We start from the raw sequence: 52,940 nt of genomic DNA on the forward strand, positions 1-52,940 counted from the left end.
CTCTCGGGCTTTCCTCCGGGCTTCCCTTCGGTTCTTGCTGTCCTGCGTTTCCGACTCTATCAGAACCTTTCGGCGCCTGATTCCCAGTCAGCGGGATCGCTTTCAGTTATCCGCTTTCGCGTTTCCCTTTCGGCGAGACCGACATTATCAGAAACATCCGGGCCGAACTAAATCGGCCGCTGTGATTCGGAAGATGTATCGGAAAGCTCGGCAGAAATTCGATTCCCGCTCCGAGCTGAGTAGACATTAACTGTCGCTCTCGAACTTGTCCAGCTTCGAGGCAACCGTTCAAATCTACCTCCCCACACAGACCCTGTCAATGATCGGCAGGGTTTTTTGTGGAGCGGAGAGGAGACTAACAGGTCAGCGACCCACAACGCACATCAGGCTGCCGTGGGCAGTTGGGCGCTCTGGTCGGCGCTCTCCACGTCGCCCGTGTCACCCGCGCGGGCCGCTCGGCCGCCGAGCACGTACACGTAGGCCAGGAAGGCCAGTTCGGAGAAGACACCGATCGCGATGCGCGCCCATGTCGGCAGGCCGGACGGGGTCACGAAGCCCTCGATCAGGCCCGACACGAAGAGGATCAGAGCCAGACCGATGGCCATGCCCACGGCGGCTCGGCCCTGTTGGGCGAGCGCTGTGCGGCGGGTGTACGGGCCGGGGTCGATCAGGGTCCAGCCGAGGCGGAGGCCCGTGCCCGCGGCGACGAACACGGCCGTCAGTTCGAGCAGGCCGTGGGGCAGGACCAGGCCGAGGAACGTGTCCAGACGGCCGGCGGACGACATCAGGCCGATGCCGACGCCGAGGTTGAGCATGTTGAGGAAGAGGATCCAGATCACCGGGAAGCACAGGAAGGCGCCGAGGACGAGGCACATGGCCGCCGCTTGGGCGTTGTTCGTCCATACCTGGGCCGCGAAGGACGCCGCCGGGCTGCTGGAGTAGTAGGTCTCGTACTCACCGCCGGGGCGGGTCATCTGTCGGAGGTCTTCGGGAGCCGCTATCGCCGCCTGCACCTCGGGGTGCGCGGATATCCACCAGCCGATGATCGCGGCGACGAGCACCGAAAGCAGCGCGGTCGGTACCCACCAGTGGCGGGCGCGGTACACGGCGGCGGGGAAGCCGGCCGTAAGGAAGCGGGCGGCGTCGCGCCAGCCGGCGCGGCGGGTGCCGGTGACGACCGAGCGGGCTCGCGCGACCAGCTGCGTCAGGCGCCCGATGAGCATGGGGTCCGGGGCGCTGGACTGGATCAGGGAGAGATGGGTGGCTGTGCGTTGGTAGAGGGCGACGAGTTCGTCCGCCTCGGCACCGGTGAGGTGCCGTCCACGGCGCAGCAGAAAGTCCAGGCGGTCCCACTCGGGTCGGTGGGCCGTCACGAAGACATCGAGATCCATGGTCGGCTGCTGCTCCAGGCACTGGGTGCGTACGGTCCGTACTACTGCGGCGCGTTGCAGGCCAGCTTGGCAGACTGGGCGGTCCGGGGGCAGAGAAGGTCGGCGAAGGGTGGGCATCGGTGAATGAGCTTGTGACGGGCGACGCGGTCGTACTGGGGCTGCGCCCCGCGAAGCTACCGAGCCGGGCGTTGGCCGTCGTCATCGATCTGGTCGTGGTGTGGGCCGCGTACATCGTGGTCTCGATCGTCCTCACCGTCGCGACGGGTTCGCTGGACACGGCCGCGGTGGCGGCGCTGGCGGTCGCGAGCTTCCTGCTGATACCCGTGGGTGTGCCGATCGCGGTGGAAACCCTCAGCCATGGGCGCTCGTTGGGGAAGTTGGCCTGCGGGCTGCGGGTGGTACGTGACGACGGCGGGCCCATTCGTTTCCGTCACGCGCTGGTGCGCGGGGCGATCGGGGTGGTGGAACTGCTGATGTCCTTCGGCGTCATCGCCTGCATCGCCTCGCTCGTGTCGGCGCGCGGGCGCCGGGTCGGGGACCTGTTCGCGGGGACGTTGGTCGTGCGCGAGCGCGTACCGGCCGACCGGGCCCGTGCCGTACCGCCTCCGCCGCCGTGGCTCGTCGGCCGTTTCTCCGAGCTGGATCTGTCGTCGGTGCCCGACGATCTGTGGCTGGCCATACGGCAGTACCTGACTCGGATGGGGCAGCTCGACGCCGGCGTCGGCTGGTCGATGTCGCAGCGGCTGGCCGACAATCTGGCGGCGCGTACGGGCGTACCGCTGCCGCAGGGCGTACCGCCGGCGGCGTATCTGGCGGCTGTGGTGAACGAACGGCAGGCGCGGGACTCGCGGCGGGCCTTCGGCTCCGTGGCGGCTGCTGCCGCCGCAGCGGCCGGCCCCGCCAACGGGCCGACGGTGCGTCCCCCGCAGGTGCGTCGACCCGTGGTCGCGCAGCCTGAGGGCGAGCCTCGGGACGCATCGCGGGCACCAACTCCGGGGCCCGGTCCGGCCGTTCCCCCGGCTTCCAGGTTCGCGCCGCCCGCCTAGGCCCCGTCAGGGCAGCGCCGACGGTGGGGTTTCGAGGTCTTCGAGTTCGATGCCCGGTGCCGCGAGAACCACGTCGCCGCTGATGTGGACGCTGTGCTGCTCCCCGGTGTCCAGGGCGCTGACCTGGTACTCGTCCACGGTCAGAGGTCCATTGTCAGTGGCATGCGCTTCACTTCTCAGTAGCGCCCAGGACTGGTCGAGAGTGCGGGGCGCGAGGACCGGGTCCGTGAAGGCGACCAGACGGACTCGGGTCGCGGGAGAAGTGGGAGTGAGGCGGAGAAGGCGAGTGATCGCGATGAGGAACGCGGGGGACGAGCCGGTGAAGGCGTGGGCGCGGACATTGCCTTCGGTGGCCTCGGTGCCGGTGGGGTCGGTGCGGACCCAGGTGACGCCTTCGAGTGCGGCGGCACGGACTCGCCAGCTCGCGGCGTGCAGTTCGAGTCTGATGGGGCGGCCGAGTTCGTCGAGGGTGAGGTCGACGGAGCCGGCGTGGTCGCCGGAGGGCGCGGTGATCTGGGAGACGTAGCGCCAGCCGGACGGACCCGGCGCGCAGTGGAAGTGCTCGTCGCCCAACGGCGTGTGGTCGTGCGGATCGTGGAGTGAGTAGCGGCCACGGGGCATGTGCGGGAGTCCTTCGGTGTCCTCGGGGGCCGTGCCGTGAGACCGCACGGAGTACCGCCCGCGTACACACGGACCGCCTGGACCGGAAGCCGGTGTGCCAGGGGTCGAAAAGCGGGGCAGGCCCCCAACACGGGGGTGTGGGGGCCTGCCCGTACCGCTGGTGTCAGCGGCGGGTCGCTGTGGGTCAGTAGCGGTACTGGTCGGGCTTGTACGGGCCTTCGACCTTCACGCCGATGTACGCGGCCTGCTCCGGGCGGAGCGTCGTGAGCCGCACGCCGAGGGCGTCGAGGTGGAGGCGCGCGACCTTCTCGTCGAGGTGCTTGGGCAGCACGTAGACGTTGGTCGGGTACTCCTCCGGCTTGGTGAAGAGCTCGATCTGGGCCAGGGTCTGGTCCGCGAACGAGTTGGACATCACGAAGGAGGGGTGACCGGTCGCGTTGCCGAGGTTCAGCAGACGGCCCTCGGAGAGCACGATCAGCGTCTTGCCGTCGGGGAACGTCCAGGTGTGGACCTGCGGCTTGACCTCGTCCTTGACGATGCCCGGGGTCTTCGCGAGGCCGGCCATGTCGATCTCGTTGTCGAAGTGGCCGATGTTCCCGACGATCGCCTGGTGCTTCATCTTGGCCATGTCCGAGGCCATGATGATGTCCTTGTTGCCCGTGGTGGTGACGAAGATGTCGGCGATGCCGACGACGTCGTCCAGCGTGGCGACCTGGTAGCCGTCCATCGCCGCCTGGAGCGCGCAGATCGGGTCGATCTCGGTGATGATCACGCGGGCGCCCTGGCCGCGCAGGGACTCCGCGCAGCCCTTGCCCACGTCGCCGTAACCGAAGACGACAGCGACCTTGCCGCCGATCAGCACGTCGGTGGCGCGGTTGATGCCGTCGATCAGGGAGTGGCGGCAGCCGTACTTGTTGTCGAACTTCGACTTGGTGACGGCGTCGTTCACGTTGATCGCCGGGAAGAGCAGGGTGCCCTCGCGGTGCATCTCGTAGAGACGGTGCACACCGGTCGTGGTCTCTTCGGTGACGCCGCGGATCTCGGACGCCAGGAGGGTCCACTTCTGCGGGTTCTCGGTGAGGGTGCGGTTGAGGAGACGGAGGATGTAGCCGTACTCCTCGCTGTCCGCCGTGGCCGGGTCCGGGGCCGCTCCGGCCTTCTCGAACTCGACGCCCTTGTGGACGAGCAGGGTGGCGTCGCCACCGTCGTCCAGGATCATGTTCGGGCCGGCGGTGGAGGCGTCGGGCCAGGTCAGGGCCTGCTCCGTGCACCACCAGTACTCTTCGAGCGTCTCGCCCTTCCAGGCGAAAACGGGAATGCCCTGCGGGTCGTCCGGGGTGCCCTTGGGGCCGACGGCGATCGCGGCGGCGGCGTGGTCCTGGGTGGAGAAGATGTTGCAGGACGCCCAGCGGACGTCGGCGCCGAGCGCGACCAGCGTCTCGATGAGGACGGCGGTCTGCACGGTCATGTGCAGGGAGCCGGTGATGCGGGCGCCGGCGAGGGGCTGCGCCTCGGCGTACTCCCTGCGGATCGACATCAGGCCGGGCATCTCGTGCTCGGCGAGGGTGATCTCCTTGCGGCCGAACTCGGCAAGCGAGAGATCGGCGACCTTGAAGTCCTGTCGGTTGGCGACAGTGGTCATAGCGAGCTGCTCCTCGTAAAGGGGTCGAGGGTGGGTACGGCTGACTCTGCGGCGGGCGGGCATACGAATGCCCGGACGTACGCAACGCAGTCCGTCGGAGGCCCTCTCTCCCTCGGCCGGTCCGCGCCGCAGACCGCCCGACCGCCATCAGCAGCGACGTCTGGCTCTGCTGACGAATCTACACCGATCGGCCCAGCGCCCCACAGCCCACCGGGGTCCGGATGCCCTCTCCGGTGGGCAGGAAGGCCCCGGCGGGAGGTGCGCCGGGGCCTTCTTACGGATGCGAGCGGCTGGTCAGTGGTCCTTCTCCGCCTCGGAGGTCGACTCGGGGGCCGGGCCGGGGGCCGCTTCTGAGGTCGGCTCGGAAGTCGCCTCGGGGTCCGGTTCGGTGTCCGTGCCGCCGGGCGACTTGGCGGGGTTGGTGCCCGTCGCCGCTGCCGCCTCGCTGTAGATGTCCGGCTCCAGGTAGATCACACGGGCGATCGGGACCGCCTCGCGGATCCGGGTCTCGGCCGCGTTGATGGCGTGGGCGACCTCGGCCGCCGTGTCGTCGTGCTCGACCGCGATCTTGGCCGCCACCAGCAGTTCCTCGGGACCGAGGTGGAGCGTACGCATGTGGATGATGCCGGTGACGACATCGCCGTCGACGATCGCGGCCTTGATCTTCTCCACGTCGTCCCGCCCGGCGGACTCACCGAGCAGCAGGGACTTCGTCTCGGCCGCCAGGACCATCGCGATCACGATCAGCAGGATGCCGATGCAGAGCGTGCCGATGCCGTCCCAGACGCCGTTGCCCGTGGCGAGCGCCAGGCTCACGCCCAGGAGCGCGAGGATCAGACCGACCAGGGCGCCGAGGTCCTCCAGGAGGATGACCGGGAGCTCGGGAGCCTTCGAGTGGCGGATGAACTCCTTCCAGGAGCGCTTGCCGCGCGTCTGGTTGGACTCGACGATGGCCGTACGGAAGGAGAACGACTCGGCGATGATCGCGAACACGAGGACGCCGACCGGCCAGTACCAGGCCTCGATCTCGTGCGGGTGCTTGATCTTCTCGTAGCCCTCGTAGATGGCGAACATGCCACCGACGGAGAAGAGCACGATGGAGACGAGGAACGCGTAGATGTAGCGCTCACGGCCGTACCCGAAGGGGTGCTCCGGGGTCGCCTCGCGCTTCGCCTTCTTGCCGCCGAGGAGCAGCAGCCCCTGGTTGCCCGAGTCGGCGAGCGAGTGCACGCTCTCGGCGAGCATCGACGACGAACCGCTGAAGAGGAACGCCACGAACTTGGCTACTGCGATCGCGAGGTTGGCGGCGAGCGCCGCCACGATCGACTTGGTTCCGCCTGACGCGCTCATGGGTGCGGTGGATCCCTTCTTCGGTCTGCGGCCCTGGCGCCGCGGTACGGCGGCACATTGTTGCAGCCGACGAAGGGGACCGTACGCGAAGCGGTGGTTCAGGCGATGACGGTGGCACGGAACACCGTGCCCGTACCGGTCAGTTCGGTCTTTTCGCCTGCGGGGACGAAGACCGAGGCGCCGGGGGTCAGGTCGAGGTCGTTGGCGCGCGGCGTGCCCTCGGTGCAGAGGAGGATCTGAGGGGTGCCGACGGTGAGTTCGCGGGGCGCCGCGCCGGGTGCCAGGGCGTAGCGGGACAGCCGGAACTCGTCGATCGGGGTGTCGTACAGCTCCTCGCCGGACGGCGACGCCTCGGGGCGGAGTACGGCGGGTTCGGTCGCCTCGAAGCGCACGATGCGGAGCAGTTCCGGCACGTCGACGTGTTTGGGGGTGAGGCCGCAGCGCAGCACGTTGTCCGAGTTGGCCATGATCTCGACGCCCAGGCCGTTCAGATACGCGTGCGGGACGCCGGCGCCGAGGAAGAGGGCTTCGCCGGGCTGGAGTTGTACGTGGTTGAGCAGCATCGCCGCGATGACGCCCGGGTCGCCGGGGTAGTGGTGGGCGATCGACACATATGGCGAGTACTCGCCGCCGAGGCGTGCGGCTGCTTCGGCCGAGGAATGAACGGTGTGGGACATCTCGTCGGGGTCGGCGGTGAGCACAGCGGTGAGGACCTCGCGCAGCGCGGCTTCCTCGGGGTGTGCGTGCAGGAGGTCCACGTACGGCTTGAGCGAGTCGACGCCCAGCCGGGCGAGAAGTTCCGCGGTCTCGGCGGGGGCGCGGAAGCCGCAGAGGCCGTCGAAGGGGGTGAGGGCGCAGATCAGTTCGGGCTTGTGGTTGGCGTCCTTGTAGTTGCGGTGCGGCGCGTCGATGGGGACGCCCTGGCGTTGTTCCGCCTCGTAACCCTCCTTCGCCTGGGCGAGGTTGGGGTGGACCTGGAGGGAGAGAGGTGCGCCCGCGGCAAGGAGTTTGAGGAGGAAGGGGAGGCGTGGACCGAATTTCTTGACGGTGGGGGCGCCGAGTTCCGTCTCGGGGGCTGCCGCGATGAGGTCGGAGAGCGGGTGTTCGAGAGGGGTGGTGGTGCGGTTGATACGGGAGGGGGCCCCCGGGTGGGCGCCCATCCACATCTCGGCCTGGGGCTCGCCGGTGGGGGCGGTGCCGAGCAGTTCCGGGATGGCGGTCGTGGAGCCCCAAGCGTAGGGGCGCACGGTGTTGGAGAGGCGGTCCATGGGTGCTTCCTTGTCGCGGGCATACGGGCCAGGTGCGGAGGTGCGTGAGGGGTGTTCGAGGAGCGGAAATGTGTCGACGGGGGGTGAAGTGCGGCGGGCGTGACGGCTGTTCAGTGCGGGGGCGGGTCCGGGAAGCCGAGGCCGGTCGGGGTCATTCGCGGTTGCCCGAGGCCAGGGCCAGGTAGACGGCCGTGAAGTCGGTGACGGCGACGAGTTCCGCGAGGGCTTCGAGTTCGCTGCCCTCCTGCGGCTCCAGTTCGCTGATGGCCGTCTCGTGGCTGATGGCGAGTTCGCGGGCGGCCGGGGCCGCGGTCAGTCCGCCGACGGGGCGGTCGCGGAGCAGCACGACACGGGCGCGCAGTGCCTGGGGCTCCTCGACGCGGTCGCGGAAGAAGTCGTCGGGGTCGGCCGCGCCGCCGGCGAAGTCGCCGCCCAGGAGGAGGCCGTGCGCGGGCAGGGCGCCGGGCAGCTCGGCCGCGAGCGCGGGGCGGCCGGACAACTCGGCCAGTACGGCGGCGAAGCGGCGCCCGGCGGGGGCGGCGGCGGTGCCTTCCGTCCAGATCAGCGGGAGGCTGTCGGCGAGTTCGGCGGCGAGGGTCTTGGCCGGGTTGCTGTAGGTCGCGATGGCCGGGCCGCAGCGTTCCGCCGTGCTGTCGAGGCGGTCGGCGACGAGTTGGAGCGTCGAGGCCGGGGCGGTGAGCAGTCCGACGCGGTCGAGAAGCGAGAGAAGGGGGGTGAACAGCGCCCAGAGGGCGCCCGGGCTCGCGGCCTGGATCTCCTCGTACTGCTCCTGCGGTGTCGGCGCCATGGGCACGGCCAGGCCGTGTGTGCCGTCGACGGCCTCGCTGAGCGGGGACTGGCGCGGGGCGACGGCGACGACGGTGCAGCCTCGGCGGTACGCCTGCTCGGCGAGGAGGGCGAGGCCGGGTTCGCCGCCATCGGTGGTGGCGATCAGGAGCAGGTCGACGGGGCCGGCCCAGCCGGGGAGCGCCCAGCGCAGGGCGCCTGCGGCGGGAGCCACGCCGGTGGGGCGCAGCAGGGTGACGGGCGCGGCGGCACCGGCGAGCGCGCCGAGCAGGTCGGCGACGCCGAGTGCGGCGGTGCCGGAGCCCGCGAACAGGACGGCGCGGGGGCGGCCCTCCGGGTTGAGCTGTTCTATGCCCGCCTCGGCGGCGTGCCGGGCGGCGGTACGTACCCGCGCCCCGGCCTCCGCGGCACCGAGGAGCAGCCCACGGTGGTCGACGCGGGCCAGCGCGTCCGGCGCGTCGAGCAAGGACTCGTCGAGCATGGCGGGGTGGGTCTCCGATCGTTGCGCGGGCTGCGGAGCCGGGTCTCGCTAGGCGGGGCGGCGGGCCTCGTCGACGAGGAGTACGGGGATGTCGTCCCGGACCGGGTAGGCCAGGCCGCAGTCCGTGCCGGTGCAGATCAGTTCGGGGGTGTCGGCCGCGGTGCGGTCGTCGAGCGGCGCGTGGCAGGCCGGGCAGGCGAGGATCTCCAGGAGGCCGGCTTCGAGCGGCATGTGGTGGGTGTCCCTTCGAACGAGCTGAGGTGTGTGGGGTGGTGCGGATTGAGCCACGTCAGCCTACCGCCGGAGGGTGGGGCGGGGCTCGTTCCGGGCGGCGGGCCCGGGGAGGCGGCGCCGAGGGGGGCGGGCCTGCGGCGCTCTCCCCCGCCGCCCGCCCGCCCGTTCCCGAACCGGGGCGCGCCCCGTCCTCAAGCGCCGAACGGGCTGGACGCGCCGACCGTCTCAGGAGCGGATCAGAGCCAGCGCCTCGTCCCTGATCTTGGACATCGTCGGTTCGTCACGAGCCTCCACGTTGAGGCGGAGCAGTGGTTCCGTGTTGGAGGCGCGGAGGTTGAACCACCAGTCGGGGGTGGTCACCGTCAGGCCGTCGAGGTCGTCGGTCGTGACGCCCTCGCGGTCGGCGAAGGCGTTCCGTACGGCGGTCAGGCGGGCGGCCTGGTCGTCCACCGTGGAGTTGATCTCTCCGGAGCCGGCGTACCGGTCGTAGGAGGCGACGAGTTCGGACAGCGGGCCGCTCTGGCCGCCGAGCGCGGCCAGGACGTGGAGCGCGGCGAGCATGCCCGTGTCCGCGTTCCAGAACTCGCGGAAGTAGTAGTGCGCCGAGTGCTCGCCGCCGAAGATCGCGCCGGCGCGGGCCATCTCCGCCTTGATGAAGGAGTGGCCGACGCGCGTACGGACCGGGTTGCCGCCGTGCTCCCTGACGACCTCCGGGACCGACCAGGAGGTGATGAGGTTGTGGATCACCGTGCCGCCGGGGTGCTTGGCGAGTTCACGCTCGGCGACCAGGGCCGTGATCGCCGACGGCGACACGCCCCTCCCCCGCTCGTCGACGACGAAGCAGCGGTCCGCGTCGCCGTCGAAGGCCAGGCCGAGGTCCGCGCCTTCGGACAGCACGCGTGCCTGGAGGTCCACGATGTTCCGGGGATCGAGCGGGTTGGCCTCGTGGTTGGGGAACGTGCCGTCCAGCTCGAAGTACATCGGGACCAGGTCGACGGGCAGCCCCGCGAAGACGGTGGGGACCGTGTGGCCTCCCATGCCGTTCCCCGCGTCGACCACGACCTTCAGCGGGCGGATCGCCGAGAGGTCGACCAGGGACAGCAGATGTGCCGCGTAATCGGCCAACGTGTCACTCTGCGTAATCGTTCCCGGCCGCGTGGCCCGTTCCGGGGGGCCCTCGGCCAGCCAGGTCTCGACCAGCGCGCGGATCTCGGCCAGGCCGGTGTCCTGCCCCACCGGCGCGGCGCCGGCGCGGCACATCTTGATGCCGTTGTACCGCGCCGGGTTGTGCGACGCGGTGAACATCGCGCCCGGCAGGTCCAGCGCCCCGCTCGCGTAGTACAGCTGGTCCGTCGAGCACAGCCCGATCAGCGTGGCGTCCGCCCCGCGACGCACGGCGCCCTTGGCGAAGCTCGCCGACAGGTGGGGCGAGGAGGGCCGCATGTCGTGACCGACGACGATCGCCGTGGCACCCGTGACTTCCACGAAGGCCGCTCCGAACAGCTCGACGAGCCGGTCGTCGAGCTGGTCCGGATATACGCCACGTACGTCGTACGCCTTCACGATCTGGCCCAAGTCGGCCACGGCCACCCCTCCTGAGGTTTCGCGGACAGTCAGCACAAACTACCCGCGCCCTCGGCGAGATCCGACGACAGCCCCTACGGCAGCATCCACCCCAGTACGAAGGTGCTCTGGCCCACCACGATCAGACACATCACCAGCAGCAGCCCGAGACTCCACGGCAGGACCTTCCTCAGGAGGTCGCCTTCCTTGCCCGCGAGGCCGACCGCGGCGCACGCGATCGTCAGATTCTGCGGGGAGATCATCTTGCCGAGCACCCCACCGGAGCTGTTCGCCGCCGCCAACAGTTCGGGCGACAGGCCCGATTCACGTGCCGCCGTGACCTGGAGCGCGCCGAAGAGCGCGTTGGCCGAGGTGTCGGAGCCGGTGACGGCGACGCCGAACCACCCCAGTACGGGTGAGAGGAACGCCAGCCCCGCGCCCGCCGCCGCGACGAAGTGGCCGATGGTGGCCGCCTGTCCGGAGAGGTTCATGACGTACGCGAGGGCCAGCACGGACACGACGGTGAGGATCGCGTACCGCAGTTCGTGCACGGTGGCCGCCCATTCCTTCAGCGCGTCCTTCGCCTTGAGCCCGATCACTCCGGCCGTCAGGAGGCCCGCGAACAGGACGAGCGTGCCGCCGGTCGAGATGAGCGGCAGCGAGAAGACGTTGGCCCCGACCGGCTTCCCCTCGGAGTCGGCGACGTCGAGGAACGGCCAGTCGAAGGACCGCGTCGCCTTGGCCAGCAGGTCCTTGACCGGCGGGATCTGCGCGAGGGAGAAGATCACCACGATCAGTCCGTACGGGGCGTAGGCGCGGACGACTTCGCGGCGGTCGTCCTCGACGTCCAGGTCCTCGCTGCGCGCGCCCGTCAGTACGGAGGTCCGCACCGCCTCGTCGGCCGGCTTGCGCGCGCCCGGTACGGCGAGCAGCGCGGCGGCGCCCACCAGTGCGGCCCCGATGTCGGCGAGTTGGGCGGAGACGAAGTTGGACGCGACGAACTGCGCGACACCGAAGGCGAGTCCGCAGGCCAGGGCGGGCGCCCAGGTCTCGCGCAGGCCCCGCTTGCCGTCCACGAGTCCGACGAGCACCAGGGGGACGACCACGGCGAGCAGCGGCGTCTGGCGGCCGACGACCGAGGCGACGGTGTCCAGCGGCAGTCCGGTCACCTGGGCCAGGGTCACCACCGGCGTACCCATCGCGCCGAAGGCCACGGGCGCGGTGTTGGCCACGAGGGCGACGACGGCCGCCTTGACCGGGTCGAAGCCGAGCGCCACGAGCATCACCGCGGAGATCGCGACGGGGGCGCCGAAGCCGGCGAGCGCTTCGAGGAGCGCGCCGAAGCAGAAGGCGACGACGAGCGCCTGGATGCGCGGGTCGTCGGAGAATCGCCCGAACGAGCGCCGCAGGATGTCGAAGTGCTGGGTGCGGACCGTCATCCGGTACACCCAGAGGGCGTTGACGACGATCCACATGATCGGGAAGAGACCGAAGACGACGCCCTGCGCGCCGGCGGAGACGGTCTGGCCGATCGGCATCCCGAACGCGAGCCAGCCGACCAGGACGGCGACGGCCAGACCGATCAGTCCGGCGCGATGAGCCTTCATACGGACGGCGCCGAGCAGCACCAGCACGGTGACCAGGGGAAGCGCGGCGACCAGGGCGGACAGGCCGAGTGAATCGGCGACGGGTTCCAGTTGCTGTTCGAACACGGCAGGGGCCTCCGAATTCCGCGATGCGGAAAGTGATCTCTCACGACTGGGAGGCATGATCGTGTCCACGACAAGTGGGGTCAATGATCCGCGCAGAATCCGTCACGGAAACCGCGGGACGGGTTCAGCGCGTCCGGGGACCCGGCCGGACTCAGGATTCAGGATTCAGGATTCAGGATTCAGGATTCAGCAACCATGGCCGGGAAAGGACCGGCGGGCGCCCGACTCAGGAATCGGGGGAACGCAGCACCCGCAGGTGCCCGCGGCGCCCGACCTCCGCCTGGTCCGCCCCACGCCGGCCGCCGCCGGGGCCGCTCGGGCGCTCCGGAGGGCGTGCGGCCTCACGTACGGCGTTTGCCAGGGCTTCGAGATCGTCACCGCTGGGCCGGGCCGGCGCCGAGCCGTCCGTGAGCCGGACGACCTCCCAGCCGCGTGGCGCGGTGAGTCTCTCGCTGTGTTCGGCGCACAGGTCATAGCAATGGGGCTCGGCATACGTGGCGAGCGGGCCGAGGACCGCGGTCGAATCGGCATAGACGTACGTCAGTGTCGCGACAGCGGAACGGCCGCACGCGGTGCGCGAACAGCGACGTACAGGGCTCACGATGTTGGACGGTACCGCACTCTTGAGCGGGCCGCGACGACTCGCCCTCACCTCACCCGGCCGTGTCGTGACGCGGCATTCGCCCCGCCCGGCGCCCGCGTAACTGCCCTGACCTGCACGGGAAGAGGGGTAATCAGCCAATCACCGTCAGTGATCCAGTCATCACTTGGGGCAAATCCCGCCAAGGAAAGCCGGCGCCACGCTCCGGCGGACCTAGCGAAACGAGCCCAAGCTTGGCCGGAATGCTCAATTTGCGACATGCCGTCCGGCGGGCTCGGGGGGCCGTCGCGGTGTCTCCCGGAGAGCTACGCTGCGTCAGTGATGGACAGTCCCGTACCGCCGCAGCCGACCGAGCCGAGACCCCGCCGCCGTGACCGCCACGGCCGTGGAATGCGCGGGCCCGTCGCCCCGCCGCAGGTTCCGCTCTCGGCCAGCCGCTCGGACTCGTTCCGTGATCTCGTACGGGACTCCGTGGAGCGGTTGGAACGGCGCTGGCCCCAGCTGGCGGAGATCGACTTCCTGGTGCTCGACGTGCCCGGCGCGGAGGACGAGTCGGTACCGCTCGGCCGGTCCGTCCCCGAGGGCAAGGACCGGCCCGCGCGCATCGTCGTCTACCGGCGGCCCGTCGAGATCCGTACGAAGAACCGCGAGGAGCGCGCCATGCTCGTCCACGAGGTCGTGGTCGAGCAGGTCGCCGAACTGCTCGGGCTCTCACCGGAGTCGGTCGACCCGCGGTACGGCCAGGACTGACCGCACCACCCTCTCGCCCCGGCCCGGCCCCGCCCGGCGTCACTTCAGTACGGAGAGGTCTTCCTTCGTCGCCGGTACGGACACCATGCCCCGGTCGTCCGGCATCGTCTGCACCGTGAACATCGGTACGCCGTCCTGCGTCACCGCCAGCGTGCGTGCCGCGTAGACCGGACCGCCCGACTCGGACTCGACCGTCAGCGCGTACGAGCCCTTAAGCCCCGCCGGCACGGGCGGGGTGACGGCCTGGGTCGTACCGCCCTTGACGGTGTACGTCTTGACGGTCTGCTCACCGCCCCCGCTGCCCGCCGAGGCCGTGACCTTCACCTTCGCCGTCTTGTCCGGCGCGGTGAGCGACAGCGTCGAGCCCTTGGCCTTGTTGTCGGGGACCGTCGCGCGCTCCGTCACGGGGCCGGTCGCCGGGATGAAGGCGACCTCCTGGTCGGCGCCCTTGCCCCGTACGACGCGCAGCGCGGCGACCACCGGGGTCTCGCCCCCGGCCTCTCCCGGGCCGATGAGGACCGAGCCGGCCTCGCCCTTGGTGACGTCCCCCAGGTCGAGCGAGGCCGTCATGCCCGACTTCACGTTGAGCGGCTCGGCGGCGGAGGACGGCACGATCGTGCCGCTCTTGCCCGCCAGTTGCACCTTCAGCTCGGCGTCGTCCTCACCGGGCGCGAAGACCACCAGTCGTACGGAGGTGGCGTCGGCCGGGATTCCGGGAAGCACCGCGCGGGGCGCGGGATCGGCCGATGCGGCCAGCCAGTCGCCGCCGATCTTCTGGTCGGCGGCGTTCACCACGGCGCCGACGCGGCCCGTACGGCTGCTGACATGGACGGTGACGTTCGGCTCGGCCTCGCCCGTGAGGGTCGACAGCAGGACGGGGACGCTGGAGCGCGCCGGGACCGGAATGCCCTCTCCCGTCGTGGACTTGAGAAGGCCCTCCTTGCCGTACAGCGAGATGTCGACGACGGCCGCCGTGTCGTCCGGGTTGGTGACGTGGACGTAGTCCTGCCGCGACTTGTCCGTGGACGCGCCGGGGAACCAGAAGTCGGTGTCGGGGGCGGTGCAGGTCATGCCGAGCAGCCCGCGCGAGTCGCCGGCCGTGACCGTGGTGGTCTGCTGGGTGGTCCAGCCGGGCGCGAGAGAGCCGGTGGCGGTGCCGACGAGTGCGGGGGCGTCCGCGCCCTTCTTGGTCCCGGAGACGGGCTTACCGGGCTCCTTGAGGGCCAGGAACGGCTTGGCCTTCGCGTCCGCCCCGTCCGCCGCGGGCTTTTTGGCCTCCTCGTCCTTGGCCTTGTCGTCCTTCGCTTCGTCGTCCTGCGCCTCGTCGTCGGTCTTCTTCTCGTCGTCGGCGGTGTCCGTGTCGTCCAAGGGCACGACGGACGGCGCCAGTTCGGCGGCCCCGCCCGTGCCCTCCCCCGGCGTCCCGGCCGGGGTGAAGGACGTGTACACCGTCTCGGCGAGCTCCGACGTGCTCGGCGCGGGACAGAGCAGGCTGCTGCGCTCCACGGGAACCCGCGCGGGCGTCTTCGCCGTCGTCGTCGTGCCGGCGGAGTCGGGCGCGGTGACGGCGGCGAACCCGGTGACCGCCGCGAGCGCCGTCGCGGCCGCGATGAGGGAGAGGGTCGTGCGGTTCACTGGTTGCTGCTCCCGTCGGGACGCTGCTCGTTCTCGGTGCCGTCGGTGTACGGCTGTTGGGCGTCGGTGTAGGGCTGCTGCCCTTCCGCGTACGGCTGTTGGACGACGTATCCGTACTGGTCGTACTGCACCTGTGCCTGCTGCTGGTACTGGTCCGCCGGGTACTGCGGGTAGATCTGGTATCCGTCGGCGTCGTACTGAGGAGCACCTTCGTACTGGGGGTCGCCCTCGTACTGCTGCGTACCGTCGTACTGCTGCGCGCCCTGGTAGGGGGCGCCTTCGTACTGCTGCTGTTCGTTCTGCCCGCCTTGGTACTGCTGTTCATTCGTGTACGAGCCGTAGTCCGCGCCCTGGTAGGCCGTCTGGGCCTGCTGGGTCTGCTGGGCGTCCCACTCTCCGTACGACTGCTGCTGCGGGACAGCTGCGGCGGCGGCGTACGGGGCCTGCGCCGGCTCCGGCGGAACTGTCTCGGCGCGGTCGGTGCCTTCCACCGGCTCCGCACCGGTCTCCAGCCCCGGCTCCGCCCCCGTCTCGGCCTCCGCCTGCGCGGCGGCCCGCAGCCTGCGTGCCCGGCGCCCTTCGCCCGACACGGGCTGTGCGGGCACCTCGGCGCCCTCCTCGGGCAGGTCGTCGTCGATCTCCTTGCGCCGCCCCGGCAGGGCCAGCACGAGCAGTACGACGGCGAGCGCGCCCTGCGCCCAGACCCACGCGCTGTGGGTGAACGTGTCCTCGTAGGTGAGGTCGAGCCTGCCGCCCTCGGCGGGGAGTTCGAATCCCTGCGCCCAGCCGTCGACGGTCGTCTTCTCAAGGACGCGGCCGTCGAGCGTGGCCTGCCAGCCCTCGGCGGCCCGGTCGGCGATCCGCAGCACCCGGCCGGCCCGGCCTGCCGGGATGTCGGTGTGGGCCTCGACCGTGGACGACCCGACGGGCAGCGGCTCGGCGTCGCTCTCGCCCTCGACGATCGTGGCCCGGGAGATCTGGCGGTCGACGCGCCACAGCGCGCTGCCGTCGAGCTGGCTGAGCCGGCTCAGGCCGGGGGTGGAGTCGAGCACGCGGGACATCTGCGCCGGGGCGCCGTCCCGCACCAGGACATAGCGGATCGCGAAGCCGCTGAGCTGGTCGGTCTGGTCGGCGCCGGAGCCCGCGACGAGGCGTCCGACGACCTTGTCGAGCCCGGGGTCGCTGCCGCCCGACTCGGTCAGCTCGGCGTCACCGAGCCGGCCGCCGGAGCCGCGTACGAGCGAGTACGAGACCTCCGCGGGCGACGTACCACCGAGGATCAGCGTGCGCGGCTGGTCGCGGGTGATGCTCTCCTCGGCGACGAATGCCGGTACCTGCACCGGGTCGCGCCTCTCCAGCGGGCCGGACGCGCCGCTGATCATCCAGCCGCCCGCCGCGAGCAGCGGCGCCGCCCCGGCCGCGAGGGCGATGACCGCCGCGACGGGCTGTCGCCAGCCGAAGCTCTGGCTGGCGACGCGCTCCTTGGCGCCGTCGGCGCCGAGCACGGCCGCCGCGATGAGCGCGAGACCGTAGACGAGGGTGGCGGGGCCGGCCCAGCCGGAGTTGTTCGCGAGGACGGCGAAGACCAGCGCCACGAGGGCGGCCACCCAGGCCGCCCGTACGGCGAACTGCCGCTCGCCGCGCAGCAGCGCGGCCAGTGCCGCCAGGACGACGCCGATCAGCAGCACCCCGCCCGCGGCCTTGGGGCCGCCGGGACTCATGCCGAGCAGATCGAGCGCGGTGGCCTGTCCCGTACCGAATTCCAGTCCCGCTTCGCGGAAGAGGTCGCCCGGTGCCGTCAGGAGCGAGAGCGACCAGGGGGCCAGCACGAGCAGCGGGGTGCCGACCACGGCCAGCAGGCGCAGCCCGTACGCCACGATGTCGTCGCGGCGCAGCACCAGGACGACGAGGCCGAGGACGAGTGCCATCGGCCAGACGACGGGCGTGAAGGCCATCACGAAGGTGAGCAGGAAGGTGTAGGCCCAGGTGGCGCGCCAGCTGCCGCGCGCGGCGCCCGGGGCGTCCGCGGTGCCCGTCCGCGGGGCGGCGCGGAAGCCGTACGCCGCGACGGCCGCCCGCGCGATCAGCGGCAGCAGGATGGCCAGCACGGCCGTGCCGAGCCGCCCGGTGGCCAGGGCGCCGGTGGCGGCGGGCAGGAAGGCGTACGCGACGCTCGCCCAGGCCCGCAGCAGTTTCGACTCGATGAGCGGCCGGGAGGCGAAGTACGCGGTGACTCCGGCCAGCGGTACGGAGCAGACGAGCAGCAGGGTCAGCGCGAAGCCGGTCGACCCGAGGAACAGGGCCGACAGGGCGGCGAGGACCGCGAGGTACGGCGGCGCCGTCTGGGTGCCGCCCGTTCCGATGGGGTGCCAGCCGTCGGCGTAGCGGGACCACAGGCCCGCCACGTCCGGCGGTGCGGGCAGCAGGGCGCCGCCCGCGAGTGCGCCGCCGCCGAGCAGTGCGCGGCAGGCGACGAGAGAGACGACGAGCAGTACGGCGAAGAGGACGGGGCCCGGCTTGTGCGCGAGGCGCTTCAGCCGCGCGAACTGCTCGATCTCCAGAAAGTCCGCGTCGTCCCCGCCGGGGCCCGACTCCACGACGCCGTGGCGTGAGCCACCGGCCTCAGTCTCGGAGCCGCCACCGAGGCTTCCAGCTACTTGCTCGACCGTTGCCCGGACGGTGGCGCCGGGTGGCGGGAAAAGCGCGCGAAGTTCGCTTGCTTCGACGACGCCTTTGCCTCGTCGTTTTCGCGCGCCGATGATTCTGCCGGGCCGCAGCAGCGTGCCCGACAGACCCATGACTTCGTCGACGGCCTGTCCGGGGGCCTTGCCCACCAGGTAGGCGACGGTGCGCAGGAGTGTGCCGACGACGAGCCGCAGTAGTACGTAGGGCAGCACGGCGCCGCGCGAGTTGACGAGCATCGTGTAGACGGCGCCGGCCTTGTCGACGCGGTGCGGGTTGACGACGGAGCGGCCCGCGCAGTCGACGGTGCGGCGCTCGCGTGCGGCGGCCTCGGCGTGCCGGAGGACGGCGTCGGGCGCGACGAGCACCCGGTGTCCCGCGGCGTGGGCGCGCCAGCACAGGTCGACGTCGTCGCGCATCAGGGGAAGTCTGCGGTCGAAGCCGCCGAGTTCCTCCCAGACGTCCCGGCGGATGAGCATGCCCGCGCTGGAGACGGAGAGCACGGTACGGACCTGGTCGTGCTGGCCCTGGTCCTGTTCCCGCCGGTCGAGGCCGGTCCAGCGGCGTCCGCTGTTGGCGATGGAGACGCCGACCTCCAGAAGCTGCTTGCGGTCGTACCAGCCGCGCAGCTTGGGGCCGACGATCGCGGCGTGCGAGTCGGTGTCGACGACGCGCAGCAGTTCGGCGAGGGCGTCGGGGTCGGGCGCGCAGTCGTCGTGGAGCAGCCACAGCCACTGCACGGGTTCGCCGTGGGGCAGTTCGGGCATGTCGTACGCGTCGTCGTGCCAGGTCCGGGTGGCCGGGTCCCAGCCGCTCGGGCGTTTCAGATACGGCAGGTCGTCGGGCGTGAGCACGCCGGCGGTACGGATCGCTTCCTCGACGGCCGTACCGAAGCTGGTGCGGCGGGCGAGGTGGACGACGCGGTCGGGGCCGAGCGATTCGGTGAGCAGCGTGGCCGATTCGTCGGCGCTGCCGGTGTCGGCGGCGATGACGTTCTGTACGGGGCGTTCCTGGCCGATCAGCCCGGTGAGGGCGTCGGGGAGCCAGCGGGCACCGTCGTGGGAGACGAGCACTGCGGTCACGACGTGCCGCGGGTACTCCGGTGCGGTGGCTGAATCGAACGCGGCTGTGGTGGCGGACATCGAGGTAGGGGCCCTCCGGCCGGGGGGTCGCCCCGACGGGGCGTTGGGGCGTCTCGGACGGGGCCCCACACTAACGGTACGAACAAGCGCCGGATCGCCGAGCGCCTGGACAAACCGGACGACCTGGGAGACAGCGCCGGGCCGGGCCGCCCGTGCCGGTCACGACAACGGTCCGCCGCCTGCGAAGAGGACGCAGACCACGGACCGTTCAGAAATTGTCGCGCGAGGTAACACGTGGGCTATCGCGCAGGGTGCGACTGGAGAATGGCCGGAACTGTTCAAACCGCGGCCTTCTTGAGACGGCGGCGTTCACGCTCGGAGAGACCGCCCCAGATACCGAATCTCTCGTCGTTGGCGAGGGCATACTCCAGGCATTCGGAGCGGACCTCACAGGCGAGACAGACCTTCTTGGCCTCGCGGGTGGAGCCGCCCTTCTCGGGGAAGAAGGACTCGGGATCGGTCTGGGCGCACAACGCGCGCTCCTGCCAGCCGAGTTCCTCGTCCGCGTCCTCGACCAGCAGTTGTTCGAACAGCTCGGTCATGTGCGCCCCTCGTCTGTCTTTACGTCCCCGTGCTTGCGGCCGTTACCGTTTTCGGCCGAACGACACGAGTGAAATTACAAGTGTGCGGATACGAGCCAGTCAAGCCGAGATCTGCTATTGGTCCCGGTATTCACTCTCCGGAACCAAGGCTATGCGGAAAGTGTTCAAATCACCAAAAACCTGACACATGCCACTGGCCTGCCCGCATCCACTCCTCCCCGAGGGAGACGTCAGGAGCCTCGTCGATGTTGCGATCCAGCCACCGAAGCGATCCGAATCACAGTCCGATCACAACGGCGCGACGGTGTTTGCGAGCACGGCTGCTGCGCCATGTCTCCACGTCAGCGGCTGCACAAACCTTTCTCCGAACTCAGTAACCGGATGAGGTGAAACATTGCCGCCAAATCGGTCATTGAGTTGACAAGCGGGAACCGTTCCCGCCACCTTTGAATGCATGCCGGTCAACTCAGCCTCGTACGCGATCCACACCCGTGGATTCCGCAGCGCTGTCCAGGCCCGCTGTTGCTGTTCCTGTTGTCCGAGCTGTTGAGCCACTGAAGCTCCGGCCGAACACATCGTTCGCCCCGCTCTCCGCGCTTTCGCGCTTTCTCGCATCTCCGCTCACCTCCCGTAGCTCGCTCAGGCCTTCTGCCGAGGAACCTTCACACCCATGAACAGCGACAGCGACCTTCAGATCGCAGGCGACCTCCTTGAGGTGCCGCACCTTCTCCAGCCCGCCCGTGAGCATCCCGGCACCGTGGCCGAGTTCGCCGGTCTGGCCCGTGCGATCGCCGCCGACCGCGCCCGGTGGGCCACGCTCGTCCGGTACGACGCGAGCAGCCGCTGGTACCACCGGCTGAGCGCCGGCCCCGGCTACGAGGTGTGGCTGCTCTCCTGGGTGCCCGGCCAGCGCAGCGGCCTGCACGACCACGGCCGCTCGTCCGGCGTCCTGACCGTCCTCGACGGCGAACTGACGGAGCGTACGCAGACGGCGAGCCGCTCGCTCGGCGGCGGCGCGCAGCGCGTCTTCGCCCCCGGATACGTCCACGAGGTGGTCAACGATTCGCTCGAACCGGCCGTGAGTCTGCACATCTACTTCCCGGGTCTGACCGAGATGCCGATGCACTCCGCCCGGTGCGCCCCGGCGGCCCAGGATGTCGTACCCGCCTGACAAACTGCACAGCATGCGCATTGTGGTTCTGGCCGGCGGTATCGGTGGTGCCCGTTTCCTGCGTGGCCTCAAGCAGGCCGCGCCGGACGCGGACATCACGGTGATCGGCAACACCGGTGACGACATCCATCTGTTCGGGCTGAAGGTCTGCCCGGACCTCGACACGGTGATGTACACCCTCGGGGGTGGCATCAATGAAGAGCAGGGCTGGGGACGCGAGGGCGAGACGTTCCAGGTCAAGGCGGAGCTGGCGGCGTACGGCGTGGGGCCCGAGTGGTTCGGCCTCGGCGACCGCGACTTCGCCACCCATATCGTCCGCACACAGATGCTGGGCGCCGGTTATCCGCTGAGCGCGGTCACCGAGGCGCTCTGCGCGCGCTGGAAGCCCGGGGTGCGGCTGCTGCCGATGTCCGACGACCGCGTCGAGACCCATGTCGCCGTCGATGTGCCGGACAGCCCCACCGGCGAGCGGAAGGCCGTGCACTTCCAGGAGTACTGGGTGAAGATGCGCGCCTCCGTGGAGGCCCACGCGGTCGTGCCCGTCGGCGCCGACCAGGCCAAGCCGGCGCCCGGTGTGCTGGAGGCCGTCGCCCAGGCCGACGTCATCCTCTTCCCGCCGTCCAACCCCGTCGTCAGCATCGGCACGATCCTGGCCGTGCCGGGAATCCGCGAGGGCATCGCCGACGCCGGGGTGCCGGTCGTCGGGCTCTCCCCGATCGTCGGGGACGCGCCCGTACGCGGCATGGCCGACAAGGTCCTCGCGGCGATCGGCGTCGAGTCGACGGCCACCGCCGTGGCGCAGCACTACGGTTCGGGGCTGCTGGACGGCTGGCTGGTCGACACGGTGGACGCGGCCTCGGTCGCGGAGATCGAGGGCGCGGGAATCCGCAGCAGGGCCGTACCGCTGATGATGACGGACCTGGCCGCGACCACCGCGATGGCGCGTGAGGCGTTGGCACTGGCCGAGGAGGTGCGGACGTGACGTCCGACGAAGCGTCCTACAAAGGTGCGGCCGAGGCCGTGTCGTACAGCGTGCGGGCGCTCGAAGGGCTGCCGGAGGTCCGCGCGGGTGACGATCTCGCGAAGCTGATCGTCACGGCGGGGCCCGGTCTGGCCGACGGCGACATCCTCCTCGTCACGTCGAAGATCGTGTCCAAGGCCGAGGGCCGGATCGTCGAGGCGCGGGACCGTGAGGCGGCGATCGACGCGGAGACCGTCCGCGTCGTCGCGCGGCGCGGACCGCTGCGCATCGTGGAGAACCGGCAGGGTCTGGTGATGGCCGCGGCCGGTGTCGACGCCTCCAACACCCCTTCGGGGACGGTGCTGTTGCTGCCCGAGGACTCCGACGCCTCGGCCCGCGCGATCCGGGACGGACTGCGGGACGCGCTGGGCGTGGACGTCGGTGTGATCGTCACGGACACCTTCGGCCGGCCCTGGCGCAACGGGCTGACGGACGTCGCGATCGGCGCGGCGGGCGTGCGGGTCCTGGACGATCTGCGCGGCGGTACGGACGCGCACGGCAATCCGATGAGCGCGACGGTCGTCGCCCTCGCCGACGAACTGGCCGCCGCGGGCGACCTGGTGAAGGGCAAGGTTTCCGGACTGCCGGTGGCGGTCGTGACCGGTCTGGCCCATCTGGTGGGCGAATCGGCGGACGGCGCACACGCGATGGTGCGGGTCGCGGCCGACGACATGTTCCGGCTCGGGACGTCCGAGGCGGTACGGGAAGCGGTCACCCAGCGGCGTACGGTCCGGGAGTTCACCGACGAGCCGGTCGATCCGGGCGCGGTGCGCCGCGCGGTCGCCGCGGCCGTGACGGCGCCGGCGCCGCATCACACGACGCCGTGGCGGTTCGTCCTGCTGGAGTCGCCCGAGTCGCGCGTCCGGCTCCTCGACGCGATGCGGGACGCGTGGATCGCGGACCTGCGCCGCGACGGCAAGTCGGAGGAGTCCGTGGCCAAGCGGGTGCGGCGCGGGGACGTGCTGCGCGCCGCGCCGTATCTGGTGGTGCCGTGCCTGGTGGCGGACGGCGCGCATACGTACGGCGACGAGCGCCGCGACGCGGCCGAGCGCGAGATGTTCGTGGTCGCGACGGGCGCCGGTGTGCAGAACTTCCTCGTGGCGCTGGCGGGTGAGCGGCTCGGCTCCGCGTGGGTGTCGTCGACGATGTTCTGCCGCGACGTCGTACGGGACGTGCTCGAACTGCCCGCGAACTGGGATCCGATGGGCGCGGTGGCGGTCGGTCACGCGGCGGCGGAGCCGAGGAGCAGGCCGGGGCGTGCGCCGGAGGACTTCATCGAGGTGCGGTGAGCACGGCCCCGACGGCGCGCGTCACAGGCTCTACAGATGGGCGATTCTGCCGACGGCCATGCGGGGGGCGCGGCGCGGTGGCGTACGGCCCGTGAGGAGGATGAGCCGTACGGCGCGGTGGCGCTGCCCGGCGTACGGCTCAAGCAGTTCGAGCATCCCGGCGTCGTCGGTGTCGGGGCGGCCGGCGAGCGCGTAGCCGACGATGCCCGGCAGATGGAGGTCGCCCACGGTGACGGCGTCCGGGGCGCCGTTCGACCGCTGAAGGATTTCGGCGGAGGTCCAGGGGCCGATGCCGGGGATCAACTCCAGGCGGGCGGCGGCGAGTTCGGGCTCCATCGCGGCGGCCTCCTCCAGCCGGCGGGCGACGCGGACCGCGCGCGCGATGGTGTCGGAGCGCTTGGAGTCGACGCCTGCCTTGTGCCACTCCCAGGACGGGATCATGGCCCAGGTGCGGGGGTCGGGCATGACGTACATGCCGCTGTCGCGACGGCCGTCGGGTGAGTCGCCGTACGGGCCGGGGGCGGGCTCGCCGTACTTCCGGACGAGATGGCGCCAGGAGCGGTTCGCCTCGATGGTCGTGACCTTCTGCTCCAGGACCGACGGGATCAGCGACTCCAGGACGAGGCCGGTACGGCACAGGCGCAGGCCGGGGCGGCGGCGCTGGGCCGCGGCGAGGAGCCGGTGGCGCGGGACGAAGGCGGCGGGGTCGTCCGCCGCGCCGAGCAGTTCGGGCAGCCGCTCCAGCAGCCAGTCGGCCCCGGGGCCCCACGCCTCGGCGCGCACGCCGCCGTCGCCGGCCCTGACCCGCAGGGTGCCGGGCCCGGCGGGCGTCCGGGTGGCGCGGACGGCGGAGCCGTCGGAGGCGGCACGGTAGGTGGGGTCGGCGGGGCCGCGGCGGAGGGGCCCGAGGACGAGCCCGAGTTCGAAGGCGTCACCCGGCGGGGTCCAGGTTCGGGTCTTCGCGCCGGTGCCGTCGCCGCCGGTCCGGGGGACGGGCAGGGCGGTCGTACAGGTTCGGGGGGCGAAGCGGCCTGCCACAGGGGTCCTCGGGGGTCGGGGTCTGTGACGAGGGTAGGCGGTGCCGGGGCGGGGCCTCTCCCCTACCCCGCCCCGTCCCGAAACCGGGGGCGGGCCCCGGACCCCCGTGCCGGGGCGGTGAAGCGGCGCCGTGAACGATCCGCGGGGCAGGAGCCGACGCACCGGCCCTCCGCGCGGCCCGGAGATTCCGGTGCGCACCCCTCCCGGGCCCCCGTGCCGGGAGGCGACGCGGTGGACGCGCGGGGTCGGCGTCTGTCCTCGATCGCCGGGCGGGCTCAGTACGGCCGCCGGACGGGCTCGACCAGCCCGTCCGGCGATCGAGCGACCAGCGCTACTCGTCCGACGAGAAGCGGATCGAGGCGGGCGGGAGTGTCACGTCGCACCAGACGCGCGCCCCCGCGCGCAGTTCGTTGTCCGGGCCCACCGTCGCGCCGTCGCCGATCACCGCGCCCGAGAGTGTCGTACGGGCTCCCACGCGCGCCCCCGCGCCCACCAGGGAATCGGTGATGACCGCCCCGGGGCCGATCACCGCGTTGTCCAGGATCGCGCTGCCCGAGATACGGGCGCCTTCCGCGATCACCGCGCCCGCGCCGATCACCGTGCCCGCTGTGAGCTTCGCGTCCGGGGCGACCGTGGCCGTCGGGAGGACGAGGCGGTCGCCGCAGCGGCCGGGGATCGCGGGCGACGGGGCCACGCCCAGGACCAGGTCCGCCGAGCCGCGCACGAAAGCCTGGGGGGTGCCGAGGTCCAGCCAGTACGTGGAGTCGACCATGCCCTGCAGATGCGCCCCCGACTCCAACAGGCCCGGGAACGTCTCGCGTTCCACCGACACCGGGCGGCCGGCCGGGATCGAGTCGATCACCGAGCGGCGGAAGACGTAGGCGCCCGCGTTGATCTGGTCGGTGACGATCTCCTCCGGTGTCTGCGGCTTCTCCAGGAACGCCGTGACCCGGCCGTCGTCGTCCGTCGGCACCAGCCCGAACGCCCTCGGGTCGTCGACCCGTGTCAGGTGCAGCGAGACGTCCGCCCCGGACGACGCGTGGGTGTCGACCAGCGCGCCGATGTCGAGGCCCGTCAGGATGTCGCCGTTGAAGATGAGCACCGGGTCGTCGGGACCGGAGTCGAGCCGGGAGGCGACGTTGCGGATCGCGCCGCCGGTGCCGAGTGGCTCGTGTTCGGTGACGTACTCGAGGCGCAGGCCGAGCGACGAGCCGTCTCCGAAGTACGGCTCGAACACCTCGGCCAGATACGACGTCGCGAGGACGATGTGCTCGACCCCGGCGGCCCGCGCCCGTCCCAACTGGTGTGCGAGGAACGGAACGCCGGCCGCCGGGACCATCGGCTTGGGCGTGTGCACCGTGAGCGGCCGGAGCCGGGTGCCCTTGCCGCCGACCAGGAGGATCGCTTCAGTCACCTTGTTCGTCTCTGCTTCCTGCTGGGGACGGCGGTCCCCCGTGCAGGGGGTGACCAGCCAGTCTAGGAGCGTCCCTGATACTTCGCGGCCGATACACGGACCGCGCCCAGCTTGCTGTACAGCCTGTTGCCGGGGCAGTCGGTCACGAACCCGTCCCGGTGGCCCGAGATCGCGTTCATGCTGACCTTCTTGCCCTTCTTGAACTTGTTGCTCCCCGCCGACGTCAGCGTCACCTTGCCCTTGGGGTTGATCCCGTGCAGCCCGAGCTTCCAGGCCGCGAGCTTGGCGACCGCCGTGGTGACGGCCGCGGGCGGGTTGGTCGTCGAGTACGACCCGAGGACGGCGATGCCCGTGCTGTTGGTGTTGAAACCGAGGGTGTGAGCGCCCATGACCGGCTTCGTCACGCCCCCGGCGCGCCCCTCGTAGATGTTTCCGCACTTGTCGATGGCGAAGTTGTAGCCGATGTCCCGCCAGCCGCTGCTCGTCACGTGGTAGCGGTAGATACCGCGAATGACGGAGGGTGCCTGCTTGCAGGTGTAGTTGTTGCCCGTCGCGCTGTGATGGACGAAGGCGGCCTTCACCGTCTTCGTGTAGCCGAGCTGCCTCTCGCGCAGCTTCTCGTTCGCGCCCCACCCCTTGCGGGAGATGATCTTCGGGCGCGGGGCCTTGTACGGCTTCGCGACGGCGCCCGTGGCGCTCCCCGCGGCCGTGGTCGCCTTGCCTGAGCCGGTGGAGCCGGTGGCGTCCGTGGGGACGGCCTGGCCCCGGGAGGCGTCGGCCTCCGTCACCGGCAGTTGCTCCGGCGCCTCCCCCGGGTCGATCAGCTCCAGGCTCAGCCCGTGCGGCAGGGGCGCGCGGGCGGGGCGGGTCTCCGGGTCGGCGTCGGGGTTGTCGTACCCCTGGACCCGTACCTGGACACCGTCCGACGCCCCGACCCACAGCGGCGCCGTCGAGCCCCGCACGGTGCCGGAGTCGCGTTCCGACGTACCGAGGTCGGCGCCGTGCTCGGCGTTGTGGGTCTCCAGGTCCTGCCAGCCGGACCAGTCGCCCGTTTCGGCGGACCGGTTTCTGACCTGGACCGAGCCGTTGAGTTCGGCGTCGGCGTCGTCCCAGACGACACCGACGAGCGAGAAGGGTTGGACGTCCCGCTGGGGCAGCCCCTGTTCGGTGGCGACACCGGAGGAGCGTTCGGACCCGAGTGGGATCAGTGGCAGCGACTCGGTGGAGCCCGGCACGGGAGAACCCGTCCGAGCGTCCCGGGGAGCCGCCGCAGCCCCGGAGGGCAGGGAGAGCGGGAGTACGAGTGCCGCGGCACAGGCGACGCCGATCGAGGAAGACAGGAATGCACGCATATCCCGATCGTGCGGCCGCCCGGCCGGGCCCGCCTTCCGGGAGCACCCAAGGAAACTGACGGGCCATCGGACCAACCGGTGGACGGCGTCACCGGTACGGCGGTGCGCGCCCGGCCGCCCCACGTACCCTTGCCCGTGTGAACGCCAGCGACCGCACCCCCGCCGACCTGCTGCGATCCGCCCTCGCCACGGATCCGGTCCGCCCCTTGGTCACTTTCTACGACGATGCCACCGGTGAACGTGTGGAATTGTCCGTGGCCACCTTCGCCAATTGGGTGTCCAAGACCGCCAACCTCCTTCAGGGCGACCTCGCCGCCGCGCCCGGCGACCGGCTCGCGCTGCTGCTTCCCGCGCACTGGCAGACCGCGGTCTGGCTGCTCGCCTGCTCATCGGTCGGGGTGAGCGTCGAGATCGGCGGCGACCCGGCCGACGCGGACCTCGTCGTCACCGGTCCCGACACGCTGGACGCCGCCCGCGCCTGCCGGGGCGAGCGGCTGGCGCTCGCGCTGCGGCCGCTCGGCGGCCGCTTCCCGCAGCCGCCCGACGGCTTCACCGACTACGCGGTGGAGGTGCCCGGCCAGGGTGACCGGTTCGCCCCGTTCGCGCCGGTGGACCCGGACGCGACCGCGCTCGTCGTCGCCGGTACGGAACTGACGGCGGCCCAGATCGTCGAGCGGGCCCGCGCCGACGCCGCGGCCCTCGGCCTGACGGCGCCGGGCGCCCGGCTGCTGTCCGGCAGGCCGTACGACACCTGGGACGGTCTCTCGGCCGGGCTGTACGCGCCGCTCGCGGCGGACTCGTCGGTGGTGCTGTGCCGCAATCTCGACCAGTTGGCGGCGGAGGGACTGGCCAAGCGGATCGAGAGCGAGCGGGTCACCGGCACGGCCGGCGGCACGGCGTAGGAGAACGGTGCCGGGGGCGGCGTACGAGGTACGTGACCACCTCCCGCGGCGACACGGTGACCTGATGGTCCGACGGGTTCCGGCGCGGAACGCCGCCTCCGGTAGATGATCGTCGGTAGATCTAGTTCAGGGCACAACCAAGCGCGCGGTTCGGCCGTCTACTCCTGAAACCGGCGGAGCCGTGCGCCGCCGACGCCATGAAGGATGGACTCCGCCGTGACCGACAGTGCTGGCACGCCGCCCGAACCGGACCCCCGGGCAGAGGACGAGCCGCCGACCGCGTCGCCCGGGTCCGACGGCGACACGACCGCGAACGACAGTGGCAACGGAAGCAAGAAGAAGGGACAGGGGAAGGGGAAGGGCAAACCGAAGGGCGGGGCCAAGGCCGGTTCGAAGAGCGAGCCGAAGGCCGAGCCCTCCGAACCTTCCGAGCCGTCCGAATCCTCCGCCTCCGAGCCGTCCGACGACACGGCAGACGCCGAGGACACCGCAGATGCGGCGGAGACGGCAGGTGCGGCAGGTGCGGCAGGTGCGGCAGGTGCGGCAGACGTTACGGGCCGGAGTGACGAGCCCGTAGCCGCCTCCTCCGTCGTCCCCAAGGCCGAGGCCGTCGCGATCCCCGACGGGGCCGACCCCGACGACCTCGACCCCGCCGCCGCCCCGCGCAAACGCCACTGGCTCCGCTGGACCGCGCTCGCCACCTCCGTCGTCGTCCTCGTCGCCGCCGGTGTCGGCTGGTGGTTCTACCAGAAGCTCGACAGCAACATCACCACCGACACGACCGCCGCCGCGGAGCTGCGGACGTACGAGAAGGAACGCCCCAAGCCCATCGCCGTCGACGCGAAGAACATCCTTCTGATCGGCTCCGACACCCGCTCGGGCGCGGGCAACGGCAAGTACGGCCGCGACGACGGCGGCTCGCAGCGCTCCGACACCACGATCCTGCTGCATCTCGCCGCCGACCGGCAGAGCGCCACCGCCATCTCGATCCCGCGCGACCTGATGGTCGAGATCCCGAGCTGCCAGACCTCGGACGGCAGACGCTCCAACAAGCAGTCCGCGCAGTTCAACTGGGCGTTCCAGTTCGGCGGCGCGGCGTGCTCGATCCGTACGGTCGAGACGCTCACCGGCATCCGCGTCGACCATCACATGGTGATCGACTTCAGCGGCTTCAAAGACATGGTGGACGCGGTCGACGGCGTCGAGGTCTGCCTCAAGAAGCCCGTCGACGACGTCGACGCGCATCTGAAGCTGCCCGCCGGCAAGCAGACCCTCACCGGTGAGGAAGCGCTCGGTTTCGTACGGGCCCGCAAGACCATCGGCGACGGCAGCGACACCGAACGCATGGAGCGCCAGCAGCAGTTCCTCGGTTCGCTCGTCAGGAAGGTGCAGAGCAACGGTGTTCTGCTCAATCCCACGCGGCTCTATCCGGTGCTGGACGCGGCGACCAAGTCCCTGACGACCGACCCCGGTCTGAACACCCTGCGGGATCTGTACGACCTGGCGCGGGGTCTGCGGAACGTACCGACGGAAAAGGTGCAGTTCCTGACCGTACCGCGACAGCCTTATGTGAATGACCCGAACCGCGACGAGCTGGTACAGCCGGACGCGGGGCGCCTGTTCACACAGCTGCGCAAGGACGAGCCCGTCTCGGTCGTGTCGGCCGAGGAGAAGCAGGCCGAGGAGAACACACAGCGTGACGGGGGAAGTTCGGAAACGGATGGAAAGCCGGACGACACGGGATCGTCGAGCGCCACTCCGACTCCGACTTTCCCGGGCACAAATGCCGCCGCGGGCCTGTGTGAGTAAAGGCAATACCAAGGAGTGGTCGGCAGTCTATGACGATTGGGCAGATTGCCCCCTTGTAAGAGGAGTCGAATTTGTCACTGGCGTCGCTCGACGCTGAACTGGGCGGATAGTGTGACGCGATCCGGTACATCGCTCGGACCGCGAGGTCGCGCACTGCCGGATCGAAAGACCGAGCGCCTTTGGGGGAAGAGGCGCTTCGCGTGGCACCGACGGAGGACTCAAGCAACCGTGGATGCGCATAGCCGTGGGCAGTCGGACGGGATCGACCCCGCCGACCAGTGGGTACTCAACCCGCAGACCGGCAATTACGAATTGCGACTGAACCACTCCGAAGGGCAGTCGTCCGCCCCTTCTCGCGACGCGGGAAACGGGCAGGGCGCCCCTCGCCGGTCCAGAAACGCGCCACCCACGGACGGTGCGCCGCAGGGCCGTTCCGGCAGAGACCGCAGAGCGCCCGGCGCCGCGGGAGCGGGCGCCGGTGCGAGCGCGAGTGCCGGTGCCGGTGCGGGTACCGACGGCTCGGCCGACGACGCGGGCGCGCGCGTTCCCCGTGCCCGTAACGCCTCGGGTTCCACCGGTGCTTCCGGTACGTCCCGGCGGGACGTACCCGGCCAGCGTGGCCGCCGCGCCGCGAACAACGCCGACGCCGCGTCCGCCGCGGCCGGCCGCCGTAAGCGCAAGGCACCGCCCAAGTCCCGGAAGAAGAAGATCCTCGGCTGGACGGGCGGCATCACGGCGTTCGTGCTCATCGGTGGAGCCGGCGCCGCCTATTACGTCTACCAGGACCTCAACAGCAACATCAACACGATCGACGTCGAGGGAGCGGGCAGCGGCGGCTTCAAGAAGGACCAGGCCGTCAACATCCTGGTGATCGGCACCGACAAGCGCACCGGGGCCGGCAACGAGGGCTACGGCGACAAGGAGAGCGTCGGCCACGCCGACACCACGTTCCTCTTCCATGTCTCCAAGGACCGGACGAACGCGACCGCGCTCTCCATCCCCCGCGACCTGATCACCGACATCCCGGACTGCGAGACGAACACCGAGGAAGGCAAGAAGGTCGTCCCCGGCCAGCAGGGCGTCCGCTTCAACACCAGCCTCGGCCAGTCCGAGCGGGACCCGGGCTGCACGATGCGTACGGTCACGGAACTCACCGGGCTGAAGGTCGACCACTTCATGATGGCCGACTTCAACGCGGTGAAGACGCTGACGACCGCGGTCGGCGGTGTCGAGGTGTGCGTCGGCAAGGACGTCGACGACCCCGACTCCCATCTGAAGCTGAGCAAGGGCAAGCACGTCATCGAGGGCGAGCAGGCTCTCGCCTTCGTCCGTACGCGGCACAGTTTCGGCAACGAGAGCGACCTGGACCGGATCCAGACCCAGCAGCAGTTCCTCAGCTCACTGATCCGCAAGATGAAGTCCAGCGAGACGCTCACCAGCCCCACGAAGCTGTGGGACCTGGCGTCGGCGGCGACGAAGGCGCTCACGGTCGACACGGGCATCGGCAGCATCCAGAAGCTCAGCGACCTCGGCAAGGAAATGGCCAAGGTCAATCCGAAGAACATCACCTTCACCACGCTGCCCGTGATAGACAACCCGGCCGAAGTCGTGAAGGCGACGGTCGTGGTGAACGAGGCGCAGGCGAAACCGCTGTTCGCGATGATGCAGAGCGACACCTCTCTCACCGAGGTGAAGCAGAAGGAGAAGGACGCCAAGAACAAGCAGGCGGCGCTTCTCAAGGGAACCAAGGCGGCCGCCGCCGATGTCAGGGTCGATGTGTTCAACGGCGGCGGGCCGCAGGGTTCCGCCCAGGAGACTCTCGCCTGGCTGCAGAACGAGGAAGGCGTGCCGAAGTCCACCAACAAGGGCAACGCGCCCGCCGAGTTGGACAAGACATCGCTGGAGTACGCACCGAACCAGGCCGACCAGGCCCGCCGTCTCGCGGACATGATGGGCCTGCCCGCCGCGGCGATGAAGCCGGGCAAGGAGGACGCCGAGGGGCTGGAAGCGATGACGCTGACCCTCGGGGCGGACTTCAAGGGCGCGGGGGTGCCCATCACCGGTCCGGCGAAGGCGCCGGAGGGCGTACAGAAGGTGGAAGCGGACAAGCAAGTGTGCGCCAAGTGAGACCGGCTCCGGTATGCCCGGAACGCCGGCTCACGCGGAGCGCTTGAGCGACAGGGGTAGGGGCACGGGGTGGGGCAGAGCATGCACAGACAGTGGACGCGACAAAGTGTCCCGCACGCCGGTGAGTTGGGCTGGGACGACAGTCTGTACGAGAGCGACGGCGCGGGCGGCGCGAGTGCCGCCGGCGGTCCTGACGGTGCGTCAGGCGGCGCCGCGAGCGCCGGGTCGGGGTCCGGGTCGGGCGACGACTCCGGTTCCGGTGACGGCACAGGCTCCGGCTCCGGCTCCGGCTCCGGCTCGACGGGACGAGGCCGTCCCCGCCGCAACGGCGCGCGCCCACGCAACCGGCGCGGCAAGCGCCGAATACTGCGCTGGGTCTCCTCCGCCCTCGCCCTGCTGATACTCGGCACGGCCGGCGCCGGATACCTCTACTACCGTCATCTCGACGGCAAGCTCAAGAAGGAAGACCTGACGCTCGGCGACAAGCCGATGGCCGACCACAAGGCCAACTCCGCGGGCCAGACCCCGCTCAACATCCTGCTCATCGGCTCCGACGCCCGTGACACCAAGGCGAACCAGGACCTGGGCGGCGCGAAGGAGACCTTCGGCGGCCCCCCTCTGGCCGACGTACAGATGCTGCTCCATGTGTCGGCCGACCGCAGCAACATGTCGGTCGTCAGCATGCCGCGCGACACCATGCTGAAGATGCCCAAGTGCACGGACCCGGACACCAAGAAGGTCTACCCGGCGAGTACGGGCAACATACAGACCAACGCCAGCCTGGGGCGCGGGGGTCCTGGCTGCACGGTGGCCACCTGGTACGAGCTGACCGGCATCACCATCGACCACTTCATGATGATCGACTTCGCGGGTGTGGTGTCGATGGCCGACGCCATCGGCGGCGTGCCGGTCTGTGTCGAGGAGAACGTCCACTCGCGCAACGCCGAGGGCAAGGGCTCCGGGCTGAAGCTGGAGAAGGGCGAGAACGTCATCCAGGGCGAGCAGGCCCTCCAGTGGCTGCGTACGCGTTACGGCTTCGAGGACGGCAGCGACCTCGCCCGTACCCACGCCCAGCACATGTACATGAACTCGATGGTCCGCGAGCTGCGCAAGGGCGCCAAGCTGACCGACCCCGGAAAGCTGATGAGCCTGGCCGAGGCGGCCACCGACGCGCTGACCGTCGACAAGGGCATCGACGGCGTCAGCAAGCTCTACGGCCTGGCGGAAGAGCTCAAGAAGGTGCCCACGAAGCGCATCACGATGGCGACGATGCCGAACGTGTACGGCACGGGCACCGAGGCCGGGCGGGTGTTCCCGAAGCCCGGCGACGCCGACCAGTTGTTCACCATGGTCCGCGACGACGTGCCGCTCGACGGCAAGGCGTCCAAGCGCAAGCCCCCGGCCGAGTCCAAGGACCCGGCGGCGGCTCCGGCCGACACCGGGGTGCTCGTACGCAACGGAACGGGCAGCGACACCCAGGCACCGACGCCGCAGCGGGCCACCGCGGTGGCGGGGCTGCTCGTCGGCAAGGGCTACACGAAGGCCGTGTCGGACGCCACGCTCGATCCCACCGCGCGTACCGAAGTCCGCTACCCCAGCGCCGACTTGGAGGGTGACGCGCAGGCGGTCGCCAAGTCCCTCGGCCTTCCGGTCACTTCGGCGAAGAAGTCGACGGACGTGTCGGGTGTGACGCTGGTCGTGGGCGCCGACTGGCGTACGGGTGACACGTACCCGAAGGCGGCGGCGAAGGACGAGAACAAGACGCCGGACACGGCGCGGGCGCTCAACGGGGCCGACGAGAGCAAGTGCATGGAGATCCAGCCCGGCTTCACCTGGTAGCCGGGAGGCCGCGTACGAGAAGGAGCCCCGGGCGCGTCGCCCGGGGCTCCTTCCGTAGCACCTGTCGTAGGTCGCTCTCGTACGTACGTAACCGCCTTGCTCAGGCGTTCTGTTGGACCGCCGGGCGGCGGCTCCCGATGACCTTCTTGGCGAGCGAGCGCGGGCTGGTCAGGAAGCCGACACCCCACGACATGTGCATCGTGGCGAGCGCGAGCGGGATCTGGAGCCGTGCCTTGAGGGGCAGGCCCTTGCCCGCGGGTATCGAGCCCGCCACGATCGCGGCGAGGTAGCCAACGGGGACGATCAGCGCCCACGGTGTGAAAGCCAGGCCGACGACGACGCCCGCGGCGTTGGCACAGACCGCGACCGGCGGCGCGAGATAGCGCAGATTGATCGAGCCCGAGTGGAAGCGGGCGACGACATGGCGCCAACGGCCGTAGTCCTTGTACTGCTTGGCGAGCGCCCGGACGGACGGCCGCGGCCGGTACTGGACCCGCAGCTCGGGCGAGAACCAGATCTGGCCGCCGGCCTCACGGATCCGGAAGTTCAGCTCCCAGTCCTGGGCGCGGATGAACTCCTCGTTGTAGCCGCCCTGTTGCTCCAGCGCGGCCCGCCGGAAGACACCGAGATACACGGTCTCGGCGGGGCCGGCCTTGCCGCCCGTGTGGAAGGCCGCGTTGCCGACGCCGATCTTGGAGGTCATCGCGGCGGCGACGGCGTGCTCCCAGTCGGTCTCGCCCTCGGCGTGCATGATGCCGCCGACGTTCTGCGCGCCCGTCTCCTCCAGGAGCCGTACGGCGGTCGCGATGTAGTTCGGCGAGAGCATGCCGTGGCCGTCGACACGTACGACGACGGGGTGCTTGGACGCCTTGATGGCGGCGTTGAGCGCCGCCGGCGTGCGGCCGGTGGGATTGGGCACGGTCTGCACGCGGGCGCGGGGGCTGTCCGCCGTCTCGCGTACGAGTTCGGCCGCGATCTCGTCGGTGCGGTCCGTGGACGGGCCGAGCGCGATGACCACTTCCATCTCGCCGTCGTACTCCTGCTCCAGGATGTGCTGGACGGAGTTCCTCAGATGCCGTTCCTCGTCGAGGACCGGCATGATCACGGAGACGGCGGGGGGCTGGGCAGGCATGTGGTCCTTCGGGCGTCAGGGAGACGGGTTGCTCGAACGCCACGTTACCGCGAATGGGGGACTGCGACGCGCGTCGGGCGGGCTCAGCGCAAGGCTGCTGATCGTATGGGCCTACGTTGCGTCCCTTGGCCGCCCTTCGCCCCGTCACCCGGCAGTCCAGTCGTTCCCGTCACCCGCGGAGGTGTCCCCCGTGCCCACACCACCCCGCTCCCCCCGGCCCCGGCCCGCCGGCCGGCCGAGACCGTCGCGGACCGGCGTCCGGAACACCGGGAACACCCGGAACGCCGGGAACACCGGGGCCACCGGGAACGTCCGAAAGGCCCCGCCGGTACGCGGCCGACGAGGGAACGGGCGGCCGCGCTGGGGAATGCGGGTGGCCACGACCCTCTCGGTCCTGGTGCTCGGCGCCGGCGGCATCGGCCACGCGATCGTGACGAGTCTCGACACCGGAATCGGCCGGGTCGACCCGTTCAAGGACATGAAGAACCGCCCCGACGGGGGCCATGGCATGAACATCCTCCTGGTCGGCACCGACGGCCGCGACAAGATCACCAAGGAGGAGCGGCAGAAGTACCGGCTCGGCGGCGCCCCTTGCCGCTGCACCGACACGATCATGCTCGTGCACATCTCGGAGGACCGGGAGCGCGCGAGCGTCGTGAGCCTGCCGCGCGACAGTTACGCGGAGCTGCCCTCGCACACCGACGGCACCACCGGCGACAAGCACGGGCCCCACCCGGTGAAGCTCAACGCGGCGTATTCGGAGGGCGGTCCGCAGCTGACGGTCAGGACCGTCGAGAGCATGACGGGCGTGAAGATCAACCACTATCTGGAGGTGGACTTCACCAGCTTCATGAAGACGGTCGACTCGCTCGGCGGGGTGGAGATCTGCACCGCCAAGCCGCTGAAGGACTCGCACACCGGCCTCGACCTGACCGCGGGGACGCACAAGCTGGACGGCGGTCAGGCGCTCCAGTACGTACGGTCCCGCTATCTCGACGGCTCGTCCGACCTCGGCAGGATGCAGCGCCAGCAGCGCTTCATGGCGGCGCTGATCAAGCAGGCGACCAGCAGCGGTGTGCTGCTGAACCCGGTGAAGCTCCGCGGGGTGACCTCGACGATGCTCGACTCGGTCCGGGCGGACAAGGGCTTCGGTACGCGGGAGATGCTGGCGCTCGGCGAGGCGATGCGCGGCTTCACCCCGGCGTCGTCGGAGTTCACGTCGGTGCCGGTCACCGCCGGTGGATTCCCGGTCAAGGGCATCGGCTCGACGTTGAAGTGGGACCCGGTGAAGTCGAAGAAGCTGTTCCGGGCGCTGCGCGAGGACAAGCCGCTGACGCCGCCGGCCCCCGGGGGCCGGCGCGGGCCGCAGGGGCCGAAGGAGCCGCCGGCCGCGATGGTCGAGGTGTCGCCGCAGCAGATCAGGGTGCAGGTCTACAACGCGACGCGGCGGGACGGACTGGGCCAGCGCGTCGACGGCGCGCTGCGCGGGACCGGCTTCAACACGACGCGGGCGCCGCTGAACCACACGGGCCCCGAGGTGTCGCGTACGCAGGTGCTGTTCGACCCGCGCTGGGACCGTTCGGCGAAGTCCCTGGCGACGGCGCTGCCGGGCTGTGAGCTGCGGCCGGTGCCCCGGCAGGGCGCGACGCTGAAGGTGATGGCCGGAACGGACTACAAGACGGTGCGGCCGGTACGGGCGGAGGACGCGCACCAGGGCGAGTTCGGGGCGGTCACGGGTGACCAGGTGGTGTGCCCGTGACGGCGGACCGTACGCACCTCGCCGGGAGGATCAGTCGTCGATGCCGTCCGCGACGCGCTTCTCACGCAGTTCCTTGATCGCGCGCCGCCGGGCGAGCCGGTGCGTACGCCGGATCTGCGCCTCCTGGTAGCGCCGCTTGTCGCGCTCGGTCTCCGGGATCACCGGCGGTACGGGACGGGGCTTGCCGTCCGCGTCGACGGCGGCGAAGACGAGATAGGCGCTGCCGACCTGCTGGGCGGGGGTCGACTCGTTCCAGCGCTCGGCGAGCACGCGTACGCCGACCTCCATGGAGGACCGGCCGGTCCAGTTGACCTGGGCCTTGACATGGACCAGGTCCCCGACCCGTACCGGCTCCAGGAAGACCATCTCGTCCATGGACGCGGTGACCGCGGGCCCTCCCGAGTGCCGGCCCGCGACCGCGCCCGCGGCGTCGTCGACGAGCTTCATGATCACGCCGCCGTGCACCGTGCCGAGGAGGTTGGTGTCACTGCCGGTCATGATGTGGCTGAGCGTGGTGCGGGACGCCGAGGTGGGCTTACCCGGAATATCTGTCTCGGGGCGGACGGCCTGGTCTGTCATGCCCTCCACCCTATGCGGGGGTCCGTCACGGGTCGTCACGGGTCGCATTGCATCAGCTTGGCAACAGGCATGCTGTGATTTTCCTCCACCCCTGTATGCGCGACACCTCCGAGCCGCACACTGGTCGGCATGAACGATGGATGGAACGGCGACCGCGCTGACCGTGGCGGCGAGCGTTACGGACGCGGCAGCGCGGGCGCGCAGCCCGAGGGCGCGCGCGCCATGCCCCACGTGCAGCGGCGCGCCGTCCCCCAGCAGCCGTCGCAGGGGTACGACGAGGGGTACGACCCGCCTCCGTACAACAGCGACTACAACACGGGTCAGGTCTACGGCACCCCGGCCGACCGGGGCCGGGGCGGGCCGCCGAGCGTGCCCCCGCAGGGTTCGTACAACAACGGCGGGGGCTACCCCCCGGACCACGCACCGGACTGGCGGCGCCGTATCAAGATCACCGCGATCTCAGTGGTCGTCGTCGTGCTCACCGTCTCCATAGGCACGTACTTCTGGGCCGACTCCAAGCTCAAGCGCGAGGTCGATCTCTCGAAGGTCATCGAGCGGCCGGACTCGGGTGACGGCACGAACTATCTGATCGTGGGTTCCGACAGCCGTGAGGGCATGTCCGACGAGGAGAAGAAGGACCTCCACACGGGCAGCGCGGAAGGCAAGCGCACGGACTCGATGATGATCCTGCACGACGGCTCGAACGGCCCGACGCTGGTCTCGCTGCCGCGCGACTCGAACGTGACGATCCCGTCGTTCCGCGGCTCGGAGTCCGGGAAGATGTTCCCGGCCACGGGCCGGGAGACGAAGCTCAACGCCACGTACGCGACGGACGGGCCCGAACTGCTCGTCCGCACGGTCGAGTTCAACACCGGACTGCGCATCGATCACTACGTCGAGATCGGCTTCGCGGGCTTCGCCAACATCGTGGACGCGATCGGCGGTGTCGAACTCGACATCCCGAAGGCATTCAAGGACGAGAAGTCGGGCGCCGACTTCAAGGCGGGCAAGCAGACGCTGGACGGCGAGCAGTCGCTGGCGTTCGTCCGCACGCGGTACGCGTTCGCGGGCAGTGACCTGGACCGTACGAAGAACCAGCAGAAGTTCCTGGCGGCCCTGGCCTCGCAGACGGCCACGCCGGGCACGATCCTCAACCCGTTCAAGCTCTACCCGACGCTGGGCGCGGGCCTGGACACCCTGATCGTCGACAAGGACATGTCCCTCTGGTCGCTGAGCCAGATGTTCTTCGCGATGAAGGGCGTCACGGGCGGCGACGGTACGTCGATGAACATCCCGATCTCGGGCAGCAAGGGCGGGAACCTGGTCTGGGACAAGGCCAAGGTCAAGAAGCTCGTGGAGCAGCTGAACAACGACGAGAAGGTCACGGTCACCTCGAACTGAGACCGGGGCCGGGCCGGCGGCGCCGGCCCATGGCTCGATCCGGCGGGCGGTCACTCCTGGGGAAGCTCCTGGTGATCGCCCGTCGTCCCGTCGATCAGCTCCCGCACGATGTCCATGTGGCCGGCGTGCCGCGCCGTCTCCTCGATCATGTGGATCAGGACCCAGCGCATGCTGACGACCCTGCCGTCCCACGCGGTGCCCGTGGCCTCCAGGTCGGTCTCGTGGATGGCCCGGTCGGCGGCGGCGCGGGCACGGGCGTAGAAGGCCAGGATGCCGGCGGTGGACTCGTCCGGCGCGACGGTCATGTCCTCGGTCTCGGTGTCGAACCAGAACGGCTCGCCGGCCCGCCCGAACGGCTCGCAGAACCAGCCGTACTCGACGGTCGCGAGGTGCTTCACGAGCGACAGCAGGTTGGTGCCGGAGGGCGTCACGGCCCGCCGCAGCGCCTCGTCGTCCAGCCCGTCGAGCTTCCACACGACGACATCCCGATGCCGGTCGAGGGCGACGTACAGAGTGTCCTTCTCGCCGCCGGTGTGCGGAACGGATCTGATCATGCCGGGAAGGTAGCAGCGCCCACCGACAACGGCCCCCGGTTGTCCACCGGACGCCCCGGCCCGACTCCTGGGCCGGGGCGTTCAAGCGCGGTCGTGCTACGGGAGGTTGCGGGCCATCACGATGCGCTGGACCTGGTTCGTGCCCTCGTAGATCTGGGTGATCTTGGCGTCGCGCATCATCCGTTCCACCGGGTAGTCGCGCGTGTAGCCGTAGCCGCCGAGGAGTTGGACCGCGTCCGTCGTGATCTCCATCGCGACGTCCGAGGCGAAGCACTTGGCCGCGGCGCCGAAGAAGGTCAGCTGTTCCTTGTCGCCGCCGTCGGAGACGCGCTGGGAGCGGGCCGCCGCCGAGTAGGTGAGCTGGCGGGCCGCCTCCAGCTTCATCGCCATGTCGGCGAGCATGAACTGGACGCCCTGGAAGTCGCCGATCGGCTTGCCGAACTGCTTGCGCTCCTTGACGTAGCCCGCCGCGTAGTCGAGGGCGCCCTGGGCGATGCCGAGGGCCTGGGCCGCGATCGTGATGCGGGTGTGGTCCAGGGTCTTCATCGCCGTCGCGAAGCCCGTGCCCTCGGCGCCGATGAGGCGGTCGGCCGGGATGCGGACGTTGTCGAGGTAGACCTCGCGGGTCGGGGAGCCCTTGATGCCGAGCTTCTTCTCCGGGGCGCCGAAGGAGACGCCCTCGTCGTCCTTCTCGACGACGAACGCCGAGATGCCCTTCGTACGGAGGTCGGGGTCGGTGACGGCCATCACCGTGTAGTACTGGGAGACGCCGGCGTTGGTGATCCAGCGCTTCACACCGTTGAGTACGTAGCTGTCGCCGTCCCGTACGGCCTTGGTCTTCATGCCGCCGGCGTCCGAGCCCGCGTCCGGCTCGGAGAGGCAGTACGAGAACATTCCGTCGCCCTTGGCCAGCGGCCCGAGGTACTTCTTCTTGAGGTCCTCGCCGCCGGAGAGGATGACAGGCAGCGAGCCGAGCTTGTTCACCGCCGGGATCAGGGAGGACGAGGCGCAGGCGCGGGCGACCTCCTCGATGACGATCACGGTCGCCAGGGCGTCGGCCCCGGCGCCGCCGTACTCCTCGGGGACATGGACCGCGTGCAGATCGGCGGCGACCAGCGCGTCGAGCGCCTCCTGCGGGAAGCGCGCCTCCTCGTCGACCGCGGCGGCGAACGGCGCGATCTTCGCCTCGGAGAGGGCACGTACGGCGTCGCGGAGCATGTCGTGCTCCTCGGACGGGCGGTACAGGTCGAAATCAGCCGATCCGGCCACGGTCTTCCACTCCCCTGATGAATCCGATGAATGCTAACTACCGTTAAGTAACACTGATTTTAAAGGGCCCGCGCGCCGGTGGCCTACGTGAGTTTGCCGACAGCTCCCACGCACTGCCGTACGGGTGCCCGAAAGGGGGTCCGAGCGGCGCGGCTATGCTCGGGCACCGCATCCCGACCGCACTCCCAGGAGCACCCATGGCCCTCAAGATCACTGTGATCGGCACCGGCTACCTCGGCGCCACCCACGCCGCGGCCATGGCGGAACTGGGCTTCGAGGTTCTCGGGCTCGACGTCGTCCCCGAGAAGATCGAGATGCTGTCGGCGGGCAGGGTCCCGATGTACGAGCCCGGCCTGGAGGACCTGCTGCGCAAGCATGTCGCCGGCTTCGAGGGGTCGAGCGGCCGGCTGCGCTTCACCTCCTCCTGGGAGGAGATCGGCGCCTTCGGCGACGTCCACTTCGTCTGTGTGAACACCCCGCAGAAGCATGGCGAGTACGCGTGCGACATGAGCTACGTGGAGAGCGCCTTCGACTCGCTGGCCCCGCAGCTGGGCCGGGCGGCGCTGGTGGTCGGCAAGTCGACCGTGCCCGTCGGCAGCGCGGAGCGCCTGGCGCGGCGGCTGACCGAGCTGGCGCCCGCCGGCGAGGACGTCGAACTGGCGTGGAATCCGGAGTTCCTGCGGGAGGGCTTCGCCGTACAGGACACGCTCCACCCGGACCGGATCGTCGTGGGTACGGAGAGCGAGCGCTCCGAGAAGCTGCTGCGCGAGGTGTACGCGACTCCGATCGGGGAGGGGTCGCCGTTCATCGTGACGGACTTCCCGACCGCCGAGCTGGTGAAGACCGCAGCGAACTCCTTCCTCGCCACCAAGATCTCCTTCATCAACGCGATGGCCGAGGTCTGCGAGGCGGCCGGCGGCGACGTGGTGAAGCTGGCGGAGGCCATCGGTCACGACGAGCGCATCGGGAAGAAGTTCCTGCGCGCCGGGATCGGCTTCGGCGGCGGCTGTCTGCCCAAGGACATCCGCGCGTTCATGGCGCGGGCGGGCGAGCTGGGCGCGGACCAGGCGCTGACGTTCCTGCGCGAGGTCGACTCGATCAACATGCGGCGCCGCGGCCACATGGTGGAGCTGGCGCGCGAGGCGGTCGGCGGGGACTCGTCGTTCCTCGGCAAGCGGGTCGCGGTGCTGGGCGCCACGTTCAAGCCGGACTCGGACGACGTACGGGACTCCCCCGCGCTGAACGTCGCCGGACAGATCCATCTCCAGGGCGGTCAGGTGACCGTGTACGACCCGAAGGGCATGGACAACGCCCGTCGGCTCTTCCCGACGCTGGGATACGCGGAGTCCGCGCTGGAGGCGGTGCGCGGCGCCGATGTCGTGCTGCACCTCACCGAGTGGCGCGAGTTCCGCGAGCTGGACCCGGCGGAGCTGGGCGGGGCCGTGACGCGGCGGCTGATCCTCGACGGGCGCAACGCGCTGGACCCGGCGGTGTGGCGCGGGGCGGGCTGGACGTACCGGGCGATGGGGCGGCCGAGGGCCTGACCGGCCCCGTACCCGAACGGCCTGGCCGGCCCCTGTACCCAACTACCGGCGGGCGCCGTCCAGTTCCTCGATCGTCGCCGTCGACGCGGAACGGCGCTGCTGGGCGGCGCGCGCGATGAACTCCGTGTCGCGCAGCACCCGGGCCGCGTTGCCCCAGGTGAGATCGGTGATCGCGGTGTCGTCCCAGCCGCGGTCGAGCAGTTCGGTGATCAACCGCGGGTAGCACGAGGTGTCTTCGAGGCCGTGGGTGTGGGGCGTGTCCGCCTCGCGGCCGTACGTCCCCGAGAGGCCGACGCACTCCGCCCCGGCCACGTCCCGTACCCGCTCGACATGGTCCGCGACGGCGGAGACGGACGGACCGCCACCGTCCCGGGTGGTCTGCTCGGGCGCGAAACTCACCATGCAGACACCGCTGTTGGCGCCGAGCAGGCCCAGGATCTCGTCGGAGACGTTGCTGTCGCCGGGGCCGTCGGTCAGGGCGCGGGCGGCGGAGTGGGAGAACATCGCCGGGGCCTTGGTGACGGCGAAGGTGGCGCGCGCCGTCTCGTCGGACGCGCCGGACAGGTCGATGACGACGCCGAGCCGGTTCAGCTCGCGCACGGCCTCCTGGCCGAAGCGGGTGAGCCCGTCGTCCGCCCAGCGCGCGCCCGCGAGGGTGAGGGCGCGCACACCGAGGAAGTGCAGCGCGCGGAGCGTGGCGAGCGAGTCGCCCATCGCCGGGCCCGAGACGGGGCCGAGGAGCGAGGCGACGCGGCCGCAGTTGCGGGCGTCGGACAGGTCTCCGGCGCCGAGCGCGATACGCAGGCTCTCCGGGCTGGACGTGATCAGGTCCCGTACGAGATCGATCAGCTCCAGCGTGGTGCTGACCGCCCGGCCCTCACGGGCCGCGTCGGCGTCGACGTGGAGCGACCAGAACTGCGCGCCGAGCGCGCCCGCCCGGATCCTCGGCATGTCGGTGTCGAGGAAGGTCTCGCCCTGGTCGAGGTCGTGGGCGTGGTTGGCGCCGCGGCGGCGCAGCAGGGTCGGGGCGAGGCTGTTGTGACCGTCGACGACGGGGTGCGCGGCGAGCAGCGCGCGGGCGCGCTCGGCGGACGACACGGGCACCGCGGTGGTGGCGGGCGCGGGCGGATGCGGCGGCGCGTCCAGATCGCCGACCGCGGCTGTCGAATCCGTGTCGTAGGGGTCGTCCTGAAGGTCGGCCATGACAGGGCTCCGTGGGGTGCGACGGCAGTAGAGCCACCGTGCCACGGGCGGGCGGAGGGGTCGCGGCGGGCGGGCCGTTCGGGGGTACGGGGCGCGGCGCCCGCTCCGTACCGGCCGGGCGGTCCCGCCCCCGTACTGCCGCTCAAGCCGCCGTACGAGGCGGACAGGGCCCGGGGGCGTACGCCGGAGCAGGGCGCCCGCCCCGTACAGCCGCTCAGCCGTCCAGTTCCTCGATCGTCGCCGTCGACGGGCCGCGCTCAGCCCGCAGCCCCCGCGCCACGTCCTCCGCGCCGCGCAGCACCCGTACCGCGTTGTGCCAGGTCAGCTTCGACAGGTCCTCGGGCGACCAGCGGCGGGCGAACAGTTCCGCGACGAGGTTCGGGTAGCCCGCCACGTCCTCCAGGCCCTCCGGTGTGAACGCCGTGCCGTCGAAGTCGCCGCCGATGCCGATGTGGTCGATGCCGGCGACCTCGCGCATGTGGTCCAGGTGGTCGGCGACCGTCGCCGCCGTGGCCGCCGGGCGCGGGTTGGCCTCCTCGTAGGCGCGCTGGATCCGCATCCCCGACTCGGTCGTGTCCAGCGGGTGCGCGCCGTGCTCGCGCATGTTCTCGTCGGCGGCCTTCGTCCAGGCGATCGCCTCGGGAAGGATGAACTTCGGTACGAAGGTGGCCATCGCCACTCCGCCGTTGGCCGCCAGCAGCTCCAGCACGTCGTCCGGGACGTTGCGCGGGTGGTCGCAGACGGCCCGCGCGGAGGAGTGCGAGAAGAGGACCGGCGCGGTGGAGGTCGCGAGCGCGTCGCGCATCGTCGTGGCGGCCACGTGCGAGAGGTCGACCAGCATGCCGGTGCGGTTCATCTCGCGTACGACCTCGTGGCCGAAGGGCGACAGGCCGCCCACGCCCGGCTCGTCGGTCGCGGAGTCCGCCCAGGGGAGGTTGTCGTTGTGCGTGAGCGTCATGTAGCGCACGCCCAGGGCGTACAGGGCGCGCAGTGTGGCGAGGGAGTTGTTGATGGAGTGGCCGCCCTCGGCGCCCATCAGGGAGGCGATCCGGCCCGTGCGGCGGGCGTTCTCCATGTCGTCGGCGGTGCGCGCGGCGGCGAGGTCGTCGGAGTAGCGGGCGATCATGCGCCCGACGACGTCGATCTGCTCCAGGGTCGCGCTGACCGCGGTGTCGCCGGCCATGTCGGAGCGTACGTACACCGACCAGAACTGCGCCCCCACGCCGCCGGCGCGCAGCCGCGGGATGTCGGTGTGCAGGTGCGCCGACTGGTCGTCGGCGATGTCGCGGCGGTCGAGGTCGTAGCGGACCTGCTCGCGCAGTGCCCAGGGGAGGTCGTTGTGCCCGTCGACCACGGGGAAGTCCTCGAGCAGTTCGCGGGCCTGCTCCAGATAGTCCTCGGCGCCCATGGTGGCCCTCACTTCCCGAAGCCGAAGGCGTCGTGGCCCGCGACCTTCGTACGGAGGCGTCTGCCCTTGTCCGTGGCCTGCTCGTTCAGGTGCTGCTGGAAGTCCTTCATACGGGTCTGCAGCTCCGGGTCGTGGGCCGCGAGGATCCGGGCGGCCAGCAGACCGGCGTTCCGGGCTCCTCCTACGGAGACGGTGGCGACCGGTACGCCCGCCGGCATCTGGACGATCGACAGGAGCGAGTCCATGCCGTCCAGGTACTTCAGCGGTACGGGGACCCCGATGACCGGCAGGGGTGTGACCGAGGCCAGCATGCCCGGCAGATGGGCGGCGCCGCCCGCGCCCGCGATGATCGCCCTGAGGCCGCGTCCGGCGGCCTCCTCGCCGTACGCGATCATCTCGCGCGGCATCCGGTGCGCGGAGACGACGTCGACCTCGTACGGGATCTCGAACTCGTCGAGCGCCTGGGCGGCGGCCTCCATGACGGGCCAGTCGGAGTCCGACCCCATGACGACGCCGATGAGGGGAGAGCTCATGTGGTGATCGTTCCTCGGAGGTATCCGGCGGCGTGGCGGGCGCGCTCCAGCACGTCGGCCAGGTCGTCACCGTAGGTGTTGACGTGGCCGACCTTACGGCCGGGCTTCACGTCCTTGCCGTACATGTGGATCTTGAGCTGCGGGTCGTGGGCCATGCAGTGCAGATACGCCGCGTACATGTCGGGGTAGTCGCCGCCCAGCACGTTGCACATGACCGTCCACGGCGCGCGCGGGCGCGGGTCGCCGAGCGGCAGGTCGAGCACGGCCCGTACGTGGTTGGCGAACTGCGAGGTGATCGCGCCGTCCTGGGTCCAGTGGCCTGAGTTGTGCGGGCGCATGGCCAGTTCGTTGACGAGGATCCGGCCGTCGGCCGTCTCGAACAGCTCGACGGCGAGATGGCCGACGACGCCCAGCTCGGCGGCGATCCGCAGCGCGAGCTGCTGGGCCTCGCCGGACAGCTCCTCCGAGAGACCGGGCGCGGGCGCGATGACGGTGTCGCACACGCCGTCGACCTGCCGGGACTCCACGACGGGGTACGCGACGGCCTGGCCGTGCGGCGAGCGCACGATGTTGGCGGCCAGCTCCCGGACGAAGTCGACCTTCTCCTCGGCCAGGACGGGAACGCCGGCGCGGAAGGGCTGCTCGGCGTCGTCCTCCGATCGGGCGAACCACACGCCCTTGCCGTCGTACCCGCCGCGCACCGTCTTGAGGATGACGGGGAAGCCGCCCACCTCGGCGGCGAAGGCCGCGACGTCGGCGGCGTCGGTCACGATGCGGTGGCGCGGGCACGGGGCGCCCAGCTCGGTGAGCCGGGCGCGCATCACGCCCTTGTCCTGCGCGTGCACGAGCGCGTCGGGGCCCGGGCGTACGGGGACGCCGTCCGCCTCCAGGGCGCGCAGATGCTCGATCGGCACATGCTCGTGATCGAAGGTGATCACGTCGCAGCCGCGCGCGAAGGCGCGCAGCGTCTCCAGGTCGCGGTGGTCGCCGACGACCACGTCGCCCACCACCTGCGCCGCGGAGTCCTGTGGGGTCTCGCTGAGGAGCTTGAATCTGAGGCCGAGGGGGATGCCCGCCTCGTGGGTCATACGGGCGAGCTGACCGCCGCCGACCATGCCGACTACCGGGAACGTCACACACCCAGGGTATCCGTCGCGGGGCCTGAGCCGGTCCGGTGGTTACAGTGGGTCGGTCGGCGCCGTCGCTGTGCCGGGGGAGACATCAGCGACGAGACTGCGTCGTCGACCGAACACACACCGACACACACCGACCGGACGGGGCTGAGCGACCAGATGACTGCCGCGCCTTCGCAGCGACCGGCCCTGCGGGAGCGGTTGTCCGTGCTCACGCGCGAGGTCGCCAAGTTCGGGGCGGTCGGCGGGGTGGGGCTGCTGGTCAATCTGGTGGTGTTCAACCTCGTACGGCACACCACCGAGCTGCAGGTGGTGCGGGCGAGCATCCTGGCGACCGTCGTCGCGATCGCCTGCAACTACGTGGGCTTCCGGTACTTCGCCTACCGGGACCGCGACAAGAGCCGCCGCACGAAGGAACTGACGCTCTTCCTGCTGTTCAGCGCGGTCGGGCTGGTCATCGAGAACGGTGTGCTCTACGCGGCGACGTACGGGTTCGGCTGGGACGGGCCGCTGCAGAGCAACGTGTTCAAGTTCCTCGGGATCGGCGTGGCGACGCTGTTCCGCTTCTGGTCGTACCGCACCTGGGTGTTCCGCCGGCTTCAGCCGGAGACGGCGCCCGTGCCCGAGCCGGTGCCGCAGGCCGGCCCGGTCATCTGACCGTCTTCTTCGGCTCCTCGCGTACGCGCACCTCGCGGCTCAGGAACAGCGCGAAGACCGGCGGCTGCTGCTGGAGCAGTTCGAGCCGCCCGCCGTCCGCCTCAGCCAGGTCGCGGGCGACGGCCAGCCCGATGCCCGTCGAGTTGTGCCCGCTGATCGCGCGCTCGAAGATCCGCGCCCCGAGGTCCGCGGGTACGCCGGGCCCCTCGTCCGTCACCTCGATCACGGCCTGGTTGCCGGTGATACGGCTGCGCAGGGCGACCGTGCCGCCGCCGTGCATCAGGGAGTTCTCGATCAGCGCGGCGAGGACCTGGGCGACGGCTCCGGGGGTTCCGACGGCCCGCATGTGCTGGGTGCCGGAGCAGACGATCGCGCGGCCGGCGCTGCGGTAGGCCGGGCGCCACTCCTCGATCTGCTGCTGCACGACATCGTCCAGGTCGAAGACGATCGCCGAACCGGTGCGCGCGTCGCGGGAGTTGGTGAGCAGCCGCTCCACGACATCGGTCAGCCGCTCCACCTGTGTGAGCGCGATCGTCGCCTCTTCCTTGACGGTGTCCGGGTCGTCGGTGGTGGAGATCTCCTCCAGCCGCATGGAGAGCGCGGTGAGCGGCGTACGGAGCTGGTGCGACGCGTCGGCGGCCAGTCGGCGCTCGGCCGTCAGCATCCGCGCGATCCGCTCGGCGCTGGAGTCGAGTACGTCCGCGACCCGGTCCAGCTCGGGTACGCCGTACCGCTTGTGGCGGGGGCGCGGGTCGCCGGAGCCGAGGCGTTCGGCGGTCTCGGCGAGGTCGGTGAGCGGTGACGCGAGCTTGTTGGCCTGGCGTACGGCGAGCAGGACCGCGGCGATGACGGCGAGCAGCGCCACCGCGCCGATGATCATCAGGGTGCGGCCGAGTTCCCGGGTGACGGAGGCGCGGGACTCCTCGACCGTGACGGTCTCGCCCTGTTCGCCCTCGGCCTTGCCCCTGAGGGCGCCGTCGTCGGGGCGGTCGCCGATCTCGACGGTCGGGCGGCCGGGGATCTCGACCTTGGCGTACCGCCCGTCGTCGGTCTGCTCCCGCAGGATCGCCTCGGTGACGCGTTCGCCGCCGAGCAGCCGGCTGTCGACGATGCTGACCAGCCGTTGGGCCTCCAGGTCCACTCGTTCCTGGGCGCTGCTGGTGATGGTGCGGGTCTCGACGATGACGAGCGAGACCCCGAAGACGGCGATGACGACGAGCACCACGGCGAGCGTGGAGTTGATCAGACGACGGCGCACTGTGCCCTACTTCTGTTCGGCCGGGGTCTGCTGTGCCGGGGCCCGCTGTTCGGGGGCTGCTGCCCGGGGCCCGCTGTTCAGGGCCCGCTGTTCGGGGGCTCGGGCCCGATCGTCCGGCTCAGCTCTTCTCGAAGCGGAAACCGACGCCTCGTACCGTCGCGATGTACCGCGGGTTCGCCGCGTCGTCGCCCAGCTTCTTGCGCAGCCACGAGATGTGCATGTCCAGGGTCTTGGTCGACGACCACCAGGTGGTGTCCCAGACCTCGCGCATCAGCTGGTCGCGGGTCACGACCCGGCCCGCGTCCCTGACCAGGACCCGCAGCAGGTCGAACTCCTTCGCGGTGAGCTGGAGCTCCTCCTCGCCCATCCAGGCCCGGTGCGACTCGACGTCGATGCGGACGCCGTGGGTGGTGGGCGAGGCGGCCGGTTCGGTCGCGCCGCGCCGGAGCAGGGCCCGTACCCGGGCGAGCAGCTCGGCGAGGCGGAAGGGCTTGGTCACGTAGTCGTCGGCGCCCGCGTCGAGACCGACCACCGTGTCCACCTCGTCGGCGCGGGCGGTCAGCACCAGCAGGGGCACGGAATGGCCCTCGGAGCGCAGCCTGCGGGCGACTTCGAGGCCGTCCATACCGGGGAGTCCCAGGTCGAGTACGACCAGGTCCACTCCGCCCTGGAGGCCGGCTTCGAGCGCGGTGGGACCGTCTTCGCGTACCTCCACCTCGTAGCCCTCCCTGCGCAGTGCGCGGGCCAGCGGCTCCGAGATGGACGCGTCGTCCTCGGCGAGCAGTACACGGGTCATGAGGTGATGGTAGTCCGCGTGGAGGAGCGGCCGGGCAGTGATCGCCGATGCCTGGGGCTCTGGGACGCGATTGGGTCAACTGCCTTCGAAAGTGACCCGTGGTTCCCTGGAAAACCTGTGATCCATGCCTCAAGTCCTTCCATATGCCGCTCTGTCATGCCGTATGGTGGCCTCGCTCCATGTAGGACCTGTTGGGGATCTTTGGCAGCTTGAGCGCCGAAGGTCCCCTTTTCATGAACCCGAGCAAGCAAGGATCCCCCCATGGCGTCCAGCCTCACCAAGGACTCCCCCGACCCGCCCGGCGGTCCCCACACCACCGGCCACCCCCGCACCACCCCCGAGAAGACGTTCTTCGGCCATCCCCGCGGACTGGCCACGCTCTTCATGACGGAGATGTGGGAGCGCTTCAGCTTCTACGGCATGCGGGCCCTGCTCACGATCTATCTGCTGTCCGGCGGCCCCGACGCCTCGAAGGGGCTCCAGGAGGGCGGTCTGGGCCTGACCCTGGCCACCACGACGGCGATCTACTCGATCTATCTGTCGATGGTCTATCTGCTGGCCATGCCCGGCGGCTGGCTCGGCGACCGGGTCTGGGGCCCGCGCAGGACGGTGACGATCGCGGCCTGCACCATCATGGCGGGCCATCTGACGCTCGCCCTGCCCGGCTCGGGCACCTTCTTCACCGGTCTGGCGCTGGTGGCTCTCGGCTCGGGACTGCTGAAGTCCAACATCTCCACGATGGTCGGCCATCTCTACGACGGCACCGACGACCCGCGCCGCGACGGCGGGTTCACCATCTTCTACATGGGCATCAACATCGGTGCCTTCTTCGCGCCGCTGATCATCGGCACCGTCGGTGAGAAGTACAGCTGGCACCTCGGCTTCGCGCTCGCGGCCGTCGGCATGGGCATCGGTCTGCTCGTGTTCCTGCTCGGTACGAAGCACCTGGCCCCGCGGAGCAGCCACGTCCCGACGCCGCTGTCGCGCGAGGAGCGGGCGAGCTGGCTGACGAAGGGGCTGACCTGGCTGCTGATCGCCTCGGTCTTCTACGGAGTCGTCGTCTTCACCGGCAACTTCACCCTGAACTGGGCGATGGTGCCGCTGACGCTCGCGGGCATCGTCATCCCGGCCGGGGTGCTGATCCGGATAAAGCGCGACAAGGATCTGTCGGCGGCCGAGCAGACGAAGATGTCCGGGTACATCTGGTTCTTCGTCGCGGCCGCCGTCTTCTGGATGATCTACGACCAGGGCGGCTCGACGGTCCAGGCGTTCGGTACGACGAAGGCCGCCGACCAGGTCTTCGGCATCGGCTTCCCGACGTCCTGGTACCAGTCGCTGAACCCCGTGTTCATCATGGCGCTGGCCCCGGTGATCGCCTGGCTCTGGCTCTGGCTGAACCGGCGGGGCCAGGAGCCGAGCACGGTGGTGAAGTTCGCCGCCGGCCTGGCGTTCGTGGGCGTCTCGTTCTTCTTCTTCCTGATCCCGCTGGTCCTGGCGGCGGACGGCACCCTGGTCAGCCCGGTGTGGCTGGTCGGGATCTATCTGATCCAGACCGTCGGCGAGCTGTGCGTCTCGCCGGTGGGCCTGTCGGTGACGACGAAGATGGCGCCGGCGAAGTACGCCAGTCAGATGATGGGCGTCTGGTTCCTCGCGGTCACGGCGGGCGACTCGGTGACGGGGATGCTCTCCATCGCGGGAGTGGATCTGAGCCGTACGGGAGTGGTCGCCGTGGAGGCGCTGCTGGCCACGCTGGCGGGCTTCGCGGTGTTCATGTACCGCAGGAAGGTGCGGGCGCTGATGGGCGACGTGCGCTGACGTGGTGGCATGCGCCGACGTGGTGGCGCGCGGTCCTTGACGTCCTCAGGGCCGCGCGGCCGCCGCGTCACGCTACGCCGGGGCCGCCAGGACGGCCCAGACCGTCTTCCCGGGGGCTCCCGGCGTACGGGCCACTCCCCAGTCCAGACAGAGCCGCTGCACGATGAACATGCCGTGTCCGCCCGGCCGTCCGGCGCGGTGCGGGGTGCGGGGCGCGGGCTGGCCGGTGCCCCGGTCGGTGACTTCGAGGCGCAGCACCTTGGTGTCGGAGGAGACCCGCAGTGATTCGGGGCCCTCGGCGTGCAGGCAGGCGTTGGTGACCAGCTCGGAGACGACGAGCAGTACGTCCTCGGCGGCGGCACGGCGCTCGGCGCTCTCGGCCGGCAGCCAGCCCCAGTCGTAGAGCGCCTGGCGGGTGAAGTCGCGGGCCATCGGAACGATGCCGCTGGCGCTGCCCAACGCCAGGGTGCGTACCCGGCTTTCGGACCCGGCGGAGGTGGTACCCGCGCCGTCCGGCTCGGAGCCGAAGTCGCCCGGCGGAAACTGCCGGGTGGTGCTCATCAGCGCTTCACCTCACCGATTCACCGGTTCGCCGTGTGGTCGATACGTCATACGTCCTACGTCGTTGCTTTGTCGGTACCGCGTCGATACAGAGAGTGCCCGGACTGTTCCGGACGGCCCGGGGACTCTTCTGCCCGGCGTAATCGTGACAACACCCACAAGACCTACGCGGGTGACGTGACACTTGCAACATCTGATTCCCGCGGGGCTCTCGTGCGGCCCCCGGGTCAGTCGGCAAGAGCCGCTTCCAGCGACTCGTGCACGGTGAAGACCGCGTCGGCGCCGGTGATTTCGAAGACCCGGGCGACCACCGGCAGCATCGCGGCCAGATGGACGGCGCCGCCGGCCGCTTCGGCCTTCAGGCGGGCCCCGAGCAGTACGTTCAGCCCGGTCGAGTCGCAGAACTCGAGCTGCGAGCAGTCGACCACGAGGCGTACCCGCCCCTGGTCGATGGCTTCTTCCAGCGGTGCCCGCAACAGTTCGGCGGTGTGGTGATCCAACTCACCCGCCGCTGTCACTACCTCGCTCCGGCCCTCGGTCCGAACTTCGACCCGAAGCCGGCCCCGGTTCGTGCTGCCGACCGTCTGGCGGTCCATGCCCGTCCGTCCCTCTTCTGCCGTGTCCTGCGCCGTCATCAGATGATTCAGAAACTGTCGTCCGGGGCGTTGTGATCACGCTTGTGGGGGCATCCCTCATCGCGTCACGCGCCGTTGACGTTCACCGAAACATTACGCCTTTCATGCGCTCTCCGGTAGCCAATCTCCCACGCAATGCGGACATATGTACGAAATGACACTTGCACGTGTCCGCGCTCAACCGATAGGGCTAGTAAAGACACAACCGACGAGACCGAACACGACCGGCCATGGAGGCGCCGCAAACCGCAGCAGCGCGTATTGGCATCGGCAGCCATATGCCGAGAACGTATGGAGGAGACCATGTCACCCCGGCTCGACGAAGCGCGTACCCACGACGCGCCGTCGACAATCCCGTCCGAACCTGACGAGACCGGCGCCACATCCGCGTCCGGTTTCCCGGGCCTCGATGACATGCCAGAGATCCCGCCCTTCGACGAGGTGGGCGCGCTGGATGCCCGGTCTCTGTCGAAGACCCTCTTCGGGCGCCTCGAAGGTCTGGAAGAGGGCACCCATGAGCACGCCTATGTACGGAACACCCTGGTCGAGCTGAATCTCGCCCTGGTCAAGTTCGCCGCCTCCCGGTTCCGCTCCCGCAGCGAGCCCATGGAGGACATCATCCAGGTCGGCACGATCGGTCTGATCAAGGCGATCGACCGCTTCGAGCTCAGCAGGGGCGTCGAGTTCCCCACCTTCGCGATGCCGACGATCGTCGGCGAGATCAAGCGCTTCTTCCGCGACACGTCGTGGTCGGTGCGGGTGCCGCGAAGGCTGCAGGAGCTCCGTCTCGAACTGGCCAAGGCCGGCGACGAGTTGTCCCAGCAGCTGGACCGCGCACCGACCGTCGCCGAACTCGCCGACCGGCTCGGCATCACCAACGACGAGGTTGTCGAGGGGATGGCGGCGAGCAACGCGTACACGGCCAGCTCGCTGGACGCGCAGCCGGAGGAGGACGACACCGAGGGCGCGTTGTCCGACCGCATCGGCTACGAGGACCACGGGCTCGAAGGCATCGAGTACGTCGAGTCGTTGAAGCCGCTGATAGCGGGGCTCCCGGCGCGCGACCGCACGATCCTGTCGTTGCGGTTCGTCGCCAACATGACGCAGTCGGAGATCGGCGAGGAACTCGGCATCTCCCAGATGCATGTGTCCCGGCTGCTGTCGCGCACGCTCGTCAGGCTGCGGAAGGGTCTGACGATCGAGGAGTGACGGCTCGTTCCTCAAGCTTTTCGGGGGCGTTGTCGCGCCGGTGGCCCGGCAGCCGTATCGACGGC

General features: G+C 70.5%; 43 protein-coding genes. 15 read left to right on the forward strand and 28 right to left on the reverse strand.

Annotated elements, in window-relative coordinates:
* Positions 1–383: 383 nt before the first annotated feature.
* Positions 384–1,391 carry a stage II sporulation protein M gene (locus ACFUN8_RS17480; protein ID WP_383637693.1) on the reverse strand — a complete coding sequence of 336 codons (1,008 nt, stop codon included), beginning with the start codon at positions 1,389–1,391 and terminating at the stop codon, positions 384–386.
* A gap of 119 nt (positions 1,392–1,510) precedes the next feature.
* On the opposite strand from ACFUN8_RS17480, the gene ACFUN8_RS17485 reads away from it, so the two are divergent.
* A complete protein-coding gene (locus tag ACFUN8_RS17485; protein WP_383637696.1) occupies positions 1,511–2,437 on the forward strand; it encodes an RDD family protein in 927 nt (308 codons plus the stop codon).
* A 6-nt stretch (positions 2,438–2,443) separates the two neighbouring features.
* On the opposite strand, the gene ACFUN8_RS17490 is transcribed toward ACFUN8_RS17485, so the two are convergent.
* The 9 genes from ACFUN8_RS17490 to ACFUN8_RS17530 form a co-directional block, all read right to left on the reverse strand.
* Positions 2,444–3,058 carry a hypothetical protein gene (locus ACFUN8_RS17490; protein ID WP_383637699.1) on the reverse strand — a complete coding sequence of 205 codons (615 nt, stop codon included), beginning with the start codon at positions 3,056–3,058 and terminating at the stop codon, positions 2,444–2,446.
* Between the two features lie 184 nt (positions 3,059–3,242).
* A complete protein-coding gene (ahcY, locus tag ACFUN8_RS17495) occupies positions 3,243–4,700 on the reverse strand; it encodes an adenosylhomocysteinase (protein WP_383637702.1) in 1,458 nt (485 codons plus the stop codon).
* A gap of 294 nt (positions 4,701–4,994) precedes the next feature.
* Positions 4,995–6,050, reverse strand: a complete 1,056-nt coding sequence (locus tag ACFUN8_RS17500; protein ID WP_383637705.1) for a cation diffusion facilitator family transporter — start codon at positions 6,048–6,050, stop codon at positions 4,995–4,997.
* A gap of 98 nt (positions 6,051–6,148) precedes the next feature.
* On the reverse strand, positions 6,149–7,318 hold the full coding sequence (manA, locus tag ACFUN8_RS17505) for a mannose-6-phosphate isomerase, class I (protein WP_383637708.1): 1,170 nt from the start codon (positions 7,316–7,318) through the stop codon (positions 6,149–6,151).
* A 151-nt stretch (positions 7,319–7,469) separates the two neighbouring features.
* Positions 7,470–8,606, reverse strand: coding sequence for an SIS domain-containing protein (locus tag ACFUN8_RS17510; RefSeq protein WP_383637711.1), 1,137 nt, complete (start codon positions 8,604–8,606; stop codon positions 7,470–7,472).
* A gap of 48 nt (positions 8,607–8,654) precedes the next feature.
* Positions 8,655–8,837 carry a Trm112 family protein gene (locus ACFUN8_RS17515; RefSeq protein WP_382566614.1) on the reverse strand — a complete coding sequence of 61 codons (183 nt, stop codon included), beginning with the start codon at positions 8,835–8,837 and terminating at the stop codon, positions 8,655–8,657.
* Between the two features lie 228 nt (positions 8,838–9,065).
* On the reverse strand, positions 9,066–10,424 hold the full coding sequence (locus ACFUN8_RS17520) for a phosphomannomutase/phosphoglucomutase (RefSeq protein ID WP_383637715.1): 1,359 nt from the start codon (positions 10,422–10,424) through the stop codon (positions 9,066–9,068).
* Positions 10,425–10,498: 74 nt separating this feature from the next.
* On the reverse strand, positions 10,499–12,115 hold the full coding sequence (locus ACFUN8_RS17525; RefSeq protein WP_383637718.1) for an L-lactate permease: 1,617 nt from the start codon (positions 12,113–12,115) through the stop codon (positions 10,499–10,501).
* A 226-nt stretch (positions 12,116–12,341) separates the two neighbouring features.
* A complete protein-coding gene (locus tag ACFUN8_RS17530) occupies positions 12,342–12,767 on the reverse strand; it encodes a DUF3499 domain-containing protein (RefSeq protein ID WP_383637721.1) in 426 nt (141 codons plus the stop codon).
* Between the two features lie 270 nt (positions 12,768–13,037).
* On the opposite strand from ACFUN8_RS17530, the gene ACFUN8_RS17535 reads away from it, so the two are divergent.
* Positions 13,038–13,466, forward strand: a complete 429-nt coding sequence (locus tag ACFUN8_RS17535; protein ID WP_382566718.1) for a metallopeptidase family protein — start codon at positions 13,038–13,040, stop codon at positions 13,464–13,466.
* Positions 13,467–13,505: 39 nt separating this feature from the next.
* On the opposite strand, the gene ACFUN8_RS17540 is transcribed toward ACFUN8_RS17535, so the two are convergent.
* From ACFUN8_RS17540 to ACFUN8_RS17550, 3 genes are all read right to left on the reverse strand, one after another.
* A complete protein-coding gene (locus tag ACFUN8_RS17540; protein ID WP_383637724.1) occupies positions 13,506–15,101 on the reverse strand; it encodes a DUF5719 family protein in 1,596 nt (531 codons plus the stop codon).
* Positions 15,098–18,925, reverse strand: a complete 3,828-nt coding sequence (locus ACFUN8_RS17545; RefSeq protein ID WP_383637727.1) for a glycosyltransferase — start codon at positions 18,923–18,925, stop codon at positions 15,098–15,100. The genes ACFUN8_RS17540 and ACFUN8_RS17545 overlap by 4 nt, the downstream gene beginning before the upstream one ends.
* 278 nt (positions 18,926–19,203) lie before the next feature.
* Positions 19,204–19,467: a WhiB family transcriptional regulator gene (locus ACFUN8_RS17550; protein WP_023541320.1), complete on the reverse strand. Its 264-nt coding sequence runs from the start codon at positions 19,465–19,467 to the stop codon at positions 19,204–19,206.
* 670 nt (positions 19,468–20,137) lie between these two features.
* On the opposite strand from ACFUN8_RS17550, the gene ACFUN8_RS17555 reads away from it, so the two are divergent.
* Genes ACFUN8_RS17555 through ACFUN8_RS17565 form a run of 3 tightly spaced genes read left to right on the forward strand, consistent with a single transcriptional unit; the run spans position 20,138 to position 22,948 of the window.
* Positions 20,138–20,638: a cysteine dioxygenase gene (locus tag ACFUN8_RS17555; RefSeq protein ID WP_383637731.1), complete on the forward strand. Its 501-nt coding sequence runs from the start codon at positions 20,138–20,140 to the stop codon at positions 20,636–20,638.
* 13 nt (positions 20,639–20,651) lie between these two features.
* Positions 20,652–21,620, forward strand: coding sequence for a 2-phospho-L-lactate transferase (cofD, locus tag ACFUN8_RS17560; RefSeq protein WP_383637734.1), 969 nt, complete (start codon positions 20,652–20,654; stop codon positions 21,618–21,620).
* Entirely contained in the window at positions 21,617–22,948 is a 1,332-nt protein-coding gene (locus tag ACFUN8_RS17565) for a coenzyme F420-0:L-glutamate ligase (RefSeq protein WP_383637739.1), read from the forward strand. The genes cofD and ACFUN8_RS17565 overlap by 4 nt, the downstream gene beginning before the upstream one ends.
* A 30-nt stretch (positions 22,949–22,978) precedes the next feature.
* Here ACFUN8_RS17565 and ACFUN8_RS17570 read toward each other — a convergent pair whose 3' ends face one another.
* From ACFUN8_RS17570 to ACFUN8_RS17580, 3 genes are all read right to left on the reverse strand, one after another.
* Positions 22,979–23,986: a DNA-3-methyladenine glycosylase family protein gene (locus ACFUN8_RS17570; protein WP_383637742.1), complete on the reverse strand. Its 1,008-nt coding sequence runs from the start codon at positions 23,984–23,986 to the stop codon at positions 22,979–22,981.
* A gap of 331 nt (positions 23,987–24,317) precedes the next feature.
* A complete protein-coding gene (locus ACFUN8_RS17575) occupies positions 24,318–25,400 on the reverse strand; it encodes a sugar phosphate nucleotidyltransferase (protein WP_383637745.1) in 1,083 nt (360 codons plus the stop codon).
* Positions 25,401–25,462: 62 nt separating this feature from the next.
* Positions 25,463–26,752: a peptidoglycan recognition protein gene (locus ACFUN8_RS17580; RefSeq protein ID WP_383637748.1), complete on the reverse strand. Its 1,290-nt coding sequence runs from the start codon at positions 26,750–26,752 to the stop codon at positions 25,463–25,465.
* Positions 26,753–26,889: 137 nt separating this feature from the next.
* On the opposite strand from ACFUN8_RS17580, the gene ACFUN8_RS17585 reads away from it, so the two are divergent.
* The 4 genes from ACFUN8_RS17585 to ACFUN8_RS17600 all read left to right on the forward strand — a co-directional run bounded on the left by ACFUN8_RS17585 (position 26,890) and on the right by ACFUN8_RS17600 (position 33,429).
* Positions 26,890–27,654 carry a TIGR03089 family protein gene (locus ACFUN8_RS17585; protein WP_383637751.1) on the forward strand — a complete coding sequence of 255 codons (765 nt, stop codon included), beginning with the start codon at positions 26,890–26,892 and terminating at the stop codon, positions 27,652–27,654.
* Positions 27,655–27,870: 216 nt separating this feature from the next.
* A complete protein-coding gene (locus tag ACFUN8_RS17590) occupies positions 27,871–29,463 on the forward strand; it encodes an LCP family protein (RefSeq protein ID WP_383637754.1) in 1,593 nt (530 codons plus the stop codon).
* Positions 29,464–29,691: 228 nt separating this feature from the next.
* The gene (locus ACFUN8_RS17595; protein ID WP_383637757.1) at positions 29,692–31,590 is read left to right on the forward strand and encodes an LCP family protein; all 1,899 of its coding nucleotides are present in this window, start codon (positions 29,692–29,694) and stop codon (positions 31,588–31,590) included.
* A gap of 81 nt (positions 31,591–31,671) precedes the next feature.
* Positions 31,672–33,429, forward strand: a complete 1,758-nt coding sequence (locus tag ACFUN8_RS17600) for an LCP family protein (protein ID WP_383637760.1) — start codon at positions 31,672–31,674, stop codon at positions 33,427–33,429.
* A 100-nt stretch (positions 33,430–33,529) separates the two neighbouring features.
* Here the strand turns inward: ACFUN8_RS17600 and ACFUN8_RS17605 are convergent, their stop codons facing one another.
* On the reverse strand, positions 33,530–34,561 hold the full coding sequence (locus ACFUN8_RS17605) for a glycosyltransferase family 2 protein (protein WP_383637763.1): 1,032 nt from the start codon (positions 34,559–34,561) through the stop codon (positions 33,530–33,532).
* Positions 34,562–34,928: 367 nt separating this feature from the next.
* Here ACFUN8_RS17605 and ACFUN8_RS17610 point away from each other — a divergent pair, with 367 nt between their 5' ends.
* The gene (locus tag ACFUN8_RS17610; RefSeq protein ID WP_383637766.1) at positions 34,929–36,320 is read left to right on the forward strand and encodes an LCP family protein; all 1,392 of its coding nucleotides are present in this window, start codon (positions 34,929–34,931) and stop codon (positions 36,318–36,320) included.
* 30 nt (positions 36,321–36,350) lie between these two features.
* Here the strand turns inward: ACFUN8_RS17610 and ACFUN8_RS17615 are convergent, their stop codons facing one another.
* A complete protein-coding gene (locus tag ACFUN8_RS17615) occupies positions 36,351–36,899 on the reverse strand; it encodes an acyl-CoA thioesterase (protein ID WP_383637769.1) in 549 nt (182 codons plus the stop codon).
* A gap of 129 nt (positions 36,900–37,028) precedes the next feature.
* Here ACFUN8_RS17615 and ACFUN8_RS17620 point away from each other — a divergent pair, with 129 nt between their 5' ends.
* Positions 37,029–38,300 carry an LCP family protein gene (locus ACFUN8_RS17620; RefSeq protein ID WP_383637772.1) on the forward strand — a complete coding sequence of 424 codons (1,272 nt, stop codon included), beginning with the start codon at positions 37,029–37,031 and terminating at the stop codon, positions 38,298–38,300.
* Between the two features lie 50 nt (positions 38,301–38,350).
* Here ACFUN8_RS17620 and ACFUN8_RS17625 read toward each other — a convergent pair whose 3' ends face one another.
* Both ACFUN8_RS17625 and ACFUN8_RS17630 read right to left on the reverse strand, forming a co-directional pair.
* The gene (locus tag ACFUN8_RS17625) at positions 38,351–38,854 is read right to left on the reverse strand and encodes a DinB family protein (protein ID WP_383637775.1); all 504 of its coding nucleotides are present in this window, start codon (positions 38,852–38,854) and stop codon (positions 38,351–38,353) included.
* A 96-nt stretch (positions 38,855–38,950) separates the two neighbouring features.
* Positions 38,951–40,123, reverse strand: coding sequence for an acyl-CoA dehydrogenase family protein (locus ACFUN8_RS17630; RefSeq protein ID WP_383637778.1), 1,173 nt, complete (start codon positions 40,121–40,123; stop codon positions 38,951–38,953).
* A 197-nt stretch (positions 40,124–40,320) separates the two neighbouring features.
* On the opposite strand from ACFUN8_RS17630, the gene ACFUN8_RS17635 reads away from it, so the two are divergent.
* A complete protein-coding gene (locus ACFUN8_RS17635) occupies positions 40,321–41,667 on the forward strand; it encodes a UDP-glucose dehydrogenase family protein (RefSeq protein ID WP_383637780.1) in 1,347 nt (448 codons plus the stop codon).
* A 42-nt stretch (positions 41,668–41,709) separates the two neighbouring features.
* Here ACFUN8_RS17635 and ACFUN8_RS17640 read toward each other — a convergent pair whose 3' ends face one another.
* From ACFUN8_RS17640 to ACFUN8_RS17655, 4 genes are all read right to left on the reverse strand, one after another.
* Entirely contained in the window at positions 41,710–42,870 is a 1,161-nt protein-coding gene (locus tag ACFUN8_RS17640) for a dipeptidase (RefSeq protein ID WP_383637783.1), read from the reverse strand.
* A 214-nt stretch (positions 42,871–43,084) separates the two neighbouring features.
* The gene (locus tag ACFUN8_RS17645; RefSeq protein ID WP_383637804.1) at positions 43,085–44,278 is read right to left on the reverse strand and encodes a dipeptidase; all 1,194 of its coding nucleotides are present in this window, start codon (positions 44,276–44,278) and stop codon (positions 43,085–43,087) included.
* Positions 44,279–44,286: 8 nt separating this feature from the next.
* Complete coding sequence (gene purE, locus ACFUN8_RS17650) at positions 44,287–44,811, reverse strand: 5-(carboxyamino)imidazole ribonucleotide mutase (protein WP_383637786.1); 525 nt, start codon at positions 44,809–44,811, stop codon at positions 44,287–44,289.
* Complete coding sequence (locus ACFUN8_RS17655; RefSeq protein ID WP_383637807.1) at positions 44,808–45,926, reverse strand: 5-(carboxyamino)imidazole ribonucleotide synthase; 1,119 nt, start codon at positions 45,924–45,926, stop codon at positions 44,808–44,810. The genes purE and ACFUN8_RS17655 overlap by 4 nt, the downstream gene beginning before the upstream one ends.
* 177 nt (positions 45,927–46,103) lie before the next feature.
* Between ACFUN8_RS17655 and ACFUN8_RS17660 the strand changes: the two genes are divergently transcribed.
* Positions 46,104–46,601, forward strand: coding sequence for a GtrA family protein (locus ACFUN8_RS17660; RefSeq protein WP_383637789.1), 498 nt, complete (start codon positions 46,104–46,106; stop codon positions 46,599–46,601).
* Here the strand turns inward: ACFUN8_RS17660 and ACFUN8_RS17665 are convergent.
* Both ACFUN8_RS17665 and ACFUN8_RS17670 read right to left on the reverse strand, forming a co-directional pair.
* Positions 46,594–47,859, reverse strand: a complete 1,266-nt coding sequence (locus ACFUN8_RS17665) for an ATP-binding protein (RefSeq protein ID WP_383637792.1) — start codon at positions 47,857–47,859, stop codon at positions 46,594–46,596. The two genes, ACFUN8_RS17660 and ACFUN8_RS17665, sit on opposite strands and share 8 nt — an antisense overlap.
* Before the next feature lie 118 nt (positions 47,860–47,977).
* On the reverse strand, positions 47,978–48,655 hold the full coding sequence (locus tag ACFUN8_RS17670; RefSeq protein WP_354605418.1) for a response regulator transcription factor: 678 nt from the start codon (positions 48,653–48,655) through the stop codon (positions 47,978–47,980).
* A 261-nt stretch (positions 48,656–48,916) separates the two neighbouring features.
* Between ACFUN8_RS17670 and ACFUN8_RS17675 the strand changes: the two genes are divergently transcribed.
* On the forward strand, positions 48,917–50,470 hold the full coding sequence (locus tag ACFUN8_RS17675) for a peptide MFS transporter (RefSeq protein WP_383637795.1): 1,554 nt from the start codon (positions 48,917–48,919) through the stop codon (positions 50,468–50,470).
* A gap of 72 nt (positions 50,471–50,542) precedes the next feature.
* Here ACFUN8_RS17675 and ACFUN8_RS17680 read toward each other — a convergent pair whose 3' ends face one another.
* Together ACFUN8_RS17680 and ACFUN8_RS17685 are read right to left on the reverse strand one after the other, a co-directional pair.
* Positions 50,543–51,031, reverse strand: coding sequence for an ATP-binding protein (locus ACFUN8_RS17680; RefSeq protein WP_383637798.1), 489 nt, complete (start codon positions 51,029–51,031; stop codon positions 50,543–50,545).
* A gap of 227 nt (positions 51,032–51,258) precedes the next feature.
* Positions 51,259–51,627: an STAS domain-containing protein gene (locus ACFUN8_RS17685; RefSeq protein ID WP_078076999.1), complete on the reverse strand. Its 369-nt coding sequence runs from the start codon at positions 51,625–51,627 to the stop codon at positions 51,259–51,261.
* A 342-nt stretch (positions 51,628–51,969) separates the two neighbouring features.
* On the opposite strand from ACFUN8_RS17685, the gene ACFUN8_RS17690 reads away from it, so the two are divergent.
* Positions 51,970–52,875, forward strand: a complete 906-nt coding sequence (locus tag ACFUN8_RS17690; protein WP_383637801.1) for an RNA polymerase sigma factor SigF — start codon at positions 51,970–51,972, stop codon at positions 52,873–52,875.
* Positions 52,876–52,940 lie beyond the last annotated feature (65 nt).

The sequence above is a fragment of the Streptomyces sp. NPDC057307 genome, from assembly GCF_042667665.1.
Classification (GTDB): domain Bacteria; phylum Actinomycetota; class Actinomycetes; order Streptomycetales; family Streptomycetaceae; genus Streptomyces.

Coding starts and splice junctions, on each gene's coding strand:
- ACFUN8_RS17480 (WP_383637693.1), bottom strand. CDS start 1,391: ATGGATCTCGATGTCTTCGTGACGGCCCACCGACCCGAGTGGGACCGC.
- ACFUN8_RS17490 (WP_383637699.1), bottom strand. CDS start 3,058: ATGCCCCGTGGCCGCTACTCACTCCACGATCCGCACGACCACACGCCG.
- ahcY (WP_383637702.1), bottom strand. CDS start 4,700: ATGACCACTGTCGCCAACCGACAGGACTTCAAGGTCGCCGATCTCTCG.
- ACFUN8_RS17500 (WP_383637705.1), bottom strand. CDS start 6,050: ATGAGCGCGTCAGGCGGAACCAAGTCGATCGTGGCGGCGCTCGCCGCC.
- manA (WP_383637708.1), bottom strand. CDS start 7,318: ATGGACCGCCTCTCCAACACCGTGCGCCCCTACGCTTGGGGCTCCACG.
- ACFUN8_RS17510 (WP_383637711.1), bottom strand. CDS start 8,606: ATGCTCGACGAGTCCTTGCTCGACGCGCCGGACGCGCTGGCCCGCGTC.
- ACFUN8_RS17515 (WP_382566614.1), bottom strand. CDS start 8,837: ATGCCGCTCGAAGCCGGCCTCCTGGAGATCCTCGCCTGCCCGGCCTGC.
- ACFUN8_RS17535 (WP_382566718.1), top strand. CDS start 13,038: ATGGACAGTCCCGTACCGCCGCAGCCGACCGAGCCGAGACCCCGCCGC.
- ACFUN8_RS17545 (WP_383637727.1), bottom strand. CDS start 18,925: ATGTCCGCCACCACAGCCGCGTTCGATTCAGCCACCGCACCGGAGTAC.
- ACFUN8_RS17550 (WP_023541320.1), bottom strand. CDS start 19,467: ATGACCGAGCTGTTCGAACAACTGCTGGTCGAGGACGCGGACGAGGAA.
- ACFUN8_RS17555 (WP_383637731.1), top strand. CDS start 20,138: ATGAACAGCGACAGCGACCTTCAGATCGCAGGCGACCTCCTTGAGGTG.
- cofD (WP_383637734.1), top strand. CDS start 20,652: ATGCGCATTGTGGTTCTGGCCGGCGGTATCGGTGGTGCCCGTTTCCTG.
- ACFUN8_RS17580 (WP_383637748.1), bottom strand. CDS start 26,752: ATGCGTGCATTCCTGTCTTCCTCGATCGGCGTCGCCTGTGCCGCGGCA.
- ACFUN8_RS17600 (WP_383637760.1), top strand. CDS start 31,672: ATGCACAGACAGTGGACGCGACAAAGTGTCCCGCACGCCGGTGAGTTG.
- ACFUN8_RS17605 (WP_383637763.1), bottom strand. CDS start 34,561: ATGCCTGCCCAGCCCCCCGCCGTCTCCGTGATCATGCCGGTCCTCGAC.
- ACFUN8_RS17610 (WP_383637766.1), top strand. CDS start 34,929: ATGCGGGTGGCCACGACCCTCTCGGTCCTGGTGCTCGGCGCCGGCGGC.
- ACFUN8_RS17615 (WP_383637769.1), bottom strand. CDS start 36,899: ATGACAGACCAGGCCGTCCGCCCCGAGACAGATATTCCGGGTAAGCCC.
- ACFUN8_RS17620 (WP_383637772.1), top strand. CDS start 37,029: ATGAACGATGGATGGAACGGCGACCGCGCTGACCGTGGCGGCGAGCGT.
- ACFUN8_RS17625 (WP_383637775.1), bottom strand. CDS start 38,854: ATGATCAGATCCGTTCCGCACACCGGCGGCGAGAAGGACACTCTGTAC.
- ACFUN8_RS17635 (WP_383637780.1), top strand. CDS start 40,321: ATGGCCCTCAAGATCACTGTGATCGGCACCGGCTACCTCGGCGCCACC.
- ACFUN8_RS17640 (WP_383637783.1), bottom strand. CDS start 42,870: ATGGCCGACCTTCAGGACGACCCCTACGACACGGATTCGACAGCCGCG.
- ACFUN8_RS17645 (WP_383637804.1), bottom strand. CDS start 44,278: ATGGGCGCCGAGGACTATCTGGAGCAGGCCCGCGAACTGCTCGAGGAC.
- purE (WP_383637786.1), bottom strand. CDS start 44,811: ATGAGCTCTCCCCTCATCGGCGTCGTCATGGGGTCGGACTCCGACTGG.
- ACFUN8_RS17655 (WP_383637807.1), bottom strand. CDS start 45,926: ATGGTCGGCGGCGGTCAGCTCGCCCGTATGACCCACGAGGCGGGCATC.
- ACFUN8_RS17660 (WP_383637789.1), top strand. CDS start 46,104: ATGACTGCCGCGCCTTCGCAGCGACCGGCCCTGCGGGAGCGGTTGTCC.
- ACFUN8_RS17670 (WP_354605418.1), bottom strand. CDS start 48,655: ATGACCCGTGTACTGCTCGCCGAGGACGACGCGTCCATCTCGGAGCCG.
- ACFUN8_RS17675 (WP_383637795.1), top strand. CDS start 48,917: ATGGCGTCCAGCCTCACCAAGGACTCCCCCGACCCGCCCGGCGGTCCC.
- ACFUN8_RS17680 (WP_383637798.1), bottom strand. CDS start 51,031: ATGAGCACCACCCGGCAGTTTCCGCCGGGCGACTTCGGCTCCGAGCCG.
- ACFUN8_RS17685 (WP_078076999.1), bottom strand. CDS start 51,627: ATGGACCGCCAGACGGTCGGCAGCACGAACCGGGGCCGGCTTCGGGTC.
- ACFUN8_RS17690 (WP_383637801.1), top strand. CDS start 51,970: ATGTCACCCCGGCTCGACGAAGCGCGTACCCACGACGCGCCGTCGACA.